Raw genomic sequence first — 57106 nt, 5'->3', positions numbered from 1 at the left:
GAGGTCGTCGGCGACACCCTGCCCGAGCAGTTCGCGACCGCGCTGGGCAACCTCCTCACCGCCCTGCGCGCGGCGGGCGGCTCCCCGGCGGACCTGGCCCGGGTCACGGTGTACGCGACCGACGTCGCCGACTACCGGGCGCACGCCCCGGAACTGGGCCGGATCTGGCGCCGGCTGGCCGGCCGCGACTACCCGGCCATGGCGGTCATCGGCGCGGCCCGGCTCTGGGACGAGCAGGCACGGGTCGAGATCGACGGCATCGCGGTCCTGCCCTGAACGGCGTACGCCCCCGCCGGTCCCGGAAACCGGGCCCGGCAGGGGCGTATCGAAACGGAACGGGCGGATCAGTACGGCTGCACCAGCACGTGCGCCGCGCCGGGGATGCCGATCTTCAGCAGCTCGTCCTCCTGCGGCGTCGTCTCCCCGCCCGTCTCCTGCTTCAGCACCGCACGCGAGATCGCCTGCACCCACATGGCGCGCGGACGGCGCCGCGCCTCCCACGCGGCCAGGGCCGCGTCGACGTCCGCCTCGGCGTCCAGCGACTCGGCGAGCACCAGCGCGTCCTCCACGGCCATCGCCGCCCCCTGCGCGATGTGCGGGGTGCTCGCGTGCGCCGCGTCACCGGCCAGGACCACCCGGCCGACGTGCCACGGCTCCTCGACCGTCACCTGGGAGATCCGCGAGTAGACGACCGCCTCCGGCCCGGTGACCTCCGCCAGCGCCTCGGCGACCGGTCCCGAGAACATCGCCAGCCGCTCCTTCAGCTGTTCGTGCGCGGTCGAAGGGTCCGGCCGGAAGTCCTCGGCCTCCGCGAAGACCGAGCCCAGGTACATCAGCTCGTCGGTGATCGGGGTGAGCAGCGCCTTGGCGGCCTGGCCCGCGGTGCCCATCACGACCCCCCGCACCTGCTCCTGGCGGGGCACGGTGACGCGCCAGTTGGCGAAGCCGGTGTACTGGGGGGTGTAGCGGTCCCCGTACAGCCGGGTGCGCAGCGGTGAGCCGATGCCGTCGAAGCCGACGACGAGGTCCCAGCGGCCGGCCGAGCCGTCGGACAGGGTGACGTCGACGCCGTCGCCGTGGTCGGTGAGCTCCGTGATGGTCGCGCCGAACCGGACCTTCGCTCCGGCCGAGGTGGCCGCCGCGTTCAGCACCCGGGCCAGCGCGGGGCGGGGGATGCCGTTGTTGGACGGGGCGTCGCCCATGCGCGGCTGCGGTATCTCGGCCAGGGTGTTCCCGGCCGGGTCCGCGATGGTCAGCACCTCCCACTCGAAACCCGCGGCCAGGCAGTCCTCCAGCACCCCGATCTCCCGCATCACGTGCAGGGCGTTCGACGGCTGGATGATGCCGACGCCGAGGGCTTCGAGCTCGTCGCGGAGCTCGGCCACCTCGACGGTGTGGCCCCGCCGGGCCAGGGCGGTGGCGAGCGTCAGCCCGCCGATGCCGCCGCCGTGGATCAGGACGCGCAGAGGTGTTGCCATGTCGGATCTCTCCAGAGCGAGAAAGTGATCAAGGGAAGGTGAGGGGACGGGCCGGGGTCAGCCCGCCGCCACGGGCAGGCTCATCAGATGGTCCACGAGGGCCAGCAGCACATCCCGGCCGAACGGCCGCTCGCGTACGTCGCCGACGAGCAGCGGCACGTGCGGGTCCAGGTCCAGAGCGGCCCTGATCTCGTCCGTGGTGCGGGTGTTGTGCCCGTAGAAGCAGTTGATCGCGACGACGAACGGGATGTCCCGGCTCTCGAAGAAGTCGATCGAGGCGAAGCTGGACTCGAGGCGCCGGGTGTCGGCGATCACGACCCCGCCGAGCGCCCCGTTGACCAGGTCGTTCCACATGAACCAGAAGCGCTCCTGGCCCGGTGTGCCGAACAGGTAGACGACGAGGTCCTGGCTGACCGTGATCCGGCCGAAGTCCAGGGCCACGGTGGTCGTGTCCTTCTGGCCGACGCCGGCCAGGTCGTCCACGCCGATGCTGGCCGTGGTCAGAAGCTCCTCGGTGCGCAGCGGGGCGACCTCGCTGACGGCCCCCACGAGGGTGGTCTTGCCGACGCCGAAACCGCCGGCTATCAGGATCTTGACGGCGGCGGGCGCCGCCTGACTGATGGTCATCTTGGGTCAGAGTCTCCGGAGTCCGTCGCGAACAGCGGCCAGTACGCCCATGTCGGCGCCGCCGGACGCCCGGGCCACCGAGAGCGGTGCCCGGGCGATCAGCAGGCCGGTGGCGACCAGATCCGCCAGAAGGATCTTGGTCACCGAGATCGGCAGGTCGAGGTCCGAGGCGACCTCGGCGACCGCCGCGGGCCGCCGGCAGCGGTCCAGGATCAACCGGTGCTCCGGCTGGAGCCTGCCCGGGCGGGCCGCCGCTCCGTGCTCGTCCCGCGGATCGTGCGCGGTCGTGAGCACGGTGATGAGGGTGAGGTCGTCCCGGTCGGGAGCCGTCCGGCCGCGGGTGATGGTGTACGGGCGCACCATCGTCCCCGCGGCGTCCTCGCCGTCGTCCTCGAAATCCCCCTGCCCGTAAGGCCAGTGGCCGGTCACGCCCGCGGCCTGTCCCCGGCGCCGAAGGCGTCGAAGTCGTCCCGCGCCGGGGTGCTGAGCTTCTGGCCGACCTGGAGTACGAGGTTGTGCATGGCGAGCGACATGATCTCGGCGTCCACCTCCTGGGAGGCGATGACGGCCAGGTGGGTGCCCTGGCCCGCCGAGATGATGAAGAGCCACAGGTCCGCCAGTTCCACGATCACCTGGTGTACGCCACCGCCGTGGAAGAGCTGGCCCACACCGCGGGCCAGGCTCTGCTGCCCGGTGCAGATCGCGGCCAGCCGCTCGGCGTCGGACCGCTCGATGGTGCGCGAGTGGCTCACCACCAGCCCGTCGTCCGAGAGCAGGACGGCGTTGATGGTCTCGGCCACCGAGTCGACCAGACCGTCGAGGAGCCAGTCGAGGTCCTGGCGGGTGGCGGTTGTGCGTGTCATGTCCGTTCTTCTCTCGTGAGGTCGGGCTGCGTCGGCGGCTCGTCGGTGGCGCGGGCGGCGCGGGAGCGGCGCTGGAATGCCCCGATGGCCGCACCCGCGCGGTGCGGGGCGGTCCGGGGCGGCGGGTCCTCGGCCCTGATCCGCGGCCGGGCCGCGGCGGCCGGTGCGGCCGGGTCGACCCGCAGCTCGTCGGCGAGGCTCGCCTGACGCACCCGGCGCGGCAACGGCGGCTCCCCGCCGGACCCGGCCGGAAGACCTGATCCCGGCGCGGGCTCCGGAATCCGCACGGGCTGTGCCGGCTGTGCGGGCTGTGCGGGCAGGGGGGAGGCCTGAGCGGCGTGCCCGACGTGCCCCGGGTGCCCCGCGGCCGGTTCCGGCTGCGGGGGCAGGGACACCGGGAAGCCGTCCGCGTCCAGTTCGCCCGTCAGATACGTGTCCGGGTAGGGCCGCGGCGGCACGCCGTACGGCTCCGAGGGCTCCGGGTACGCCTGGTGCGCGACCGGGTACTGCCCCTGGGCCGTCATATAGGGCTGTTCGCCGTCCGTGTACGCCCCCTGGTACGCGGCCTCGTCCTGCCGGGCGCCCCCGTACGCGTCCCCCGGGTGCCCGTACGCGTGCCCGTCCGTACCGGCGTACGGCGCCTCGGGAGCGGGAGCGGGAGCGGGGGCGGGTTCGGGAACGGGTTCCGGCGCGGGCGCGGCCGGCGTGTGCAGGGCGGTGACCCCGGCGAGGGCCCTGCCCCGGCCCCGGCTGGGCAGCGCGTCGGTGTCCCGGAGCGGGGCCGGGGCCTGGACGGGCTCCTCCGCCTCGGGGGCGGGGACGGCGACCGGGCCGGCGTGCGGGCCGGGGACGGTGAGCGCGTCCGGGACCAGCACGACGACGCGGGTGCCGCCGAACGCCGAGTGACGGAACTCCACCCGCAGCCCGTGCTGGCCGGCGAGGCGCGCGATCACGTACAGGCCGAGGCGGATGTCGTCGGCGTGGGCCAGCACGTCCATCCGGGGCGGCCGGCTCATCAGCTCGTTGGCCGCGGCGAGCTGGTCCTCCTCCATGCCGAGCCCGCGGTCCTCGACCTCGATGGCCAGGCCCCGGCTCACCTGGGCGGCCCTGACCTCGACGGGGCTGGGCGGCCGGGAGAAGGTGAGGGCGTTCTCGATCAGCTCCGCCAGTACGTGGGAGACCGGGCCCACGGCCCGCGCGGCGAGCCACGGGGAGCCGTCCATGTCCAGCACCACGCGCTGGTAGTCCTGCACCTCGCCCTGGGCGGAGCGCATGACGTCCAGCAGCGGTACGGGCTTGCGCCAGCGCCGGTGCGGGGAGCCGCCCGCGAGGATCACCAGGTTCTCCTCGTACCGCCTCAGGCGGGCGGTGAGGTGGTCGAGGTCGAAGAGGCCGTCCAGCACCTCGGGGTCCTCGTGCGCGCGCTCCAGCTCGTCCAGCTTCTTCAGCTGCTGGCCGATGAGCTGCTGGGTGCGGCGGGCGATGCGCTGGAGCAGCCGCTCGAAGCCGCGGTGCTGGTCGGCCTGGTCGACGGCGGCGCGCAGGGCGCTGGTGCGGGCCAGGTCGAGCGCGTGGCCGAGCTGGGCCAGCTCGTCCTTCGCACCGGGCTCGCCGCCGTCCCCGATCGCCCGGGCCTCGGCCTCGACGTCGATGCGCTCGCCCTTGCCGAGCCGTTCGACCACGTCGGGCAGCGCCTTCTCCAGCTCCTCGGCCCGCTCCTGGAGCCGGCTGATCCGGCGGCGCAGGTTGCGGGAGAGCCGCCAGGTGAACCAGATGACCGCGACGACGGCGGCGAGGCCGACGACCGTGGTCAGGACGACCTTGATCAGGAGGGAGATGACGCTGTCCTTGCCCTCCGAGACCACCGCGTCGGTACGGGCCTCCATCAGCTCGACCAGCTGGGGAGTGAGGTCGTCCATCGCGCCGCGCCAGTCCGCCTCCTTCGCGCCGAGGACGACGGAGCCGGACGCGTCCGGGGCGGCCGGGCGCAGTACCCGGGCCTCCACGCGGGTCTTGGCCTTCCAGGCGGCAGAGCCGAAGACCTCCTGCCACTCGGCCTTCTCGTCGGCCGGGAGATAGGGGACGACCTTGGTCGTGTACTGGAACGACTGGCCGGAGACGGCCTGCCGGACCTCCTGGAGGTCCGCGGTGCTCAGCCTGCCCTTCGTCCAGCCCCGGGCGAGCAGGGCGTCCGAGCGGGAGATCATCTCCTTGGCCCAGAACAGGTCCACCAACGGCTGCGAGATCGTGGTGATCCGGCCGTTGTCGACATGGCTGAGGGCCGTGAAGAGCCTCAGATCGACGGCGATCAGGTCCGTGTAGTAGCGGTACACGGCCTTCTGCTGGTCGTTGTCGCCCTCGTCCACGAGAGCCCGCTGGGCCGGGAGTTGGGTGATCGCCGTCCGGGCCTCGCCGACCGCGTCCCGTACCTCGCCGGGGGCGTCGCCGGTGTCGGTGTCGGACAGCGACTGGAAGCTGGCGATCGCCTTGTCGGTCAGCTTGCGCTGCTTGCGCAGGGCGTCGGTGACCCCACCCCCGCCGGCCAGCGCCTCGGCACTGAGCCGCCGCTCCTCCTGGAGGTTGTAGTACACGATGTTGGACGGCTGGCCGGCCTTCTGGGCCAACTGCCCTTGAGCCGCTTGCTTCTGGAAGTCGAGCAGAGTCTGACCACTGGTGACGGCCCAGAGGGCGGCCAGGGCAACACCGGGGACTACGGCCAGAACGAGCAGGGCCGTCCGCAGCGCCATTGTGGTCGAGCTGCTCCGCCGTGACGCGCGCGTGCGCAGGGCATGCTCCTTGACGTGGTACCGACCTCACGGCCGGTCAAATCCGTTGAGAACCAGGACGGGTAGATAGTAGTCACAGTGCAAAAATGAAGAGGAAGTGGGCTCACATGTTCAACATCTGTCGAGCACATGATCGCCACGAAGCGATGACGCCCTCTCCGATGTGACGGGCCGCCCGGGGTGCGGCGGGTCGGACAGGTGAAGCGGCGCCGGGGATATATCTGTATTTAGTGCCCTCTGTCCGCTCGGTAGCCCCGCAGGCCCCGCCACCCGCCGCCGCACCCCGCAGCCCTGCCGTATGACCGCGCTCATCGTCGCCCACTTCGTCCTCGCGGCCTTCGCGCGCCCGCTGGTGCGACGGCTGGGCGCGCGCGCCTTCCTCGTCCTGGCGCTGCCGCCCGCCGCCACCACCTGCTGGGCGTTCACCCAGTGGGAGACGGCCGCGTCCGGCTCCTCGGTCGACTGGTCCTGGGCCTGGATGCCCGACTACGGCGTCTCCGTGGACCTGCGCCTCGATGCGCTCGCCGAACTCATGGTGCTGCTCGCGTCCGGCGTCGGCACCCTCGTCCTGCTCTACTGCGCCTCCTACTTCAGCGACACGACACCCCGGCTGTCCGGCTTCGCCGGGAACCTGCTCGCGTTCGCGGGCGCGATGCTCGCCCTCGTCCTCAGCGACGACCTGATCTCCCTCTACGTCTTCTGGGAGCTCACCACCGTCTTCTCGTACCTCCTCATCGGGTACGACAGCGAGCAGCGCCACAGCAGACGCTCCGCGCTCCAGGCGCTGACCGTGACCACGCTCGGCGGCCTCGGCATGCTCATCGGCTTCCTGATCATCGGTCAGGAAGCCGGGACCTACCGCATCTCCGCGATCCTCGCCGACCCGCCCCCGGCCACCACCGCCGTCCACGTCGCCGTCCTGCTCGTCCTGTGCGGGGCCCTGTCCAAGTCGGCGGTCTGGCCGTTCAGCCTCTGGCTGCCCAACGCCATGGCCGCGCCCACCCCCGTCAGCGCCTATCTGCACGCCGCCGCGATGGTCAAGGCCGGGGTCTACCTGGTCGCCAGGCTCGCCCCCGCCTTCGCCGACGTGCCCGGCTGGCGGCCCGTCGTGATGATCTTCGGCGCCGCGACCATGCTCCTCGGGGGGTGGCGTGCCCTCAGGCTCCACGACCTGAAGATCGTCCTGGCGTACGGCACCGTCAGCCAGCTCGGCTTCCTCACGCTCCTCGCGGGCGTCGGCAACCGTGACGCCGCGCTCGCCGCCGCCGTCATGATCCTCGGCCACGCCCTCTTCAAGGCCCCGCTCTTCCTGGTCACCGGCATCGTGGACCACGCCGCCGGCACCCGTGACCTGCGCAGGCTCTCCGGCGTGGGACGCGCCCTGCCCCAGGTGTGCGCCGTCGCCGTGCTCGCCGCCGCCTCCATGGCCGCCCTGCCCCCGCTGCTCGGTTTCGCCGCGAAGGAGTCGGCGTTCGAGGCGCTGCTGCACGGCGACACGGCGGACCGCTGGGCGCTCGGCGTCACGGTCGCGGGCTCGGCGCTCACCGTCGCCTACACCGCCCGGTTCATCTGGGGCGGCTTCCTGCGCAAACCGGGGGTCGCCGACACCCCCGTGCACCGGGTCGGCCCGGCCTTCCTCGCCGCGCCCGCCGCGCTCGCCCTCTGCGGGCTCGTCCTCGGCCCCGGCGTCGGCTGGACCGACCGGCTGCTCAGCGCCTACGCCGACGCCTTCCCGGCCCCCGCCCACCCGTACCACCTCGCGCTCTGGCACGGCTGGGGCACCGCCCTCCTCCTCTCCGCCGCCGCCACCGCGGGCGGCGCGGTCCTCTTCGCCGCGCGCGACCGGGTCGCCCGGCTCTCCCGGCGCATCGCCTGGCCCACCGCCGACGGCGTCTTCGGCCAGCTGCTCCTGGGCCTGGAACGCCTCTCGCTCCAGGCCACCGGCTTCGTGCAGCGCGGCTCCCTCTCCGTGTACCTCGCGACGACCCTGCTGGTGATGCTCGCCGGACAGCTCGCCGTACTCATCGCCGACCGCCCCTGGCAGGGCGCGTCCGCGCCCCGGCTCTGGGACGTTCCGCTCCAGGGCGCCGTCGCCGCCCTCACCTGTGCGGCGGCCCTCCTCTGCCTCACCGTCCGACGCCGCATGAAGGCCGTGGTGCTGGCCGGACTCACCGGCTACGGGACCGCCCTGCTGTTCGTCGTCCAGGGCGGCCCGGACCTGGCGCTCACCCAGTTCTGCGTCGAAACCGTGTCGATGATCGTGTTCGTGCTGGTCCTGCGGCGGATGCCGGTGCACTTCCAGGAGTCCGTGAGCACCTGGCGGCGGGCCGTGCGCATCCCGGTCGCCCTGGCCGCCGCCGCGACCCTCGGCGTGGTGGTCTGGGTCGCCGCCGCCGCGCGCACCGCGTCCCCGGCGGGCGCCGCCATGGTCGAGGAGACCGCCCACCACGGCCTCAAGGACGTCGTCGCCACCATCCTCGTCGACCTCCGCGCCTGGGACACCATGGGGGAGTCCGCCGTACTCGCCGCCGCCGCGATCGGCGTCACCAGCCTCATCTACCTGCACCGGCGCGCCGAGGGGACGGCGGCGTCCACCGGGGTACGGGGCCGCACCGCCTGGTCCGTGACCGCCGAGCCGCTGACCGGCGTCCCCCAGGGAGACGAGGGGGCGCCCGAGCGCGGCTGGCTGGCGGCCGGCGCCACGCTGGCGCCCGAGCACCGGTCCGTCGTCTTCGAGGTGGTGGCGCGGCTGCTGTTCCACCCGATCCTGGTGCTCTCGGTGTACCTGCTGTTCTGCGCCGAGAACATGCCGGGCGGCGGCTTCGTCGGCGGGCTGGTCGCGGGCCTCGCCCTGATCACCCGTTACCTCGCGGGCGGGCGTTTCGAGCTCGCCGAGGCCGCGCCGCTGCAACCCGGCCTGTTCACCGGGCTCGGCCTCTTCGTCTCCACCGGGGTCGCCCTGATCGGCCTCTCCGACGGAACGGTCCTGCACGCCTGGACGTACCACGGCCACCTGCCGCTCGTCGGCGACTTCGAGTTCGGCACCCCGGTCATCTTCGACTGCGGGGTCTACCTGCTGGTCCTCGGCGTCGTCCTCGACATCGTGCGGGCCCTCGGCGCCAAGATCGACCGGCAGATCGAGCGCGCCGCCGCCGAGCAGGCCGCCGCCCGCGGGGCCGGTCCCGAGCCCGGGGAGGCCGCCCCGTGACCGTCAGCGCCTCGCTCCTGGCCACCGCGGCGGTCCTCTGCGCGGTCGGCGGCATCCTCATGCTGACCCGGCCCCTCACCCGCATCCTGCTCGGCGCGGTCATCGCCGGCAACGGCATCAACCTGTTCATCCTGTCCGCCACCGGCACGGCCGGCCGCGAACCGCTGCTGTACGGCGTCGACCTGGGCCGGGTCACCGACCCGCTGCCCCAGGCCATCGCGCTCACCGCGATCGTCATCACCCTGGCCACCACCGCTTTCCTGCTCGCCATGGCCTACCGCGGCCATCAGCTGACCGGCACCGACGAGGTCCACGACGACCTGGAGGACCGCCGCATCGTCCTGCGCGCCGAGGTGCTGGACGAGCGCGACGAACTGCGCGCGCGGTTCCGGGCCGACGGCGACCGCAGCGCCGGGGCACGCCGCGCCTACCGCGACGAACGGCGCCGCCTGAGGGCCCGGCTGCGCGCCGACCGGGCCCTCCAGGCCAGGGGCCGCGACGCCACCGGCAACCTGTGGCACGACGTCCTGGGCGCGGACCCGGAGGACTACGCGAAGAGCACCGAGGACCCGCAGGGGCCCGCAACCCACGACCCGGGAGGCACCGGATGAACGCCCTCGTCCCGCTGCCGGTGCTGCTGCCGCTCTGCGCGACCGGCCTGAGCCTCGCCTTCGGCACCCGGCTCAAGCAGATCCAGCGCTTCATCAGCGTGGCCGTGCTCACCGCCGTACTCGGCCTCTCGGTCGCCCTGATGATCGCCGCCGACACCGACGGACCGCTCTCCGTGCACCTCGGGGACTTCGCGCCGCCGCTCGGCATCACCCTGGTCGCCGACCGGCTCTCCGGGCTGATGCTGACGGTCTCCTCCGCCATCACCCTGTGCGTCCTCGTCCACTCCCTGGGCCAGGGCATGGCGGACCGGGACGAGGAGACACCCGTCGCCGTGTTCCACCCCGCGTACCTGATCCTGGTCGCCGGGGTCTCGTGCACCTTCCTCGCCGGCGACCTGGTCAACCTGTACGTCGGCTTCGAGATCATGCTCGTCGCCAGCTTCGTCCTGCTGACCCTCGGCGGCACCGGTCCGCGCATCCGGGCGGGCTCCACCTACGTGATCATCTCGCTGTTCTCCTCGATGCTCTTCCTGACCGCCATCGCCATGACGTACGCGGCGACCGGCACCGCCAACTTCGCCCAGCTCGCCGAGCGCCTGGGCGCGCTCCCGCTGGGCGTCCAGACCCTGATCCAGGCCATGCTGCTGACGGTCTTCGCCATCAAGGCGGCCGTCTTCCCGCTCGCCGCCTGGCTCCCCGACTCCTACCCGACCGCGCCCGCCCCCGTCACCGCCGTCTTCGCCGGACTGCTCACCAAGGTCGGCGTCTACTGCATGCTGCGCACCGAGACCCTGCTCTTCCCCGGCAACCGGCTCGGCGACCTGCTGATGGCGGCGGCCCTCGCCTCGATGATCGTCGGCATCCTGGGGGCCGTCGCCCAGACCGACCTCAAGCGACTGCTCTCCTTCACCCTCATCAGCCACATCGGCTACATGGTCTTCGGCATCGGCCTCGCCACCCGGCAGGCGTACGGCGGTGCGATCGTCTACGTCGTCCACCACATCACCGTCCAGACCACGCTGTTCCTGGTCGCCGGGCTGATCGAACGCCGGACCGGCACCACGGAGCTCACCCGGATCGGCGGCATCGCCCGGGCCGCCCCCGCCCTCGCCGTCCTCTTCTTCGTGCCCGCGATGAACCTCGCCGGCATCCCGCCGCTGTCCGGCTTCATCGGCAAGCTGGGCCTCATGCGCGCCGGTGTCGCCGACGGCGGGGTGTGGGCCTGGATCCTCGTCGCCGGCGCGACCGTGACCAGCCTCCTCACGCTGTACGTGATGGCCAAGGTCTGGAACCTCGCCTTCTGGCGGGCCGCGCCCCCGGGGCAGGCCGCCGCCGGCACGGTCCTGGAGTCGGACGACGACAGCGACGACGACGACGCCGACGAGGGCCCGGACCGGATGGCCGGCACCGGCGACGAGGGCGTCCGCATCCGCCACCAGCCCGCAGGGCTCGCCGTCGCCGCCACGCTCCACGGCCACGCCGTCACCACCACCAGCGTGCTGCCCCGACCGATGACCTGGGCGACGGCCGCCGCGGTCGGACTCGGCCTCGCCTTCACCGTGTTCGCCGGTCCGCTCACCTCGTACACCGACCGCGCCGCCGCCGAACTCCTCGCCCGCACGCCGTACACCCAGGAGGTGCTGGGCCCGTGAAACGCCTCGTCACCCTCTCCTTCCGGAACAAGGACCTGCCGCCGTTCAGCGCCGCGTTCGGCGCCCGGCGCCGGAGGGTGCTCGACCTGCCGCTGATCGCCTGGCTCACCGTCATCTGGGTGCTGCTCTGGTCCAGTCTGAACTGGGCGAACCTGCTGACCGGGGCCATGGTCGCGGTGGTCGTCTGCCTGGCCTTCCCGCTGCCCGCGGTCGACCTGGGGCTGCGGCTGCACCCCTGGGGCATCCTGCGGCTCGCCGGCTATCTGCTGTACGACATGTACACCTCCGGCGTGAAGGTCACCCGGCAGATCCACGGACGGCAGCCCCGCCGGGCGGCCGTCATCGCCGTACCGCTGCGCTGCCGCTCCGACCTCATGCTCACCGCGACCGCCGTCGGGGTGTCCAACGTGCCCGACAGCTCGGTCGTCGAGGTGCGCCGCGCCACCGCCACCGTCTTCGTACACGTTCTGGACGGCCGGCCGGCCGCGCTGGCGGCGGCCAAGCGGTCCGTATGGCGCATGGAGGAGCTGATGGTACGGGCCTTCGGCACCCGCGACGAGATCGAGCGGGTCGCCGCACCGCCCCCGGACCCGCCGGACGCCGGCGAGCGGCCGGGCGGCCGGAAGGAGGGCACATGAGCGCGCCGGAGACCGTGGACCGGGTCCTGCTCATCGCAGCGGTCGTCGTGACCGTCGTCGCCGGCGCGCTGCTGCTCGCCCGCATCTGGCGCGGTCCGTCGATGCTGGACCGGGCCATCGCCCTGGACGTCTGCGCCGCGCTGATCATCGCCGGTCTCGGCGCCAAGTCGGCCTTCGCCCGCGACCCTTTCTACTTCCCGATCATGCTGGTCCTGGCGTTCCTCGGCTTCACCGGCTCGGTCGGCATCGCGCGCTTCATCGCCGTGCGCGACCGGCCCCCGGGCCATTCGCACAGTGAGCGGGCCCGGAACGGCGGGGAGGAGAGGCCATGAGCGTCTGGCTCCAGATCCTGGACACGGCGGGCGCGGCGCTGGTGCTGCTCGGCGCCGTGATCTGCCTGCTCGGGGTGGTCGGCATGCTGCGCCTGCCGGACGTGCTCTCGCGCAGCCACGCCGCGACCAAACCGCAGGCGCTCGGCATGCTCATCGTGCTCGCCGGGGTCGCGCTGCGGCTGCGCAGCGGCATGGACCTGGCGACGCTGGCGCTGATCGGCTTCTTCCAGCTGATGACCGGCCCGGTCGCCGCGCACCTGGTCGCCCGCTCCGCGTACCGGACGGGGCAGGTCGACCACACGGAGCTGCTCTTCGACGACCTGGACGAACAGCTCACCGAGGAGACCTGACCGGCCGGTCTTCTCACACCGGCGGCCCGCCCGGTGTGCGACGAGCGTTACCGCCCATGATCGGCCGGTGCCACACCGGCGTAACGGTGCCTTCCTACCGTCGGAGCACGATCCGATTCACGGAAGGTCTTCCCCGTGCCCCCACAGAGCTCGTCGGCCGACGCCACTCAGGTCCGTACGGTCTGCTCGTACTGCGGGGTGGGCTGCGGCATGGTCCTCGACATCGCGGCCGGGCCCGACGGACGCCGAACGGTCCTCAAGGCGTCGGGCGACAAAGCCCACCCCGCCAACGCCGGGCGGCTCTGCACCAAGGGCGCGACCACCGCGGACATGCTCGCCGCCCCCGGCCGGCTGACCACCGCCCTGATGCGGCCGGAGCGCGGCGCGGAGCCCGTGCCGGTGGGTGTGGACGAGGCGGTCGCGTCCACCGCGCGGCGGCTGCGGGAGGTCATCGACACGCACGGACCGGACGCCGTCGCGTTCTACGTGTCCGGGCAGCTGGGCCTGGAGGCGCAGTACCTCGCGAACAAGCTGGCCAAGGGGTTCGTCCGCACCAACCGCGTCGAGTCCAACTCGCGGCTGTGCATGGCGAGCGCGGGCAGCGGCTACAAGCTGTCGCTCGGCGCCGACGGGCCGCCCGGCTCCTACGACGACCTGGACCGCGCGGACGTCTTCCTCGTCATCGGCTCCAACATGGCCGACTGCCACCCGATCCTCTTCCTGCGCCTCCTGGACCGCGTCAAGGCGGGCGCCAAGCTGATCGTCGTGGACCCCCGGCGCACCGCCACCGCCGACAAGGCCGACCTCTTCCTGCGCGTCAACCCCGGCACCGACCTGGCCCTCCTCAACGGCCTCCTGCACCTGCTCCACGCCGACGGGCACACCGACCCCGCGTTCATCGCCGCGCACACCGAGGGCTGGGAGGCGATGCCCGAGTTCCTCGCCGACTACCCGCCCGCCGCCGTCGCGGAGATCACCGGCATCCCGGAGGACGACCTGCGCCTGGCCGCCCGGTGGATCGGCGAGGCGGGGGAGTGGACCAGCTGCTGGACCATGGGGCTCAACCAGTCCACCCACGGCACCTGGAACACCAACGCGCTGATCAACCTCCACCTCGCGACCGGCGCGATCTGCCGCCCGGGCAGCGGCCCCCTCTCGCTCACCGGCCAGCCCAACGCGATGGGCGGGCGCGAGATGGGCTACATGGGCCCCGGACTGCCCGGTCAGCGGTCCCTCTTGGACGACGAGGACCGCGCCTTCACCGAGGAGCTGTGGGGGCTCGCCCCCGGCACCCTCCGCAAGGACGAGTGCGGCCGGGGCACGGTCGAGATGTTCGAGCGGATGGCGGCCGGTGACATCAAGGCGTGCTGGATCATCTGCACCAACCCCGTCGCCTCCGTCGCCAACCGCCGCACCGTCATCGAGGCCCTGGAGGCCGCCGAACTCGTCATCACCCAGGACGTGTTCGCCGACACCGAGACCAACGCCTACGCCGACGTCGTGCTGCCCGGCGCCCTGTGGAGCGAGACGGAGGGCGTCCTCGTCAACAGCGAACGCAACCTCACCCTCGCCCGCCCGGCCGTCGAGCCGCCCGGCGAAGCCCTCGCGGACTGGCGGATCATCGCCCGTGTCGCCTGCGCGCTGGGGTACGAGGACGCCTTCACGTACGACAGCGCAGAGGAGGTCTTCGAGGAGATCAAGCGCGCCGCCAACCCCCGCACCGGCTACGACCTGCGGGGCGTGACGTACGAACGGCTGCGCACCGCCCCCGTCCAGTGGCCCGCTCCCACCGCCGACGGCCCGGACCGCAACCCCATCCGCTATCTCGCCCCGGACGGCGGCGGCCCGGTCTTCCCGACGCCGGGCGGACGCGCCCGCTTCTTCGCCCGCCCCCACGTCCCGGCGGCCGAGATGCCGGACGACGACTACCCCTTCCTGCTCAACACCGGCCGGGTCCAGCACCAGTGGCACACCCTCACCAAGACCGGCAAGGTCGCCAAGCTCAACCGGCTGAACCCCGGCCCGTTCGTGGAGGTGCACCCCGAGGACGCGGCACGCCTCGGGCTCACGGAGGGCGACCCGGTGGAGGTCGAGTCACGGCGCGGGCGGGCCGTGCTGCCGGCCGTGGTCACCGACCGGGTGGCCCCGGGCTGCTGCTTCGCGCCCTTCCACTGGAACGACCTGTTCGGCGAATACCTCAGTGTCAACGCGGTGACCGGCGACGCCGTGGACCCGGTCTCCTACCAGCCGGAGTTCAAGGTGTGCGCGGTCACGCTGACGAAGGTGGCCGCGCCGCCCCTTCCCGTCGCTGACGTGCCCGGAACCGCAGCCGTCTTCGGCCTGGAGACCACCCCGCCCCCCGTCCTGGCCGAGCACGAGCGCCAGTACCTCGTCGGCTTCCTCGCCGGGCTGCCCCTGGGCGCCCCCGGCGTCCCCGTCCTCCCGCCCGGCGCACCCTTCGGCGCCGAGCACGCGCGCTGGGTCAACGGCGTCCTGGCCGGCATGTACTCGCGCACCGGGACGCCCGCCGACGACCCCGCGCCCGTCCCCGCCGACGCTCCCGGCCGCGAGGTCGTCGTGCTGTGGGCCTCGCAGACCGGCAACGCCGAGGAGTTCGCCGCCGCCACCGCCGACCGGCTCACCGCCACGGGCCACCGCACCCGGCTCCTCGGCATGGACCAGGCGGACCCGCGCGCCCTGCCGCCCGCCGCCGACCTCCTCCTGATCACCAGCACCTTCGGGGACGGCGACGCGCCCGACAACGGCTCCGGGTTCTGGGAGGCCCTGACGGCCGCCGACCTCCCGCCCCTGGACGGCAGGCGGTACGCCGTACTGGCCTTCGGCGACTCCTCGTACGACGACTTCTGCGGGCACGGGCGGCGGCTCGACCGGCGCCTGGACGAGCTGGGGGCCGTCCGCCTCGCCCCGCGTACCGACTGCGAACCCGACTACGAACCGTCCGCGCTGAGCTGGCTCGACCAGGTCCTCGCCGGCCTGACCGCCCCGCCTGCCGAACCGGCCCCGGCGCCTGCGCCCGCCCCGGTCCGCACCCCGAAGCCCGCCCCCGTCACCGCCCGGCTGGCCGGCAACCGGCTGCTCGGGCTGCCCGGCTCCGGCAAGGAGGTCCGCCGGTTCACCTTCGACACCAGCGGCACCGGGACCGCGCTCGACTACGCGGCCGGTGACGCGCTCGGGGTCCACGCCGTCAACCACCCGGACCTGGTGGCCGAATGGCTCTCCGTCACCGGCCTCGACGCCGACGCCGAGATCGAGGTCGGCGGCCTCGGCGCACTCCGGCTCGGCGAAGCGCTCCACACCCACCTGGACATCACCCGCCTCACCCCCGCCCTGCTCGGCTTCGTCACCGAACACACCGGCGACCGCGACCTGAAGAAGATGCTGCGGCCGGACAACAAGGGCGAGCTGGCCCGCTGGTCCTGGGGCCGCCAGGCCGTCGACGTCCTCGCCGCGTACCCGGTCAAGGCCACCCCCGAGGAGTGGGCCGGCATCCTCAAGCCGCTCCAGCCCCGCCTGTACTCGATATCGTCCAGCCCGCTCACCGACCCCGACCGCCTCTCCCTGACGGTCTCCGTCGTCCGCTACGAGAACACCCACGGCCGCCCGCGCGCCGGGGTCTGCTCGCCCTTCCTCGCGGACGCCGGTCCCGACACCCGCGTCCCGGTCTTCGTCCGCCGCGCCCCGCACTTCCGGCCACCGGCCCGCCCCGACGCACCCATGGTCATGGTCGGCCCCGGGACCGGCGTCGCCCCCTTCATCGGCTTCCTGGAGGAGCGCCGGGCCCGCCGCGACCCCGGCCCCAACTGGCTGTTCTTCGGGGAGCAGCACCGGGCCACCGACTTCTTCTACGAGGAGGAGCTGACGTCCTTCCTCGCCGACGGCACCCTCACCCGCCTGGACACCGCCTTCTCGCGCGACCAGCGCGCCAAGGTCTACGTGCAGGACCGGATGCGCGAGCACGGCGCCAAGCTGTGGTCCTGGCTGCGCGACGGCGCCCACTTCTACGTGTGCGGCGACGCGGCCCGGATGGCGAAGGACGTCGACCGGGCGCTGCGCGACATCGCCGTCGCCCACGGCGGGCTCGACCCGGAGGCCGCCGCCCTGTACGTGAAGCAGCTCGCCGCCGACAAGCGGTACGTCCGGGACGTCTACTGAGCCCCGTTCAGAGCGCCACGAGCGTCACCTCGGTCGCCTTCACGCTGGTCCACACCGCCACCCCGTCCGCGAGGGACAGCTCGGCGGCGGCCTGCGGCGTGATCTCCGCGACCAGGTCCGGCGCGTGCTCCGAGCCCACCAGCACCCGGAGACGGCTCCCGCCCGCCGTGATCTCGCGCACCGTCCCCGGCCACACGTTGCGCGGGCTCCCGCCGGGCTTCTCCCGGTGCACGGAGACGGCCTCGGGCGCGATGACCGCCAGCGCGGGCGCCCCGGCGGGCAGCGGGTCGGCGGCGACGAGGTGACCGCCGCCCGAAGGCTCCAGGCCGTCGGCGGTGGCGGTGCCGGGCCAGGCGTTGCGGCCCAACATCCGGGCGACCCAGGGCGAGCGCGGGTGCCGGGTCACCTCGGCGGGCGGGGCGTCCTGGAGCGCACGGCCGTCCTCCAGGACGAGGACCCGGTCGGCGAGCGCGACGGCCTCCACGGGGTCGTGCGTCACGATGAGGCAGACGCCGCCGAACCCTTCGAGATGGCGGCGCAGGGTGTGCCGGACCCGGGACCGGGTCGTCTGGTCGAGCGCGGCGAGCGGTTCGTCGAGGAGCAGCAGGCGCGGACGGGCGGCCAGCGCGCGGGCCAGCGCGACGCGCTGTGCCTGGCCGCCGGAGACCTGGGCGGGGCGGCGCGCGGCCAGGTGCCCGACCCCGAGCCGGTCCAGCCACTCCTGCGCGGTGCGGCGGGCCTCGGCGCGCGGCACGCCCTGGGCACGCAGCCCGTAAGCGGTGTTGGCGAGGGTGCTCAGGTGCGGGAACAGCGCGCCGTCCTGCGGGACCCAGGCGACGCCCCGGCGGTGGGCGGGCAGGGCGGAGACGTCGGTGTTCCCCAGGAGGAGCCGGGCACGGGCGCGCGGGGTGAGGCCGAGCAGGGCGCGCAGCAGGGTCGTCTTGCCGGCGCCGTTCGGGCCGACGACGGCGATGGTGGTCCCGGCCTCCGCGTCGAGCGTCAGCTCGTCGAAGCCGGTGACCTCGGCGTGGAGGGGCCAGAGTGCGCCACCGGACGGCTCCGGAAGAGGCTGCTCGCGTACGGGCGCGGGGTCGTCGTCGCCGGTCTCATGCCGCGTACGCTCCGGTGGCCTCCCCGTCCACCGCCCCCGCAGCGCGAGCAGCACCGCCATGGCGATGACGAGCAGCAGCAGGGACACCGAGGTCGCGGCCTCCGGGTCGTCCTGGAGCAGCAGATAGACCTGGAGGGGCAGGGTCTGCGTGGTGCCGGGGAGGTTGCCCGCGAAGGTGATGGTCGCCCCGAACTCGCCGAGCGCCCGTGCCCAGGTCAGCGCCGCTCCGGCGGCCAGCCCGGGAGCGACCATCGGCAGGGTGACCGTGAAGAACACCCGTACCGGCGAAGCTCCCAGGGAGGCCGCGGTCTCCTCGTAGCGGGGGCGCAGCCCGCCCAGCGCGCCCTCCAGGCTGATCACCAGGAACGGCATGGCGACGAAGGTCGCCGCGAGCACCGCGCCGGAGGTGTGGAACGGCAGTGTGATCCCGAACCAGTCCTCCAGCCACGGCCCCAGCAGACCCCGGCGGCCGAAGCCGAGGAGCAGGGCGACCCCGCCGACCGTGGGCGGCAGCACCATCGGCAGCAGCACCAGCGAGCGGACGAAGACCTTGCCGGGGAAGTCGACCCGGGCCAGCAGCCACGCCAGCGGCACCCCCAGGACGAGGGAGAGGGCCAGCGCCCAGCCGGAGACGATCAGCGACAGCGTCAGCGCCCGGGTGGTGCCCTCGCCGGTGAGGTGGGTGCCCAGCTCGCCCCACGAGGTCCGGGCCAGGATGCCGGCCAGCGGCAGCAGCAGGAACGCGACGGCCAGGAGCGCGGGGAGGGCCAGCACGAGCGGCGCGCGGCCGCGGGGTCGGTTCATCGGCGTTCCTTGTCCACGCTACGGCTGCTGGAAGCCCGCACCGGTCAGGATCTTCTGCGCCTCGGGCGAGGACAGCCACTTTACGAACGCCTCGGCCGCCGCCCCGTGCTTGCCGGCCTTCAGGGTCGCCGCCGGGTACGAGGCGACGGCGTTCTGCTCGTCCGGGATGTCGACCGAGTCGACCTTGCCCGCGGCCGAGGCGACGTCGGTCCGGTAGACCAGCCCGGCGTCCGCCTCGCCCAGCTGGACCTTGCTGAGCACCGCGCGCACGTTGGGCTCCTGCGAGACCGGCTTCACGGTGATCTTCTGCGCGTCCAGGATCTGCTTGCTGTACCGCCCCACCGGCACCTCGGGTGCGGCGAGGACCACCTTCAGCCCGGTGTCGGCCAGATCCTTGAGGTTCTCCACCTTCTCCGGGTTGCCCTTGCCCGTGGCGATGACGAGACGGTTCTTCGCGATGACCGTCGGCGTGCCGGTGTCCGACTTCAGCCCGTCCATCGTCTTCGTGTCGGCGGTGACCAGCGCGTCGGCGGGGGCGCCCTGTCCGACCTGCGCGGCCAGCTCCTGCGACCCGGCGAAGGAGAACGTCACCTTCGTGCCCGGGTGCTCCCTCTCGTACGCCGCACCCGCCTCCCTGAACACATCGGTGAGCGAGGACGCGGCGAGCACGGTGAGGTCGGCGGCCGTGTCCTCGCCCTTGGCGGTGTCGTCGCCCCCGCCGCATGCGGTGAGGGGCGCGAGCAGGCCGACGACAAGGGCCACGGCGGCGCGCCGCCGGGTGGAAGCAGAAGTCATGGAGCACAGCATGTGCCAAAGAGTAGGGGTGATCACATCGCATTTACAGCTTTCCATGGGAAAACACATGGCAGATGCGGTGCCCTCTGGAGGAAGCTCCCAGCCGCCTCCGGGCCGCCCGCGACCGGCCAGTAGAGTGCGGGTGCGTCAGCCCCCGAGACCCGAGGTACCGTCCGTGACCCCCGAGCATCCCCGCCCGCCCGCAGTCGCCGTGGTCGGGATCGGAGCCGACGGATGGGCCGGGCTCGCCGGACCGGCGCGCGCGGCGCTGACGGACGCCCAGGTCCTCATCGGCGCCGGCCGGCAACTCGGCCTCCTGCCACCGGAGTGCGCGGGCGTCCGCGTGCCCTGGCCCTCGCCCCTGCGCCCCGCCGTCCCCGGCCTGCTCGCCGCCCACGAAGGCCGCCGCATCGCCGTTCTGGCCAGCGGCGACCCCATGTTCTACGGAATCGGCCGGGCCCTCACCGAAGTCCTGGGCGCCGAACGGCTGCACGTCCTGCCGCACCCCTCGTCCGTCTCCTACGCCTGCGCCCGCGTCGGCTGGCCGCTGGAGGACACCGAGGTCGTCACCCTCGTCGGACGCCCCGCCGCCCGGCTCGCCGCCGCCCTGCACGAAGGGCGCCGGCTCCTCGTCCTCAGCGCCGACGCCGACACCCCGGCCACCGTCGCCGCACTGCTGCGCGACCGCGGCTTCGGGCCCAGCCGGATGCGGGTCCTGGAACAGCTCGGCAGCGAGGACGAGGCGTGCGCCGAGGGCACGGCCGACACCTGGGACCGCCCCGCAGGGGACCCGCTCAACGTCGTCGCCGTCGAGTGCCGGACCGCCCCGGGGGCGCTGCGCCTCGGCGCCGTACCGGGCCTGCCGGACGAGGCGTACGCGCACGACGGGCAACTGACGAAGCGTCATGTCCGGGCCGCCACCCTCGGCGTGCTCGCCCCCGCCCCCGGCGAACTCCTCTGGGACATCGGCGGCGGCTCCGGCTCCATCGCCGTCGAGTGGATGCGCGTCCACCCCTCCTGCCGGGCGGTCACCGTCGAACGCGACCCCGTCCGCGCGGCGCGCATCGCGGCCAACGCCGACCGGCTCGGCGTGCCCGGCCTCCGCGTCGTCACCGGCCGCGCGCCCGACTGCCTGGACCGACTCCCCACCCCGGACGCCGTGTTCATCGGCGGCGGCCTCACCGCGCCCGGCCTCCTCGACGCCTGCCTCGGCGCGCTCCCGCCCGGCGGCCGGCTGGTCGCCAACACGGTCACCCTGGAGTCCGAGGCGCTGCTCGCAGCCCGGCACAAGGCGCACGGCGGCGAGTTGACACGCCTCGCCGTCTCGCACGCCGTGCCCGTCGGCACGTTCACCGGCTGGCGCCAGGCCATGCCCGTCACCCAGTGGTCCGTACGCAAGGCCACGCAACTCCCTGGAGACGACAGATGACCGTGTACTTCATCGGCGCGGGCCCCGGCGCCGCCGACCTGATCACGGTGCGCGGCGCGCGCACGCTCGCCGCCTGCCAGGTGTGCCTGTACGCGGGCAGCCTGGTGCCTCGCGAGCTCCTGGCCGAGTGCCCGGACGACGCCCGTCTGGTGGACACCGCGCAGCTCGACATCGACGCGATCACCGCCGAACTGGTCGCCGCGCACCGGGCCGGGCACGACGTGGCGCGGCTGCACTCCGGCGACCCCTCGGTGTTCAGCGCGGTCAACGAGCAGATGCGCCGCCTGGACGAGGCGGGCGTGCCGTACGAGGTGGTCCCGGGCGTACCCGCGTTCGCCGCCGCGGCGGCGGCCCTCAAGCGTGAGCTGACCGTGCCGACCGTGGGCCAGACCGTCATCCTGACCCGGATCGCCCAGCGGGCCACCGCGATGCCCGAGGGCGAGGACCTGGCGACGCTCGGCCGCAGCGGCGCGCTGATCGTCCTGCACCTCGCGGCCCGCTACGTGGACCGCGTCGTCGAGGAGCTGCTGCCGCACTACGGCGCCGACTGCCCGGCCGCCGTCGTCGCCATGGCCTCACGCCCCGACGAACTCGTCCTGCGCGGAACCCTGGACGACATCGCCGCCCAGGTGAAGGCCGCGGGCGTCATCCGTACCGCCGTGATCATGGTCGGACGCACCCTGGGCGCCGAGCAGTTCCACGACAGCCACCTCTACTCGCCCGCCCGCGACCGCCACACCTGCTGACCGGGGCCTGTCCGGGCGGGTCACCGAACGGGGCTGCGCCCCACCACGTTCCCCGCCCGGTCGACGCAGATCACGTCCACCGCCACCGGCGCCCCCCGCAGCACCGACAGCGCCTCGTCCCGCGCCGCCACCGCCACCAGATCGCCCAGCGGCACCCCGCGCGCCTGGCACAGCTGGAGTGCGGCGAGACCGGTGTTGGCGACGGCGATCCCGGCGGCCAGGGACTCGTCGGCACCGCCGCGCCGGGCCAGCTCCGCCAGGTACGCCTTGTCGACCTGGGAGCGCCCGGAATGGAGGTCCAGATGCCCGGCGGCGAGCTTCGACAGCTTGGCGAACCCGCCGCAGATCGTGAGCCGGTCCACCGGGTGGCGGCGTACGTACTTGAGCACCGCGCCCGCGAAGTCGCCCATGTCCAGCAGCGCGATCTCCGGCAGCCCGTACTCGGCGACCACCGTCTTCTCCGACGTCGAGCCCGTGCACCCGGCGACGTGGGTGTGCCCGGCCGCGCGCGCCACGTCCACGCCCCGGCGGATCGAGTCGATCCACGCCGAGCAGGAGTACGGCACCACGACCCCGGTCGTACCGAGGATCGAAAGGCCGCCCAGGATGCCCAGGCGCGGGTTCCAGGTGGAGCGGGCGATCTCCTCGCCGTGGTCCACGCCGATCGTCACCTCGACGTCCCCGGTCCCGCCGTGCGCCGCCGCGACCTCCGCGATGTGCTCCCGGATCATCTGACGCGGCACCGGGTTCACCGCCGGTTCGCCGACGTCCAGCGGCAGCCCCGGCAGCGTCACCGTGCCCACACCGGGCCCGGCCCGGAACACCACGCCCGAGCCCGGCGGCAGCGCCCGCACGGTCACCCGCACCAGGGCACCGTGCGTCACGTCGGGGTCGTCGCCCGCGTCCTTCACCACGCCCGCCGTCGCCCGCCCGTCGCCCAGCTCCTCCACGGCCAGCGCGAACGCCGGGGTCTCGCCCTTGGGTAGCGCGATCGTCACCGGGTCCGGGAAGTCCCCGCTCAGCAGCGCCGTGTACGCGGCCGTCGCTGCGGCGGTCGCGCAGGCACCGGTCGTCCAGCCCGGCCGCAGACCGGTGTGCTTGAGTTGGGCGCCGCGCCCGCCTTTCGCCTCACTCAAGGATGCTCCCCGTGCACGTACTGATTCTGGGCGGGACGACGGAGGCCCGCCGGCTCGCCGAACTCCTGGTGGCCGGGCTGCCCGCCGGAAGCAGGGTCACCAGCTCGCTCGCGGGCCGGGTCGCCCGGCCGAAGCTGCCGCCCGGGGAGGTCCGGGTCGGGGGCTTCGGCGGAGCCGAGGGGCTCGCGGAGTGGCTCCGCTCGCACCGGGTGCACGCGCTCATCGACGCCACCCATCCTTTCGCCGGGACGATCACCTTCAACGCGGCCGTCGCGGCCGCCGCCGCCCATGTTCCCCTGCTCATGCTGCGCCGGCCCGGCTGGGTGCCCGGTGCCGGCGACGACTGGCACCCGGTCGGCTCCCTGGCCGAGGCGGCCGGGGCACTGCCCGTGCTGGGGCGGCGCGTGTTCCTCACCACGGGCCGCATGGGGCTCGCCGCCTTCGCGGGCCTGGACGACCTGTGGTTCCTGACGCGGTCCGTGGACGCCCCGGAACCGCCGTACCCGGCCCGGATGGAGACCCTGCTCGACCGGGGCCCCTTCACCCTGGAAGGCGAGCGGGAGCTGATCCGCCGCCACCGCGTCGACGTCCTCGTCACCAAGGACAGCGGCGGCGCCGCGACCGCCCCCAAACTGACCGCGGCCCGAGAGGCCGGCATCCCCGTGGTCGTCGTCCGCCGGCCACCGGTCCCCGAGGGGGGCGCGGTGGCCGGCAGCCCGGAAGAGGCCCTGGCCTGGCTGACGGATCAGCCCTCCGGGTAGCGGCGCGGCGTCCACACGATCTGCGTGCCGTCGCCCCGCCGCCCCCACCGGGTCTGCGACGACCCGACGATGAGGAGCGTGCGCATGTCCACCTCGTCCGGATCGAGGTCGGCCAGACGCACCGTCCGTACGCTCTCGGCCGGCCCGCCGACGTCCCGGCCGAGGACCACCGGCGTGTCCGGCGAGCGGTGTTCGAGGAGCAGGTCCCGCGCCTTGCCGACCTGCCACGTCCGGCTCCGCGAACCGGGGTTGTACAGCGCGAGCACCAGGTCCGCCGAGGCGGCGGCGGACAGCCGGCGCGCGATGACCTCCCACGGCTTGAGCCGGTCCGACAGCGAGATCGCCGCGTAGTCGTGGCCCAGCGGCGCACCCGCCCGGGCCGCCGCCGCGTTCGCCGCCGTCACCCCGGGCAGCACCCGCACCGGCACGTCCGCGTACTCCTCCTGCGACGCCACCTCCAGCACCGCCGTCGCCATGGCGAAGACCCCCGGGTCCCCGCCGGACACCACGGCGACCCGCCGCCCCCGCCGGGCCAGGTCGAGCGCGAACTCCGCCCGCTCCGACTCCACCTTGTTGTCCGAGCCGTGCCGTATCTGCCCCGGCCGGACCGGCACCCGGTCCAGGTACGTGGTGTAGCCGACCAGGTCGTCGGCGGCGGCCAGCGCCCCGCGCGTCTCGGGCGTCAGCCACAGCGGACCGGCCGGACCGGTGCCGACGACCGCCACCTCACCGTCGCCCGGGGAGCGCTCAGGGCGGGCGTCGATGCGGCTCGGCAGGACGGCGACCGCGAAGTACGGCACCGAACCGGCGTCCGTGTCCGCGAGGTCGCCCAGCCGCTCCCCGGCCATCGTGGCGCGCTCCACATAGCGGGCCTCGGGCAGGCGGCCGGACGCCTCGAACGCGCGGCGGACGGCGGGGAAGGTGCGGCCCAGCTTCATCACCACCGCCGCGTCGGTCGCGGCCAGCCTGGCGGTCAGCTCCTCCTCCGGCAGGGTGCCGGGCAGGATCGTCAGGACCTCCTCGCCCTCCGCGAGCGGGGTGCCGAGCCGGGCGGCGGCCGCGCTGACCGAGGTCACCCCGGGGATCACCTCGGTCGGGTAGCGGTCGGCCAGCCGCTTGTGCATGTGCATGTACGAGCCGTAGAACATCGGGTCGCCCTCGGCGAGCACGGCGACCGTGCGCCCCGCTTCCAGGTGCACGGCGAGCCGGGCCGCCGACTCGGTGTAGAAGTCCTCCATGGCGCCCCGGTAGCCGCCGGGGTGGTCCGTGGTCTCCGTCGTGACGGGGTAGACCAGGGCCTCCTCGATGTGGTCGGCGCGCAGGTGCTCCGCCGCGATGGACCGGGCGATCGACCGGCCGTGCCGGGCGCTGTGGTAGGCCACGACGTCCGCCTCGGCGATGACCTCCACCGCGCGCAGGGTCATCAGGGCGGGGTCGCCGGGGCCGAGCCCGACGCCGTAGAGCCGTCCCGTCGGCCGCTCGCCCGGCTGTCCGGCCCGCTCCCCGCCCGGCTGTCCCGTCTGCTGCTCGCTCACGGTCACTCTTCCTCGCTGGCGATGGCGTTGAGCGCGGCGGCCGCGATGGCGCTGCCGCCGCGCCGGCCGCGCACGATGAGGTGGTCGAGCCCCGACGGGTGGGCGGCCAGGGCGTCCTTGGACTCGGCGGCGCCGACGAACCCGACCGGGACACCGATGACGGCGGCGGGGCGCGGGGCCCCCTCCTCGATCATCTCGAGCAGCCGGAACAGGGCGGTCGGCGCGTTCCCGACGGCCACGACCGCCCCGTCGAGCCGGTCCCGCCACAGTTCGAGGGCGGCCGCCGAGCGGGTCGTGCCCAGCTCCTTCGCCAGCCCGGGCACCGCCGGGTCGGACAGGGTGCACACCACCTCGTTGTCCGCGGGCAGCCGCTTGCGGGTGACCCCGCTGGCGACCATGGCCACATCGCACAGGATGGGCGCCCCTGCCCGCAGCGCCGCGCGTGCGCGGGCTACCGCGTCGGGTGTGTAGCCGAGGTCGCGTACGAGGTCGACCATCCCGCAGGCGTGGATCATCCGGACCGCGACCTGGCTCACGTCCGCGGGCAGACCGGCGAGGTCCGCCTCCGCCCGGATGGTGGCGAAGGACTGGCGATAGATGGCCGGTCCGTCCTTCTCGTACTCGTACACAGTGGTGTCGCTCTCTTCTCAGGGCGGGGGGTCGGACAGGAAAAGTGTGGGGAAGGGTGGATCAGGTGTGAGGGTTACGGGCCGCTGCCACCGCGTCTGCCAGCGCGCCGGGGTCGCCGGCGACGCGGACCGGCTCCTCGCGCCGCCCACCGTCCCGTACGACGGACACCCGGTAACCGCCGTCCGGGCCGGCGACGACGTCGACCCACGTACCGCGTGGGTGTCCGCACCGCCGTTCGCACCCGGACCAGTGGACGGGCAGGGCGCGGTCGGCCGATCCGGCACGCAGGGCTGACGTGGCGTCACCCCGTACATCGGCCAGGGACTTCGCGCACCCCGGCCGTCCGATGCACGCGTTCACGCCGGACCACGGCGAGCCGGGCCCGGTGACGAGGCCCACGGCCTCCAACGCGCCGAGCGCCCCGGACACCCGCTCCCGCCGGACCCCGGGCACGACGGCTCCGCGCCACGGAGTGAGCCGCAGTTCGCCGGCGCCGTGGTCCCGGGCGACGTCCGTCAGCGCCCGCCACCGCACCGCGTCCGCCCGCCCGAGGGGCAGCCCGACCGACAGCGCGTCGGTGGCGCCGGGCCCCGCCACCACACCGGGCAGCGGGGGAGCCCCACCCGGCACCGGTACGGTCCCGAGGGAGACGGGCAGCCCCGCCGCACCCAGCCTCCGTACCACCTCGGCGAGCAACGGCCCGGCACCCCCGGAGAGGTCGGCGACCCGCCACGCACCGGAACCGGAAGCGTCCGCCATGGACAGGAACACCGTCGCCGCCAGCAACGCGGCGCGCGGCGCCTCGTCACCCGGAATCCGGGCCACCGACTCCAGGGCCCCGATGCGCAGCTCCACGTCCCCGTCCGCCCGCGCCCGCAGCGTCACATCCGCGCCCAGCGCGTCCACATCGCCGCGCCCGTCGTCCAGCGCGAACAGGAAGCGGCCCGACAGGCCGACCGCTTCCTCGCTCGCGCACACCAGCGCGTCCAGCGCGGACAGCCACGGGCGGACATCCCGCTCGCCGCGACCGTCGAGCCCGGACAGCGGAGAGGCCACCACATTGCGGACCCGCTCATGCCGCGCGGAGGGCAAAAGGCCCATTTCGTACATCCGGGAGGCCAGTTCACCCCCGCACTCCGCGTCCAGACCGCGCAGCTGCACATTGCCGCGCGAAGTGAGATACAGCTCACCATCGCCCAGCTCCACCGCCAACTCCCGCAGCCCGTCCGCCTGGTCCGCGCTCAGCACGCCACCGGGCACCCGGACCCGCGCCAACGCCCCGTCGTCCGCCCGGTGCAGGCGCAGCGCACCGGGGCAGGCGTCGCCGCGGGACCGGAAACGGGCGTCGTCGGGCTGGGCGAAATGGGGGGCTGGGGGAGGCATGGCGGCGAGCATACCGACCATCTCATCCGATCCGTATGACCCGCCGGGCGCCCCGGCCCGTACTATGCCTGCGGGGCCCGTCTTCGCGGACGGACCCCGGCGGGCCTCCGGGCCCGTCGTCGCCACAGACGGCGACAGGGGAGGAAGCCCGGTGCGATTCCGGCGCGGTCCCGCCACTGTGAGCCCGGCCCCACCAGGCCGGGCGAGTCAGGAACTCCCTTCCCCGCACGTTCGGCAGGTCCGAGCAGGGGATCTCGACACCGCCCGGGGCGTGGACACCCCGAGGAAGGCCAGACGCCGCATGATCCTGCTCCTGTCGACGTCCGACACCGACCTGCTCAGCGCCCGCGCCTCCGACGGACCGGTCCGCTACCGGTACGCGAACCCCTCACGCCTCCCGCTCCAGGACCTGCCCGCCCTCCTGGACGGCGCCGACCTCGTCGTCGTACGCCTCCTCGGCGGCATCCGTGCCTGGCAGGACGGCCTCGACCAGCTCCTCGCCACCGGCCGCCCCGTCGTCGTCCTCACCGGTGAACAGGCCCCCGACGCCCAGCTGATGGCCGCGTCCACCGTCCCCATCGGCATCGCCGCCGAGGCCCACGCCTACCTCGCGCACGGCGGCCCCGCCAACCTGGACCAGCTCGCCCGCTTCCTCTCCGACACCGTCCTGCTCACCGGCCACGGCTTCGAACCGCCCGCCGCCGCACCCTCCTGGGGCCCGCTGGAGCGCACACCCCGGGCGGCCGGGGAGGGCGCCCCCACGGTGGCGGTGCTCTACTACCGCGCCCACCACATGAGCGGCAACACCGCGTTCATCGAGACCCTGTGCCGGGCCGTCGAAGCCGCGGGCGCCAAGGCCCTGCCGCTGTACGTCGCATCCCTGCGCGCCCCGGAACCCGCACTCATCGAGACCCTGCGCGGCGCCGACGCGATCGTCACCACGGTCCTCGCGGCCGGCGGCACCCGGCCCGCCGAGGCATCGGCCGGCGGCGACGACGAATCCTGGGACGCGGGCGCGCTCACCGCGCTCGACGTGCCGATCCTCCAAGCCCTCTGCCTGACCGGCTCCCGGGCCGACTGGGAGGGCAACGACGAGGGCGTGTCCCCGCTCGACGCCGCCAGCCAGATCGCCGTGCCCGAGTTCGACGGCCGCCTGATCACGGTCCCGTTCTCCTTCAAGGAGATCGACGAGGACGGCCTGCCCGCCTACGTCGCCGACGACGAACGCGCCGCCCGCGTGGCCGGCATCGCCGTACGGCACGCCCGGCTGCGCCACATCCCGAACGCCGAGAAGCGCGTCGCGCTCGTCCTCTCCGCGTACCCGACCAAGCACTCCCGTATCGGCAACGCCGTCGGGCTCGACACCCCGGCCAGCGCGGTCGCCCTGCTGCGCCGACTGCGCGAGGAGGGCTACGACTTCGGTACGGAGGAGGTCCCCGGCCTCGCCTCCGGCGACGGTGACGAGCTGATCTACGCCCTCATCGAGGCGGGCGGCCACGACCAGGCATGGCTCACCGAGGAACAGCTCGCCCGCAACCCGGTCCGCATCCCCGCCGCCGACTACCGCCGCTGGTACGCCACCCTGCCCGCCGAACTCCGCGAGGCCGTCGAGGAGCACTGGGGCCCGCCGCCCGGCGAGATGTTCGTGGACCGCTCCCGCAACCCGGAGGGCGACATCGTGCTCGCGGCCCTGCGCCGGGGCAACCTGCTCATCCTCATCCAGCCCCCGCGAGGCTTCGGCGAGAACCCGATCGCGATCTACCACGACCCGGATCTGCCGCCCTCGCACCACTACCTGGCCGCCTACCGCTGGATCGCCGCCCGCGCCGACGACAACGGCTTCGGCGCCGACGCCATGATCCACCTCGGCAAGCACGGCAACCTGGAATGGCTGCCCGGCAAGAACGCGGGCCTGTCCGCCTCCTGCGGCCCCGACGCGGCGCTCGGCGACCTCCCGCTGATCTACCCGTTCCTCGTCAACGACCCGGGCGAGGGCACCCAGGCCAAGCGCCGGGCACACGCCACGCTCGTGGACCACCTGGTGCCGCCGATGGCCCGGGCCGACAGCTACGGGGACATCGCCCGCCTCGAACAACTCCTGGACGAGCACGCCCAGATCGCCGCCATGGACCCGGCCAAGCTGCCGGCCGTCCGCGCCCAGATCTGGACCCTGATCCAGGCCGCGAAGCTCGACCACGACCTGGGCGTCGAGGACCGCCCGGAGGACGAGGGCTTCGACGACTTCATCATGCATCTGGACGGCTGGCTCTGCGAGATCAAGGACGTCCAGATCCGCGACGGCCTCCACGTCCTGGGCGCCGCGCCGACCGGGGCCGCCCGCGTCAACCTGATCCTGGCCATCCTCCGCGCCCGCCAGATCTGGGGCGGCACGACGTCCCTGCCGGGCTTGCGCGAGGCGTTGGGCCTGGACGAGTCGGCGGCGACGCGCACGGACGCGGACGCGGTGGAGGAGCAGGCCCGCGCCCTGGTCCAGGCGATGGAGGACGCGGACTGGGACCCGTCAGCACTTCAAGCCCCTGCGGCGGGCGATCAGCCAGATCAAGCCCCTGCGGCGATTGAGCAGCGGGGTCCGGGGCAGAGCCCCGAGTCCACGACCCGCACACCGCTCCACGACCTGACCCCGGACGTGGCGGCCATCCTCGACTTCGCGGCCGGAGAGGTCGCCCCCCGCCTGGCCAGGACCACCGACGAACTGGACCACTGCGTACACGCCCTCAACGGGCGCTTCGTCCCCGCGGGCCCCTCGGGTTCACCTCTCCGGGGCCTCGTCAACGTGCTCCCCACCGGCCGGAACTTCTACTCCGTCGACCCGAAGGCCGTCCCCTCCCGCCTCGCCTGGGAGACCGGCCAGGCCCTCGCCGACTCGCTCCTCACCCGCTACCGCGCGGACAACGGCGACTGGCCGGTGTCCGTCGGCCTCTCCCTCTGGGGCACGAGCGCCATGCGCACCGCGGGCGACGACGTCGCGGAGGCGTTCGCCCTGCTCGGCGTGCGCCCGGTCTGGGACGACGCCTCGCGCCGCGTCACCGGCCTCGAACCGATCCCCGCGGCCGAGCTCGGCCGTCCCCGCATCGACGTGACCCTCCGCATCAGCGGCTTCTTCCGCGACGCGTTCCCGCACACCATCGGCCTCCTGGACGACGCCGTGCGGCTGGCCGCCTCGCTGGACGAACCCGCCGAGCTCAACCACGTACGGGCGCACGCCCAGGCCGACCTGGCCGAGCACGGGGACGAGCGCCGGGCCACCACCCGTATCTTCGGCTCGCGCCCCGGCACGTACGGCGCCGGGCTGCTCCAGCTCATCGACTCGCGCGACTGGCGCACCGACGCCGACCTCGCCGAGGTCTACACGACGTGGGGCGGCTACGCCTACGGCCGCGACCTGGACGGCTGCCCGGCCCGGGAGGAGATGGAGACCGCGTACAAGCGCATCGCGGTCGCCGCGAAGAACACCGACACCCGCGAGCACGACATCGCGGACTCCGACGACTACTTCCAGTACCACGGGGGAATGGTCGCCACGGTCCGCGCACTGCGGGGCACCGCCCCGGAGGCGTACATCGGGGACTCGACCCGCCCCGAGACGGTCCGCACGCGCACGCTGACCGAGGAGACCTCCCGCGTCTTCCGCGCCAGGGTCGTCAACCCCAAGTGGATCGAGGCGATGCGCCGCCACGGCTACAAGGGAGCCTTCGAGCTGGCCGCGACCGTCGACTACCTCTTCGGGTACGACGCCACGACGGGCGTGGTCGCGGACTGGATGTACGACAAGCTGACCGAGACCTACGTCCTGGACCCGGCCAACCGCGCCTTCCTCGAACAGGCCAACCCGTGGGCCCTGCACGGCATCGCGGAACGCCTCCTGGAAGCGGAGTCGCGCGGTATGTGGGCCAAGCCCGACCCGGCCGTGCTCGAAGCGCTGCGCCAGGTGTTCCTGGAGACGGAAGGAAACCTGGAGGGCGAGGAGTAGACCGTCAGCCGGCGGTGCCGGGCTTCACACCCCATACGTGGACGACGTCGTCGAGCGCGAGCAGGTCCCACAGCTTCGCCGCGTCGTCCACCGTCAGGTTGACGCAGCCCGCCGACCCGCCGCCGTCGTACAGGTCGCCCGGGTGCCCGTGCAGCGCCTGACCGCCGTCGAAGAACTGCGAGTACGGCATGGGGGCGTCGTCGTAGATGTCGGAGACGTGGTCGCGGTCGCGCCAGTAGATGGTGTGCCGGCCGGGCCGCGTCTCCTCCGTGTCGCGACCGGTGCGGATGGGCACGGGCCCGAAGACGACCTTCTTCCCCTTCTGCACCCACAGCAGTTGGCGGTCCATGTCGACGCAGGTCACCCGGCCGTTCTCGACGGGGCAGTTCCCGGCGGCGTTCGGATTCGGCGTCGCTTCGACCACGAGCATCGCGCGGTACGTGCCGAGGTCGGCGAACCCGTCGGGGTGCGGGCGGCCCCGCTCGGTCTGGAAGGACCGGATGGCCCGGCAGTCGGCGTCGGACTGGCGGCCGTCGACGGGCAGTCCGAGGTGGGTCTCCAGCCGGCGCTGGTACGGCCCGGCCGGCGCGGTGCACGCGGCGTCGCGGCCGGGGGACGCGGCCGACGGGGCCGCGGTGCAGAGCAGCGCCATGGTCGCCGTGGCGACGGCGGCACCGATGAGGCGGTGGGGACGGGACACGAGCGGGCCTCCTGCGGGATCAACGGAACGGTGTGAAGCCGAGCCAATCAACACGAACGCCCGGCCGCCCACGAGTGGGCGGCCGGGTGGGTGAGCGCGTCAGCCGCGAGCGGCCTTGTGCGTGTCGTCCTTGCAGTCCTTGCCCTTGCACGGCTCACCGCGGTCGTTGGCCAGCTCCACGGTGACGCCCTCCTCGCTGTTCTCCTCCGTCACCTCGAACGGACCCGAGACCGGGTTCGCCGGCAGGACGTAGCCCTCCGGAACGGCGATCTCGCGGAGGTAGTACTCACCGAGCGGAAGGTCGTCGAAGGTGCACTGCCCGTCCTGGCCGGTCGAGCAGCCCGCGTCCGCGAGGGTGTCGGGGTTCGCCCCGCCCGTCTGGAGCCCGGGCACGTCGTTGCTCTCGCGCCACAGCTCGAAGACGGCCCCGGGCAGCGGCTCCCCGTTCTTCGCGTCCGTCTTGTCCAGCGTCAGCGAACCGGTCACCGGCGGCACGGGCGTGCGGCTGTTGACGGCTTCGGTCTGGACGCCGTCCTCGGCGTTGTCCTCGGTGAGGGTGAGGGGTCCGAAGACGTTGGGGTCGGGGAGGTCGTAGCCGTCGGGGGCCCCGGTCTCGCGCCAGTAGTAGGTGCCGGGGACCGTGGTCGCGGTGCAGACGCCGCCGGCGGGGGTGGTGCAGTCCGAGACGTGGGTGTCGGGGTTGATGCCGATCGTCTGGAGACCCGGCGTGTTGTTGGTCTCGCGCCACAGTTCGAAGTCGGCCCCGGCGAGCGGTGCCCCGGTGTCGGCGTCGGTCTTGCGGACGCGGACCTCACCGGTCACCGGCGGCACGGGCGTGCGGCTGTTGACGGCTTCGGCCCGGACGCCCTGGCCCGCGTTGTCCTCGGTCAGGACCAGCGGTCCGAATACGTCGGGGTCCGGCAGCTCGTAGCCGTCCGGGGCCGCGGTCTCGCGCCAGTAGTACGTACCCACGGTCGTCGTGTCGGAGCAGACACCGTTCGCCGGGGTGGTGCAGTCGGAGACATGGGTGTCGGGGTCGGCGCCGCCGGTCTGGAGGCCGGGCACGTCGTTGGTCTCGCGCCACAGCTCGAAGTCGGCCCCGGCCAGCGGGTCACCCGTCTCGGCGTCGGTCTTCAGCACGCTCACCGCGCCCGTCACCGGCTGCGGACCACCGCAGTCCGGGAGGTCGCCGTTGAACGGGTAGGCGTGGAACTCCACCCCGGCGTTCTCGCTCGTGTGGGTGAGCGAACCGGTGGTGAAGAACCTGCCGTTCATGCCGGGCAGGCTCACGGTGCTCATCGACGCCTGCTCGCCCACCAGCACGCTGCCCTGGAACTGCCCGGACCCCTCGAAGGACGCTGTGGTGGCGTCGGGCAGGTTCCACAGCAGCCGCTCGCGGTACTGGCCCAGCGTGTCGCTGCCGCTGGTGGTGTTGATGACACGGTTCTCCCCGATCACGTTGACCAGGATCGTCGCGTCGTCGGGGATGCCCTCGAACTCGATGGACTGGCTTCCGTTGGGGGAGTTCGGATTGACCAGGTCGAAGTCGACGTTGAACACCTGGAGGCCGGACGTCCCGTCGCCGGTGAACAGCGTCCGGTAGCCCTCGTTGACCGCGGTCCCGGTCGGCGTCCGGGTCTCGCCGTCCGGCCGCGCGTAGCACTGGCTGGCCGCCGTGAGCTCGTCGCGCAGGCCCGCGTACGGGGCCGTCGCGTCGTCGTCCTGGATGGTCCTCCCGGTGACGGTCCCGGTCAGCGCGCCCGCGTAGCGCACGGTGCCCAGCTCGTCGACGAGGCCGCCCGTCGTGTCCAGGGTCTGCCCGGGGGCGATGGTCACGTCCCCGCCGGCGGCCAGGAAGTCCGAGTCGACGGGCGGCGCGACGCGCGACCCCACCCCGACGATCCCGAGGTTGTACAGCCCGCCCGCTTCCGTGTTCTTGTTCTGGTCGAAGTCGTCGAGCACGACGACCCGGCCCTCGGCCTCCGCCGCACGCCCCCGGACGAGGAAGTCGTCGCCCACGAAGATGTTGATCGCGTCGTCCCGGCCCGCGATGTCCCCGTTGTTGACCGGCGGGAACGGGTCCGGGCAGTCGCCCGGCACGCACGGCCCGAGACCTCCGGGCAGCGTGGCGGCAGCTGCCGGCGTCGCGCCCAGGCCGAAGGTGAAGGCGGGGACGACGGCCGCCAGGACAGCACAGGCCGCACCCGTGGTGCGAGCGCGCGAACGCAGCGCGGCTAGGCGTTGGGGCATGGGTTTCATGGCGGCATCCTGGGCGGCCGGGGCCCCCGCTCCGCGCGCGACACGAGCCGTTGCGCCATGCGGTGGGGCGGGGCCACCCGGACGGAGGGGCGGATGCGGCGGGGCGGGGCACCCGGCCCCAGACCCCGCCGCAACCGCCCCTCCCGCCCCCGGTCAGGCCGGGCCGGTCCAGAGCTGGTTGTCACTGCCGTAGCAGGTCCAGAGTTGGAGCCGGGTGCCGTTGGCCGAGCTGGGCCCGGTCGCGTCCAGGCATTTCCCGGACGCGGGGTTCAGCAGTTCGCCGGTGCTCCGGTGCTGCCAGACCTGTGCCCCTGAGCCGTTGCAGTCGTAGAGCTGCACCTTCGTGCCGTTCGCGGTTCCGGCCGCGGCGACGTCCAGGCACTTGCCGAGCGCCCTCAGCGTGCCGTCGGAGCCGGCCGTCCACCGCTGGGCCCCGGAGCCGTTGCAGTCGTAGAGCTGGACCGCCGTGCCGTTGGCGGAACCGGCGCCCGCCACGTCGACGCACTTGCCGCCGTAGCCGGTGATCCGGCCGGTGGCGCCGTCGGGCGGGGTGACCGGGCCGCCGTCCTGCCCGGCGGCCCAGGCGATCTCCTGGAGCAGGAGCTGGTTCTGCCGGTCGCTGGCGAAGGTGGAGGAGAGGGTGGTGTTCGTCCCGTAGTCCATCGCGTTGTGGCCGAAGTTGTTGTAGACCATCCGGTAGTCGCGGTTCGACCACACGATCGGGTAATCCCCGCTGTACCAGGTTTGGTCGGGGTCGGTGCCGATGGGGAACGTCGAGGGCGCCATGGAGGCGAGGACGTCGATGGCGGGGTTCTTCCGCAGGTCGTTCTGCCAGCTGTACCACTCGCTGACCGACGAGGTGATGGTGGCCGGAAGCCCCGCCGTCGCCGGGTGCCCCGGGTCGTCCACGCGCAGCGTCTCCTGCGTGGGGCCCCAGGTGTTGGACCGGAAGGTGCCGGTGCCGAGGAAGGTGTCGTGGTACCAGGGCCAGTCGCTGGTGTCCGTGTTGAACGCGGACACGTGGAAGCCGACGAACCCGCCGCCGTTCCGCACGTACGTCTCGAAGGCGGAGCGCTGCGCGGCGGTGTGCGGGTAGTTGTCGAGGAACATCACCACCTGGTAGCCGGCCAGCTCGGAGCTGTTGAGCCGGTTCCAGTCGGTCGTGGCGGTGTACGTGAAGCCGTGGGCGGCGCCCTGCTGGGCGAACCAGGCGTTCGCCTCGTGGTCGAAGCTGATGTGCGCCGCGTCGTACGTGCCGTCGTAGAGGGCCAGCACCCGGAACGTACCGGCGGCGGGGGCGGAGTGGGCCGGGGCGGCCTGCAGGCCCAGCACGAGGGCGGCCAGGGCGAGGAGCCGGAGCAGGAGTGCGGTGCCGTGTCTGACGCGCATGGGGGACTCCCGAGGTGGGCGGTGGAGCGCAGCGGCTGAGCAAACCGGAGTCTGCGCGTGTACACGACAGCCCGTCAAGGAATCTGTCAGGAAACTTTCCTGGCAGAAAATCGCGCACAACTCGAACGCTGCATGTCAGCGGGGGTGACCTGCGACTTCAAAAGACGTACGGGGGTCCTGCGGTTTCCCGTGATCACGGGCGAAGTGTCTACAGAGGGTGAAATACCGGCTCACGCAAGGGGGTTGACGGGCGGTCGGCGACGCCTCTAGCTTCACGGCTTGAAATAAGGCCGGACGTGTTTCCTGTCATGCACCTGATTGCCTACCCCCCCGCCCGCCACAGGAAGGCTCCCCATGCCTCATCCGCCCCACCGCCGCCGCAGACGGCGAACCGCCCCCCTGGCCATGGCGCTGTCCGCCACGCTGGCCGCCGCCGGGGCCCTGGTCGCCCTCGGCTCGGGGACCGCCGGCGCCGCGACCCCCGGCGCCCTGACCAACACCGGCAACGGCAAGTGCCTCGACGTCACCGACGGTTCGACCGCCGACGGCACGCCCGCCCAGATGTGGACGTGCTACCCCGGCAGCCAGAACCAGAGCTGGACCCTGAACAGCGACGGCTCGCTGACCGCGAAGGGCAAGTGCCTGGACCTGGCCGCGAACAGCACGGCCAACGGCACCGCCGTCCACCTGTGGACCTGCTACGGGAGCGTCGCCACCCAGAAGTGGCGGCTGACCTCCGCCGGAGACCTGGTCAACACCGCCGCGAACAAGTGCCTGGACATCAAGGACAACAGCAACGCGGACGGCGCCCGCCTCCAGGTCTGGGACTGCGCGGGCACCGGCAACCAGAAGTGGAGTTACTCCGGCGCGGTGGACCCCACCGACCCCACGGACCCGCCCACGGGTGACAACCCGGACCTCGGCCCGAACACGGTGGTCTTCGACCCGTCGATGTCCGCCTCGGCCATCCAGTCCAAGCTGAACAGCATCTTCAGCCGGCAGCAGTCCAACCAGTTCGGCTCCGAGCGCTACGCGGTGCTGTTCAAGCCCGGCACGTACAGCGCGGACGTCAACGTCGGCTTCTACACCCAGGTCGCCGGCCTCGGACTGTCCCCGGACGCGGTGAACATCAACGGCGCCGTCCACGCCGAGGCCGACTGGTTCCAGGGCAATGCCACCCAGAACTTCTGGCGCGACGCCGAGAACCTTTCCGTCACGCCCAACGGCGGCAGCGACCGCTGGGCCGTCTCGCAGGCGGCCCCGTACCGGCGCATGCACGTACGCGGGAACCTCAAGCTGGACGACGGCGGCTGGTCCAGCGGCGGCTTCATCTCCGACTCGAAGATCGACGGGCAGATCCAGTCGGGCAGCCAGCAGCAGTTCCTGACCAAGAACACCAGGATGGGCTCCTGGTCCGGCTCCAACTGGAACATGGTCTTCGTCGGCGACCAGGGTGCCCCCGCCCAGTCCTTCCCGACCTACACCACCGTCGCCTCCGCCCCGGTCAACCGCGAGAAGCCCTTCCTGTACGTGGACGACGCGGGCGCCTGGAAGGTCTTCGTCCCCGCCGCCCAGACCAACGCATCGGCCACCACCTGGAGCGGCAAGACCCAGGCGGGCTCCTCGCTCCCGCTGGACGACTTCTACATCGCCAGGCCCGGCGCGAGCGCGGCCGACATGAACGCCGCCCTGGCCGCCGGCAAGAACCTCCTGGTCACCCCGGGCGTCTACCACCTCAACCAGACGCTCAACGTCACCCGCCCCGACACCGTCGTCCTCGGCATGGGCCTCGCCACGCTCATTCCGGACAACGGCATCACCGCGCTGACCACCGCTGACGTGGACGGCATCAAGATCGCGGGCGTCCTCGTAGACGCCGGTACGACGAACTCCCAGACCCTGATGCGGATCGGGCCCGACGGCTCGTCGGCGAACCACGCCGCCAACCCCGTCACGCTCAACGACGTGTTCTTCCGCATCGGCGGCGCGACCGTCGGCAAGGCCACCCAGTCGCTGGTCGTCAACACCAGCAACACGATCATCGACCACACCTGGATCTGGCGCGCCGACCACGGCAACGGCGGCACGGTCGGCTGGAACACCAACACCGCGGACACCGGGCTCGTCGTCAACGGCCAGAACGTCACCGCGTACGGCCTGTTCGTGGAGCACTACCAGAAGACCCAGGTCATCTGGAACGGCAACGGGGGCCGCACGTACTTCTTCCAGAACGAGCTGCCGTACGACCCGCCCGACCAGAGCGCCTGGAGGAACGGGAACACCAACGGCTACCCGGCGTACAAGGTCGGCGCGTCCGTGACCAGCCACGAAGCGTGGGGCCTCGGCAGCTACGCGTACTTCAACGCCAATCCGGCGGTGGTCGAGGACCACTCCTTCGAGGTGCCCCAGACCTCCGGCGTGAAGTTCCACGACATGGTGACCGTCGTCCTCGGCGGCGCCGGAACGATCAGCCACATCATCAACAGCACCGGGGCGGCGGTCACGCCCAGCAGCAACGTCGCGTACCTCACCACCTACCCGTAGACCGGAGGGACCCCCCATGCCCAGATCCCGCAGCAGATGGCTCACCGCCCTGCTCGGCGTCGTGCCCCTGGCCGCCGCCGGCCTGGTCGCCACGGCCGCAGCCCCCGCATCCGCCGCCGCCAACCCCGGCCCCGGCTTCCCCGCGCACTACGCGGCTCCGTACGCGGAGATGTGGAACAGCCCGTCCAGCCTGATGAACGCGTACAACGCGACCGGAAACAAGTACTACACGCTCGCCTTCATCGTCAGCCAGGGCACCTGCAACGCCACCATCAACGGCGACACCCCGGTCACCGACTCCGGCTGGAACAACGCCATCAACAGCCTCCGCGCGGTCGGCGGCGACGTGATCGCGTCCTTCGGCGGCGCGAGCGGCAGCGAACTCGCCTCCTGCGGCACGGTCTCCGCGATGCAGGCCCAGTACAAGAAGGTCATCGACCAGTTCAACCTGACCCGCATCGACCTCGACATCGAGGGCAGCACCCTCGACAACACCGCCGCCAACGACCGCCGCAACCAGGCGCTGGCCAACCTCCAGAAGGACTACGCGGCCCAAGGCCGCAAGCTGGACGTCGACTTCACCCTCCCGGTCAGCCCCAGCGGCCTGGAGTCCAACGGCATCGCGCTCCTGAAGAACGCCAAGAGCCACAACCTCAACGTCAACCTGGTCAACATCATGACCATGGACTACGGCCCCGCCATGGACATGGGCCAGGCCGCGATCAGCGCCGCGAACGGACTGCACACCCAGCTCGGCCAGATCTGGACCGACAAGTCCTCCGCCCAGCTGTGGGCGATGGAGGGCAACTGCCCGATGATCGGAATCAACGACACCGCCGCGGAGGTCTTCACCGTCCAGGACGCCCAGGAACTCGAAGCCTTCGCCGCGAGCAAGGGCATCCAGGAACTCACCTTCTGGTCCCTGGGCCGCGACAACCAGGGCCAGAGCGGCACCCCGCAGAGCACCTGGCAGTTCACCAACAGCTTCAAGGCCATCACGGGCGGCGGCGGCCCCGTCGACCCACCGGCGGGCACGACCACCATCAAGGGCTACGGCGGCAAATGCGTCGACGTCGCCGGTGCCGGCAGCGCCAACGGCACCAAGGTCGACCTCTACACCTGCAACGGCACGTCGGCCCAGCAGTGGACCCGTGACGGCAACACCTTCCGTGCCTTGGGCAAGTGCCTCGACGTCACGGCGGCCGGCACCGCCAACGGCACCAAGGTCCAGCTCTACGACTGCAACGGCTCCGGCGCCCAGTCCTGGACCACCGGCGCCAACGGCAGCCTGGTGAACTCCGGTTCGGGCAAATGCCTCGACGTCACGGACTGGAGCACCACGGACGGCAACCAGCTCCAGATCTGGACGTGCGGCGGCACGGCGAACCAGTCCTGGACCCTGGCGTAGCACCTGACGCCCCGGCCCGGCGCGATCGGACTCACCCGCAGCGGTGATGCCGGTCGCGCCAGGCCCGTGGCGACATCCCGCGGGACAGCACGGTGTACAGATGCCGTACGGAGATGCTGCGCGCGGCCGCGATGCGCGCCGCCGCGTCCCAGGCCTGGTCCTCGCAGGCGAGAGCCCCCGCCGGTCCATTGCGGTCCGGCGGGGCTCTGGTGCGTACAGACGCGGCCTGTACTACTTCGCCGTGGCGAGTCCGACGAACCCGGCCCAGGCGTTCTGCGATACGTGGAGGACGGGTCCGGCCGCGTCCTTGGAGTCACGCACGTGCACGGCTCCGGCAGCGGTCGCGACCTCGATGCAATCGCCGCCCTCGGCGCCGCTGTAGCTGCTCTTGAACCAGGCGAGGGGCTCAGCGTTGTTCATAGCTCTCCCAGCAACTTCTCGATGAACGCCAGTGACTCTCGCGGGGTGAGAGCCTGCGAACGGATGATCCCATAGCGCGCTGCGGCGAACGCCGCCTGCTTCGGGTCCGTCTCCAGCGAACTCGTTCCCTGTGCCTCGACGTACAGGAACTTCTTGCCGTCCTCGCGAGTGACGACGGTGAACGGCCCGTCCACACCCGAGTTTTCCACCGAGTCGAGCGGCATGACCTGAAGCTCGACGTTCCGCCGCTGGCCGATCAGAAGAAGGTGCTCCAGCTGGCCTCGCAGTACCTCAGTGCCGCCAAACTTCCGGCGCAGCACCGACTCGCACATGACGAAGCTGAGGAGCGGCGCGGGGCGGCGGTCGAAGATCTCCTGGCGGGCCAGCCGGGCCGTCACTCGCTGCTCGATGATCTCTGAGTCGAGAACAGGACGCCGGAGAGCAAGAACCGCCCGCATGTACTCCTCTGTCTGGAGGAGCCCCTTCACGACCAGCGTGTCGTACGACAGCAGCTCGATCGCCTGCTTCTCCAACTGGGCCATGCCCTGGAAGAACACCGGGTACTGCGCGTTCTCCACCGGCTCCTTCCACACCGTCAGCAGGTTGTCCGCGCCCAGCTCCTTGTCCGCCTTGTCGATCGCCCTCGGCGGCGGGATCCTCCGGCCCTGCTCGAAGGAGGCGATGGTGGACGCCGAGTACCCCAGGCGTCGGCCCAGCTCGTCCCGCTGCATGCCCGCCCGTACGCGTAAGGTCTTCAGGCTCTGCCCGAAAGCAATGACCACATCCTGGCCCGCCTTGTCCGCCGCTTGGACGCCGTCCATCTCCCCGGGCCCCACCCGTTCAGCCGTCATCGCACCCTGCCTCGCTCGATCGCGCCGTGTTCCGCGTACCGGTGCCGTCAGCGCGCGTACAAGGAGATCGCGTCGGTGCGTCACCACTGGTCACGCTACGCCACGGCGAGGACTCTCGTAGCCATGACGAGCAACATCGACAGCCCCCACCGCACCTCGCAACCCACCCACCTATTCCCCCACTTGGGTACCCCGAGCTTCGACATGCGGTTCACCTCCACGCCCCGGGGCGCCAGGCTGGCCCGCCGCCTGTCGGCGGTCCGGCTGGACGCGTGGGGTCTGCCGTACGGGACGGAGACGCACGAGGCGGTCGTCCTGATCACGGCGGAGCTGACGGCGAACGCGGTGCGCCACGGCCACGTGCAGGGCAGGGACTTCCACCTGCTGCTGCGCGTCGTGGAGCGCCCCGGTCCTACGGCCCGGATCGAGGTGACCGACACCCGGGGCGAACGCGTCCCGCCCCGCCCCGGCAAGCTCGCGGCGGCGGGCCTCGCGGACGACGGCCGCGGCCTGCTGCTGGTCGAGGGCCTGGCCACGCGCTGGGGCTGGTACCCGAGGAAGCAGGCACCGGGGAAGACGGTGTGGGCGGAGTACGAGCTGACGGCCGGCGGCGCGGATTAGCATGCGGGCATGGGACCGAGGACGGCACAGGCGGCGTACGTGAACGGCGAGGTCGCTCCGGACCTGTCGGCCACGCGATGACCAGCTTCCTGACCCACCGGGCGCACGTGCACGATGCCGGTCATCCCGTACACCGCCGCCACAACGCACTGCGGACCTGCCTCACCGTCTTCGCTCCGTACGGCCTCCGGGCGACGTACCACCACCTCACCCTCAGCGCCGCGATCCCCCGGCGGCTGGAGGCGGACCCGGACTCCCTCGTACGGGCGGTGGAGGAACTGCACGAGGCGCGGGTGCTGTGGCTCGCGCGGACGGAGGAGTACGCCGCGTGGCGCCGGGCGGAGAAGCGGGCGGGGCGGCGGGCTGTGGCGAGCCCGCGCCCGTGGTGGCTGCGGAGCTGGTCGGAGAGCCCGAACCGCGGCTGGTACGAGGACCCGTTCCGCCATCCGCCGCTGCGGCTGCCCGCGTACGTCCGGCGCCAGAACGCGCTCCTGGACGGCGCGGACCTCCCCGGCTGCCCCGCCTGCGGCGACGAGCGACCACCGGTGTCCCACTCGTCCGGGCACGGCTGGGTGACGCTGTGCCCCGGGTGCGCCTGGGTGCTGGCGCCCTGCCCGTGCGGGCAGCGACACCCGGTCGTCCCGCAGACCCCGTACACCTGGACGGGGCTGTGGCGACGCACCCACATGGGCAACGACGGCCTGCCGAGCCCGTATTGGCCGGGGCGCTAGGGCCCGGGCCACGGCGGGTTCGGCAGGCCCAAGCTCGCGACGAAGCCCGAGAAGCTGGGCGCCACGACCCGCCACCGGCACAGAGCGGCGTCCGTCCAGAAGTCGCTGCCGCCGACGCGGGGATCCGAGGGGTCGGTCCGGTAGTCCAGAGCCAGGGCGCCGTCATCGCCGGGGTTGCGCGTGGTGGCGATCAGTAGGGCCTGTTCCACGTCGAGCCAGGGAAGTGCGAGCGGGGCGACGCCCCCGGATGGTGCCAGAAGCCGCGATCGATGAGCGAGGTCAGCAGCGCGGGCAGAGCGAGGCCACGGACTGTCGAGGGCGCCATGGCGCACAGCTTCGCATGGCGGGCAACGCCAAGGAGACAGAGCCCGCGGCTGCTCACCACACGTCGACAGACCAGACGTCACCCCTTCGATGCCCGTCGGGATCCGGGGCGCCGGTCCCGTAAGGATCGGGGTCGGCGACGACGTGGATGCGGGCGGTGGACGCGGATACGCGGTAGCAGTCCATGTCACGCGACGTGTTCTGCTTGTCGAGTGTGATCGTGTGGCCCAGGGCCAGGATGGCGGCCTGCAGTTCCTTGAAGGGAACTCTGGGTGCGAATTCCCCGTACTCCCGCGAGAGCGGGGCCGGCACGGTGCTCGGGGACTGGTCGTACAGCAGGCGTTGGGCCTTCACGCCGAAGCCGAAGCACGACAGCTGCCCGGACGGCCCCGGCTGGTCCGGCGAGAAGTTGATCTCCACGAGCCCGTAGTCCCGCCGCAGCAGACCGCCACCGGGAACATCGAGGAATGTCGCCCCCAGGGCGGCTTCCCAGGCCCCCGGGTCCGCACCGACGCCCGCTCCCAGGACCTCGCCGCAGCCGGCGACGTGAGCGCAGAAATCCACAGCGGACACCCGCCAACCCCTCCGAACTATCCGTACAGGGCACCACGTGGAGCAGCGCCAGTGTTCGGTGATCGTACAGAGAGGCCTTCAGGAGCGGCCGTCATGAGGCGAGGGAAGGCGCGGGGCTGTCAGGGGGCGGGGCTAGCGTGCGGTGCATGGGAGCGAAGACGGCGATACTTGCGTACGCGGACGGGGACGTGGCCCCGGTACTGAAGGCGGCCGGTGAGCCGCGGGCAGCGGGAACGGCGGAGCTGGTCGCCCGGGTGTTCCCGTGCCGGGGGACGGTGCCGACGGAGGGGGACGTCCTGGCCGAATCGACGTATCCGCCGGAGGGCATCACGTACGCGGGGAGCTTTCCCGGCGTGGACCTGGTCTGTGACCGGCGGCTGATGTTCGACCGCCCGTCGGAACTCCCGGCCTTCCTCTTGGAGGCCGCCGCGGGCCGACGCGTGATCCTGCACGCGATGTACAGCGTCTCGGACTGGCTGGCGTTCGCGGTCTGGGAGGAGGGCCGCCTCCGTCGCTCCCTGAGCCTGTCGCCGGACGGAGGCATCGTGGAGAACGTCGGCGACCCGTTCCCCTTCGAGGCGCCGTACTGGGCGGGGGACCGGGCGATGGAGGATTACGCGCTGCCGTTCCACCCCCTGGAGCTGGGCAACGAAGCCCTCCGTGCTTTCTTCGGCTTCCTCCTGGAGGGCCGCCCCTCGCCCGAGGACGTCGACCCGGACGAGATCCCCCTGCTGGGCTTCGCCCTCACGCGCGATGGTGCGGTTCGCCGCCCGAGGTCATGCCGCTGAGGTGCCCCTCCAGAGGTGGGCCCCGGCCGCGAACACGATCGGGTCCATGGCGGACAGCGCCGCCCGCACCCGCGCCTCGCACTCCGTACGGGCATCGGCCGGGAGGGCGTCGAAGTAGGCGCGGGAGCCGTGGGAGAGCCCCCAGTCCCAGAACGTGTCGGCGTCCGGGACGGGCAGGCGCTGCTCGATGGCGGTCTCGCCGATGCCGGTGAACCCGGCGGACGAGAGCAGCCGTTCCGCGTCCAGGGGGCGACTCAGCCGCCCCTGTCCCTCGGGAATCAGGGGCTGGAACTCCCGGAAGAGGGCCCCGTAGAACTCCCACTCCGGCGCGTCCTCGACGTCACCCGGGACGGAGAAGAAGAACACCCCGCCGGGGGCGAGGACGCGGCGGATCTCCCGGGCCGCCGCAGCCGGATCATCGAGCAGGTGGACGACGAACCCCGCACAGACCAGGTCGAAGGAGTCGTCGGGGAGGTCCAGTTGGTGAACGTCCATCACCCGCGCCTCGTGCACCTGCGGATACTGCGCCGCCAGCCGCTCGACCATCCCCGGAGCGCAGTCCACCGCCGTCACCCAGCAGCCACGGGCCAGCGCGGCACCGGTCAGGGCGCCGCGCCCGGCCCCCAGGTCGAGGACCCGGGTCCCGGGCCCGGGAGCGAGCCACGCCATGTGCTGTCGGGCGAACCCGGCGAAGAACGGCAGCACCTCGTCGTACACCGAGGCCAGTTGATCGAAGAGGGCGGTGGCTCGCGTCGCGGTCATGGCGGGCCATGCCGACAGAGGGCACAGGCGGTCCGCACGCCCCTTTCCACCGCGTTCAGCCGATCGGGAAGGTGGTCCCGGGGGCGGCGTAATCGACGGGACCGCCGAACCGGGCCGAGGCGCGCGCCACCGCTTGCTGCGGTGTGAGGAAGCGGCCGACGTGCGTGACGATCAGTCGGCCCGCCCCGGCCGCGCTCGCCGTGTCGCCGGTGTCCTCGGGCGTGTGGTGCACCTGCTCGCCCTCGGCCGGTGCCTGCGCACTCTCGGCTTCGCACAGCAGTACGTCGCATCCCTCGGCCAGCTCCGTGAGGCTCGGGCACGGTGCCGTGTCCCCGGAGTACACCAGCGATCTGCCCGCCGCCTCGATGCGCACGGCGAAGGCCGGCATGCCGTGCGACACCGCCCGGCTGGTCAGCCGGAGCGAGCCGGTGGCCGCCTGGTGCCCGTCGTGCAACTCGGTGACGGAGAAGGCGGATTCGATCGGGCTGCGGGCCGGAGTGTTGGTGAGGAAGCCGGCCAGCCGGTCGGCGATCCCGGGCGGACCGTAGAGAGGGATGGGCGCCGCGAGGCGGATGTCCGCGTACAGGGCTCCGTAGTACGCGGTGAGCAGGTCCGCGCTGTGATCGGCGTGCAGATGCGAGATCCAGATCGCGTCGAGCTCATCCAGCCGCACATGCCGCTGGAGCGGGCCGAGCGTCCCGCTGCCCGCGTCCACCCAGATATGGGTGTCCCCGCTCGACACCAGATAGCCGGAGCAAGGATTGTCCACGCTCGGGTAGGGCGTTGCGCAGCCCAGGACCGTGAGGCGAAAAGGCTCGTCACTCATCCCGAGATCCTAGAACACAGTTACGGGAGGCGACGTCTGGAAGACAGCTGCCCCGTAGCGCGATTCTGTGCGCGTGCGGCGCCGAACAGCGAGTGCGCCCGCCGCCCGAAGCGACGCCTTGCGGCTGACGTAACGGCAGTTTCTACGGTCGTGGGACAGGGCCGGACACACCGGCCCGGTACGGCGAAAGCGCGAGGTGAAGGCGATGGAGTGGCCGACCGCCGAGGTGGTGCGGATGTCCGGGGTGACCGCCCGGACGCTGCGGCATTACGACGCGATCGGGTTGTTGCCGCCCGCCCGGACGGGGGCGGGCGGGCTCCGGTACTACGGGGAGGCCCAGCTCCTGCGGCTCCAGCAGATCCTGGTCCTGCGGGAGCTGGGGCTCGGGCTGGAGGACATCGGCCGCGTCCTGGCCGAGCAGGTCGACGCGGTGGAGGCCCTGCGCGGCCACCACCTGCGGCTGCTGGCCGAACGGGACCGGCTCGACACGCTGGCCGCCACCGTCTCGCGCACGATCGCCGAACTGGAACAGTCCAGGAAGGACGACGCACCCATGACCATCAACCGACCGGAAAACCTTTTCGAGGGCGTACAGCCGGACCAGTACCAGGAGAGCCTGCGCGACTTCCCCGCCCACGCCGAGCGGGTCGCCCAGCACGTCGACGGAAGGAGCCCCGAGGACATCGAGGCCGGCCAGCGCGACCGTACGGCCCGGATGATCCGCCTCGCCGAGCTCCGGGCCGCCGGTCACGCCGCCGACTCTGCGCCCGTCCAGGCCGAGATCGACGCCCACTACCGGCTGCTCTCCGCCCTGCGACCGGTCACCGCCGACGAGCACCTGGCCATGGGGCGCTCCGTCGTGGACAACGCCGACTGGCGCGCTGCCTACGAGGCGATCGCCCCCGGCCTCGCCGCGTTCCAGCGCGATGCCATCGAGGTGTACACGGCCGAACGCCTCACCTGAAGACGGGCGGGGGCCGCTCCGGCGGACGGGGCGGCCCCTCGGAGCCGTACGGCCAGACGCGGGCCGATGTGCGACGATCGCTCGAATGACGGGCGTGCGCGGGGATTTCGAGCTGTCCATGGCCGAGCTGCGCGTCGTGGCGCAGTACGCCGCCGAGGCGGCGCAGGGTGTTCTCGCGGTGTTCGAGGACGCCCACCCCGACGACGGCAGGCCGCGTGCCGCCATCGCGGCGGCCCGGGAGTTCATCGACGGCGCGCCCCGGACCAGGCTCCAGCGCGTCGCATCGATGGACGCGCACCGCGCGGCGAAGGACGCGGTCACCGAAGCCGCACGGCTGGCCGCGCAGGCGGCGGGCGACGCCGCGTCCGCCGCCTACCTGCACCCCCTCGCGAAGGCCCACCAAGTCGGTCACATCCTGCGGGCCGCCGCGAACGCGGCCCGCATCGCGGAGATCGAGGCGGGGGAGGACCCCGAGGCCGGTAACCGGGTGCTCGAAGGGGCCTGCGAACGGGCCACCCCCGCCCTGATCGACGTCCTCCGTCGCTACCCGCCCGCGCCCGGCGGCAGGAGCCGCGCCGCGCACCTCATGGCCGCGCTGGACGCCTCCCTCCGCCGGGCACCGTGACGGAGTGCCCGCGCCTCCGCTCAGCAGCTGACGCTGCCCCGCCGCAGGGCGTGCCCGCCGTCGTTCGCGTCGTCGGACCAGTACACCGGCTTCGAGCCCGACACGCACTCGTCGGCGCCGGACAGCGCGAAGCCCTCGTTGTTGTAGTTCGGCATGCCGCTCGGCCGGTTGTACGCGCCGGTCACGGCGAACGTGCCCGCCGCGTTCACCGCCAGCGTCTGGTGGCGGCCGTCGCAGGTGTCGTCGCAGACCGCCCAGAGGCGCGACGCCTGGGGCTCCCACTGGAGCTCCATCACGCCGGACAGGCCACTGCTGAACGAGGCGATCCGGGTGTACGTACCGGAGTCGGCCAGGACATAGCCGTACACCATGCCCGTGCCCTCGACGCCGACGAAGAAGACGCCGTTGCCGTGGGCGCCGTAGTGGGCCGGGTCGTACGCCGCGCCCGTCGATGTGTCCTTGAAGCCGGTCCCGGTCAGCGCGCTGTCCGGGACCCAGGTCACTGCTTCCAGGCCGAGATTGGAGCCGGTCGACGGGAGGTCGGAGGTCAGATTCCACTCCCTGGCGGCCGTCAGCGACGAGCCGGAACCGCTCACGTCGTACCGCAGCACCGACAGGCGGCTCGTGCCCGAGGCGTCCCCGTTCCGCTCGCTCGCGACGAAGATCCCGCCCGGGGTCGCGGTCACCCCCTCACTGTCCGGGCTGCCGGAGCCGCCCGGGAAGCGCAGGGTCTTTCCTGAGGACCAGCCGTTCGCGGTGTCCGGCTTCCAGCCGCCGGAGCCGTCCCGCACCAGGCGCCACAGCTTGCCGCTGTTCTGTGCCGCCCACAGCACCCCGCCGTCCTGGTAGAGACCGCTCAGGTCCTCGCCGAAGACGTTCGAGCCGTCCGCGGTGGCGACCGCGCTGCCGCCCGGCCAGGTCGCGGGGGCCGTCGAGCCGCCACCCGTACCGCAGTCGTTCGCGGCGCCCAGCGTCACCGAGTCCGCCTGCCCGAAAGCCCCCGTGCCGTCGGCGCAGCGCGACCAGGACGGGGCCGAGTGCTTGCTCCACGAGAAGCCGTCCACCTGGGTCCCGCCATCGGCCAGGTACAGCCGGGCCTGGTCGGCCGACCCGAGCCCGAACGCGCCGCTGACGTCGAACGTCCGGAAGCCGCCCGGCGCCAGCGTCGTGCCGGAGGGGATCTCGTACGCGTGGTCTTCGTCGTCGTCCTTCAGGATCCAGCCCGAGACGTCGACCGACGCGGTGCCCTTGTTGTACAGCTCGACCGAGTCGTTCACGTCGCCGGTGGTCACCACCTCGTTGATACGCACGTCGTCCGCCGGGGCCGCGTGTGCCGCCGGCACACCGGTCAGCGCTCCGGCGGCCAGCAGCGGTGCGGCGACGAGGAAACGGGCGAGGGCGCGGGGCCGCCGTGGGCGGGAGGGCGATGTGGTCACGGAATCCATCCTGGGGTAGTCGTCGGGCGGGCGGCCCGACGTTCTCGGCCCAGCCCGAACGTGACGCCCACGTCCGGGAGGACGGCGTGCGAACGCCTGGCGAATTCTGCGAGGCCCTGGCCGGCGGCGCCGGAGGGAGGGAGTGCATACGCGCCCCGCACGCGGGCCATGAGACTGACTGACGGCGGGTCCGGAGACGTGGCTAGTCTCATGCGCATGCCATCCCAAGGACGCAACGCCGGAGCCGTCTTCTGCATCGTCATGGCGATGCTCAGCATGGCCGCGGCGGTGATCCTCGCCGCGGTCGCGATGTCCGATTCCTCGAAGGTCTCGGACAAGCCCCTGGACGAGTACGCCGGCGAGCTCACCCTCTTCAAGGACGCCGACTGCAAGCCCGAGCAGGAGGGCACCCCGCCCGACCAGCTCTTCCAGAAGTGCTACTTCGAGCACGAGGCCCAGACCCAGAAGGACGCCGCCCTCTGGTCCCGCGAAGTCGCCGCCCGCCAGTCGGCCGCCCAGACGAAGGGCTACCTGGCGATAGTCCTCGGCCTCTTCGGCGTCACGTTCGCGGTCTGCGCTGCGGTACCGGCCGCAGCCCCACAGGAAGTCCCGGCCCCGGCGCCGGGACTCGGATGAGGAGAGACTGAATTGATCTCGATCGAAGAAGCAGTGGACGTGGCCACGAGGTTCGTGGAACGGAACTGGGACGGCTGGGACCCCATGACGATGCGGATCGTACGGGAGGACGTTCGCGTCGAGGGAAGTGATGTGGTCGTTCCCTACGACCTGCGGGATGCCACGCATGTAGAAGGAGACGGCAACTTCCTCCTGGGGAATCTGCCCGTTCTGGTGGACGTCTCTCGCGGCACCTGTCGCTTCATGACCATCGACGAGCTGCTGGCCAGTCCGGGGTTCCAGGACAGCGAGTAGAGGCCGTCGAGCCGGTGCGGGCGGACTGGCATGGTGGGGTGGCGTGCCCCTCGGCCCCAAGGGGCACGCCACCCCACCGGTCAGATGTCCCGGAACTCATGCACAAAGCTTCTGACCTGGGCAAATGACCTCTCTCGAAGATCATCTTGCACGGTTGTTGCACAAGCCGCACGGAGCAGGAGTCACGCGGCCCTGGTGTAGGCGCTCCGGACCGCGATGCGGACCTTGGAACCGGCTCCCACGACCCGGTGCACGTACTTACGCAGGGTGAACGCGGGATCGGCGTGTCCGAGGCGGTCCGCGAGCGTGTACACGTCTACCCCGCCGTTGATCATCATCGACGCGTACAGGTGCCGGAGCGCGTGCATCATCACGTCGCGGGACTTCTCCCAGCGTCGTCCCTTCGCGTCGGGCTCAAGAGGCTTGATGAGGCCGGCCGACGCCAGGGCGGGCTTCCAGCGGTAGGAGTTGAACCAATTCGATTGAACGGCAGTCTTCTCCCGGGTGTAGAAGATCAGCCGCACCGTGACCGGGGCGCCGCCTTTGCTGCCCCACGGTCGGGTCACCTCGACCGGCGGGTACTTCTCCATGTGCTCGCGCAGGGGGATGGCCACGTCGTCGGTCAGCTCGACCCACCGGTCCTTCGGGCCCTCGTCGTCTCCGCCCTTGGGGAGGGCGTATACGAGGAACGAGCCGTCGTGGACTACTTGCCGTTGCACGTGCACCATGGCGCCGTCCGGATGTGCCCAGTCGATATCTTCTGGTGACAGGCCGAATATCTCTCCTTGCCGAAGACCCAGGCCGCGACCACAGTCGACGAGCGCTTTGTAGCGGTCGGGAAGTTCGGCACGGATCTTCTCGGTGTCCTCCCATGTCAGGGTCAGCTCCGCCCGGCCGCCACCTCCTCGCTTCGGCTTGGCGTCCTGCACCGATTTAGCGAGGCACGGGTTTTTGTGTATCAGGCTGTCGTCCACGGCCAGGTCGAAGACAGCCCGAAGGTTGTCGAAGACCAGGCGCAGCGTGGAACTTTCGAGCAGCCTGCGACGGTCGTGCAGCCAGTCCAGCAAAGATGAGGCGTTCACGTCCTTTACGCGCATCTTCCCAACTGCGGTAGGAACGACGTGCAGGAGAATCCGCTCCTTGTGGCGTCGGTAAGTCCGTGGATTCTTGTGTTCGTGCCCCTTGAGCCACGTAAGGGCGAGTTCACTGACCCTGACCTCACCGGCACGAGGGTTGATGTACGAGCCGTCGTCCACTCCGGACCGCATCTTGGTCTCGTGCCTGCGGGCTTCGACCTCGGTGCGGAACAGCTCCGTCTGCTGGACATCCTCCCGGTTGCGCCATCGGGCCTGCCACCGCTTCCCCGTCCCGTGATCCCGCGTAGGAACTTTGCCGTGTTCCTTGCAGGTCGACTCTCCGTCTTTCGGGCGCGACTTGTGCCAGCGGTCGTACGGCATCGACTCAACTCCTAGCTTCCGACGGCCCTATGAGCCTATTTGTGGACTCTTTTCAATCAGGGCCATCGTCGACGGCGAGATTGTCTGCCCGTTCATCGCGCCCTGAGTGAATTGGATGTTGATCCAGGCGGGCTGAAGATGTCAAATGCATTCTTGGGGTCTTCGCGACAAAGGGTGCAGAGTGGTAGAGAATATTTCACCTAGGAAAATGCTCGCTGAGGGTTCGACGAGGGCTCGCCGAACCCTCAGCGAAGATTCGCCTGTGTCCTTCGAGAGTTCGCAAGAGTCGTAGGCGTTTCGTCGAAAGACCCTCTGTTTGGTCCGGCCGGAATTTAATGCAAACGTCCTGTACACCACCACGGCGGAATACCGCTCACGTGGTTCTTTCCTGCCCGCTTCGAACCGTTCTGGAGTGCCCATGCGTCGAACCACTGCCCGCGCGGAAGAAGCCGCTAGTGGCGCGGGGGACCGTTGTCCCTTGATGAGCGCGGAGGAGCTGGCCGACTTCCTGGGCGTACCTCTGAATACGGTCTACATATGGAATCACCGACACCAGGGTCCGCGAGCCCACAAGGTCGGCCGCTATTTGCGCTACCGCTGGTCGGAGGTAGAGGCATGGCTGGAAGCTCAAGCGGTGAATCGTGCGACCTGATCGGCCAAGATTGGCTGGTGCCCTTGTCCTTGGTCGGGCGACAGAACCCGGCGTACAGCCCGACTCGTCTGCCGCCACCAGCGGCTTTGCCTTGAGAAGGGCCTCTGGCCTGCGTCGGAGGCTCTTTCTAGTGACGCGCCATCCTGAAACGGCACGGCCCTACGCCCGGTCGCGCCTGGGAGTCGTCTCGCTGAGCCCGAGGGCCATGCTGCCCATGAGCTGACGAGCGAAGTCCTCCAGAATCGAGGGGTTGGTAGCGAGGAACTCCATGACCCGCTCGGTTCGCTGCTCAGGCGAAAGCTCTTTCAGATCCTGCTGCCATGCCAGGGTGGCAGCACCCCCATCCTCGACCTCGGCATTCACGATGAGGCTCCAGAGCGTCTGCTGGGCTTCCTCACGAGCGAGCCAAGTCATGAACATCTGCTGGAACTGCTGGCTCGTCACAGTGACCTTCGGGTCGCTGGGCGCGGTGGCCAGATCTTGGGAAGGCGCGTCCGCCTCGACCCCCGGGACGGCAGCAGGAGGTGTCGTTGTGGCCCCGGCCCGCAAGGACTTCTTCTGAGCTCTGCGGGTCTGTTGCTTCAGCACCAAGGCTTCGCCCTTGGCAACGAGGACCGGCACGGCCCGGGTGTGCCACCAGTGGGCAACGTGAGGTTTTGCGATTTCTACGAGACCGTCGATGACCTGGACCGCGATGTCAACCACGGCCTGTTGGCCGGGGGTGAGCTGAGGACGCTGATCGTCCACGAACTCGGTGACGTAGACGATCTCGGGCTTGTCTGTGAAACCTGACTCCTTTTCGGCCTTCAGGCGGATCTCGACGTGCTCCGGCCCCTTGTCACTCGTCTTGGGAGTGAACCCACGCTTCCAGCCTTCGCTCTTCCGCGAGTCGGCGAGGTGCTCGCCCTTGGGGATACGAACAACTGCGTCGACCTCGTCGTACTCTTGGTCCTCGGCCATGCGTCCTCGTCAGTGCTCGGGTCTTCCTCGGCGCTCGGTCGACGAGGAAGACGCGGTAGTAGAACCTCACCCATGACCGTAGCTGCAGCGTCCGACGATTGGGCAGGTTCGGCGAGCATCGCATCAGCCGCCACAGAGCCGCAGGTCCAAGGTTGTCACCAGTCCCCTTGCCGGATCCGCTCGTCGGACACGATCCCGTAGACGTACCGCCCAGAACGTTCGGGGCATCGTGGAATCTCCGACGGCCCCGCGATCGGCCATGCCTCCAGCGCTGACCTGATCTCGTGCCACTGCACGTTGCGCCGGCTCTCGACGATGACCAGGGTGTAGTGGTTGGTCCGGTAGGTGAAGGGCTTGCCGGTCTTCGTGTAGAAGACCTCGCCCTGGTGCTCCTCGATCCGAGGCCTCGCCGTCTCCATGTTGGGACCGACCGGCACCGGCTCGGGCGCAGGTGGAGGCGGCACTGGGTGCCCTGCCCACCGGAGCCGTTCCTCCGGCGTTGGCTCCCGGCTACTCCGATGCCAGGATGCGCTCCCCGGCACGGTGGTCGAGGTGACTGCCAGCTCTGTTCCGTCCGGCAGCACCCCACGGCCAGGCTCTCGGTAGGGCTCCGTAATCCTGATGTCACGCCGCTCATAGCCGAGCCTGCTGGCAACTGACTCCAGGGTCCCCATCTGAGTGTTCCCGACGTACGACCACTGGTCCTCGCTCGCATCGTCCGAGAACTCCACGACGCCGACCAGGTAGACCCCGTTCTCGTTCGGGTCGCCGAAGAGCTGCCGCAAGCGGTCGGGTCCAAAGTCGCCCATCATCTATCCGTCCACCCCTGCATCGCCGCTGTCAGATTCTCGGTCGATTAATGCGATCACAGTCTCCCTTGCGGCTGAGTCGCGTGCTGTGCCATCCGGGACCCGATCACAGCCACCCTGCTGAGCACTTCGGTGGCTTCCTTGAGTGTGGTTGAGGGCGGCAGCACGAAGCGCGCGCCGAACTCGACTTCACCGCTGAGCTTGGCCTGCTTCTCGCCGTAGCCAGCGCCGAGGAACGCTGGAGCGCCGAGCGCCTTGAGTCTAGCCACGCCATCCTTCTCCCACTGCAAGGTCTTGCGCGGCGGATGGGGTCTCCACGGAATCCAGTCTTCTTGGGCGAGGTACTCCTGCCAGAGCAGCGCCAGGTGATCCCAGTCGAAGGCCTTGGAGGAGGTGACTCGCTGCTGCGCGAGGAAGAAGCGGAAGTCGACCCCGCGAAGCCCGCTGCTGTCGACGAGCTTGCCAACCTCCTGAGTCGGCAAGCTCTCGGTGGCGTCCCAACGGACGGTGTAGCTGCTGCCCGGAATCGGGGCGTCCACGATCGCGACGTACAGGCCACCGGAGCCGATCTCCCGGATGGACTTCGATGAGCCGCCGGGCAAGGCGACGTTGTCGTACATATAGGCGGCACGAAGCCGGAGGGCGAGGTACAGGTCGATACCGTCGATCTGATTCCATACGGTGTGGCCATCCACCTCCGGCACCTGGGACTCGATGTGGCTCGTCCAGGCTGTAGCGGTCGTCGCGGCCCACGGTACCGGGGACGAGGCGAAGGGAGCGATGAGCTCCTCCCAGGTGAGGTTCTGCCAGTCCTGGGCATGGGTGGTGTCGAGACGGATGCGCTGAAGCGAGACCGCCACGAACCGGCAGTCGTCTCGGTCCTCCTCGGCGACGTATCTGTAGTACCGCTCCAACTGTTCACTTCCGAGGCCGGCAAGCAGCTTCACTTCGACGACAGCGACAACCTGACCGTTCGCCTCCACCACCAGGTCGGGGCGATCCGATGCCTTCCGGCCCCGCGACTTCGAGACCTCCCGACGGATCTGGAGCGGGCCAACAGCGTTGATGCCGAGGACGGAGCGGGTGATCGCCTGGTCGGCATGCATGAGGGTGGCGAGCAGATCGCTCCACGCGTTCTCGCTGTTGATCGAGAGCAGGAAGCGAAGGTCCGGAAGGCTGCTCACTCGCTGCCCTCTCCCAGCTCCGCGTCGATGTTGAGCACGCGGATCCTGGACTGCGACTGCGCGAGGAGCACCGCAGCGTTCTCGGCAAGGCGACGGGCGGACTTGAGCCGCAGGTCCAGCTCGACATCGTCACCCCAGCGGACTGACGTTGCGATGGCGAATGCGATAGAACCACCGGACTCCAAGTGGCCGACGATCTCCTTGTGGATGCGGCGGCTGGTGCGCTGACTAGAGCGATCCGTCTTGGCGTTGCGGTAGTTGCTGGCTCGCCTGGCCAGCTCCACGGACTCCCCGATGTAGAGCACGCGGATGCCGTCGTCGTCCACACCGAAATCGTAGCGGTAGAGCCCTGGCGCTCGCGGGAGTCCGGGAAACCTCGGCAGGCCGGCTTCGTCCAGCGTGATCGGGCCGGCGCTCAGCCACGAGAACGCAACGCGGACGTCGAGTGCCTCCAGTTCCTTGAGCTGGGACTCGTCGAAAGGCCCACGACGAGACGCGCCGGTCAGCCGCGGGATTGAGCCGCTCTCGGTGGCCGAGGATCCGGCACCGATCAAGAACCCGAGATTCTGCAGCCACCGCCGAGAGGCCTGCGACTGAAACCTGCTGCGCTTGGCACCTGTCGTAAGGAAGATGACCTGCTTGACCGGCCAACGCACACCATCTACTTCGACCCAGTACTCGCGGATCTCCTCGGGTACGTGACCAGCAAGACGCCCACGAACAAGCGTGGGCGTCAGCTCGAAGGATTCGCCATCGAGGGTGAACTGCATGTAACGAAGGTTAGCCTCAATTGTTCATGAGTTCTCATCAGTTCGCTGACGGGGGCGCTGTGCGTGTGGGGTGCCGCTTTTACCCATCAGGCGTGAATGCTGCCGCCGGAGTCGGTGCGGATGGGTGTCGGCCGCAGAGCCTTGGGGAGTTGGGTCAGGGCGAGTTGGGCGGTTTCGATGTGGTCCGCGGCGGTGTTGGAGCCTGCGTTGCCGGGCCGCAGCAGCGCGGGACCCGGTTCGCCGGATTCGGCCTGGCCGTGGTCGACGAACGCGACGAGGGGGTGGTGGCCGAAGGTCTTCCTCCGGGGCGCGGTGACGTCCTGTTTGTCGGAGTGTGCGAGAGTTAGCACTCCGCCGATGTCCACGATCACCTGGCCGTCTACGGCCGGACTGTTCGCACCGGCCAGCTCCCAGACCCGCCCCGCGCTCGGGAACGTGCGTCCCGGATCGCCGCGTGGGCTTTCGGGCCGGATGCGGCGAGTCTGTCGATGACACGGGAGACTGCGGGATCGGAGGCCACCGGGCGGAACACATCCTGCTCGGCCCGCAGCATGCCGATGTCGACCAGACAGCCCCTGCCGAGTGCGACGGCCGAGGCCACATCCAGCAGGATCTTTCCCGGATCGTGCATGGTCGGTCCCTTGCGCCACGGCGTGAGTGCCACCGATATTGCGGTGTTCAGACGGGACTTGCGGGCCATCTCGGCCAGCAGCACCGACCCGGCCTGCGAGGCCACCCCACGGCCACCGCCCTTGATACGGACACGGACACGCGGCTACGACCCGCTACGCTTCTTCACTTTTTAAAGAGTGCGACGGAAAGCGCCTCCGGCAGGACTGAAGTTTCTGAGAAGTCCCTGAGAGACCGAGGTTCAGAGCAGGTGCAGGTTGGGTGCCTGCGCGGCGTTCGCGTACTCAGGCAGTGCGACGACAGTCACGCCGGCGTCCTCGAGGGTCTCTGTGCCTTCGGCGCCAACGACGAAGGTGTCGGGTTCGCTCCACGCGGTGACGACGCGGCGGAGGCCCACGTCGCGGATGAGCTGGGCGCAGGGGCGAGGCCGGGATGCCCGCCTGGCGCAGGGCTCCAGGGAGCTGTAGATCGTGGCGGTGGCGAGCCGGGTGTCTTCGGCGGGGAGCTTGGCGAGGGCTCCTTCCTCTGCGTGGTCGTGGGGGTCGCTCTCGCGGGAGTAGCCGCGGGCGAGTTCGGTGCCGTCGGCTGCGACGATGACCGCCCCCACGCTGAAAGCGGTCTCCGAAGGCGGGCAGAGGGCGGCCAGCTCACAGGCGAGGGCGAGCCAGTTGCGGTCTGCGGTGTTGGGCTCGCGGCCGGTGCCGGGGGCGCCGGCTGAAGGGGTGGTGCTCATCGGGGCTCCGTTGAGGTGTCCTTGGGGGCGTACCTCAGGAGTACCACGTCGCCGATCTGGCGGGTTTCGAGAAGTCGGAGGCGGGCGGCGGGCCCGCCGGGATAGCTCGCTGGGCCGAGCATGCGCACTGCATCCGGCTGACCGACCAGGAGCGGGGCGATGACGAGTTGGAGCTCGTCGGCCAGAGCTGCTTCGAGGAGCTGTGTGTGAACCGTTCCGCCACCCTCGACCATGAGCCGCCTGACGGCGTACTCGTCGCCGAGGATGTCAAGCGCGGCCGGCCATACGGCCTCGGCGGGGACGCTGTGAACGGTGGCCAGGTCACCGAGGTTGGCGCGAGCTTTCGCGGTGGCCTCGTGGCCCACGGCCAGGACGAGCTTGTCTCCGCCGTGGTGCCAGAACTTCCAGCTGGGGTCGAGGTCGCCCGTTCCGGTGATGGTGACCTTCAGCGGGTATTCCGGCTCACCGGAGGCGACCCGGGACGCCCTGCGTTCCGCCGAGTTGACGAGGAGGCGGGGGTTGTCGGCGCGGAGTGTGCCGGCGCCGACAAGGATCGCGTCGACACTGGCTCGTACGGAGTCGACGCGTTCGAAGTCCTCCTTGTTGGAGAGCAGGAGCCGGTCCTCGCCCGGGCGGGTGTCGAGGTGACCGTCGATCGAAACGGCTGCGGACAACAGGACGTACGGGCGGGGCACGGTATCTCCAAGCGGTGTGCGGGGGG

The 57106-nt window shown here is 71.7% G+C and carries 48 protein-coding genes, 2 pseudogenes and 1 riboswitch (1 of these 51 cut by a window edge); of the genes and pseudogenes, 22 read left to right on the top strand and 28 right to left on the bottom strand.

The annotated features are described in order from the left end of the window. On the top strand, positions 1-276 hold the 3' portion of the coding sequence (locus ACN6LM_RS09565; protein WP_445064873.1) for a RidA family protein. Its footprint begins 126 nt before the window's first position; only the last 276 of its 402 coding nucleotides appear in the window; its start codon lies off the left edge, out of view; its stop codon occupies positions 274-276. Positions 277-344: 68 nt separating this feature from the next. Here ACN6LM_RS09565 and ACN6LM_RS09560 read toward each other — a convergent pair whose 3' ends face one another. The 5 genes from ACN6LM_RS09560 to ACN6LM_RS09540 are packed head-to-tail and all read right to left on the bottom strand — an operon-like array spanning position 345 to position 5715. After that, positions 345-1478 carry an FAD-dependent monooxygenase gene (locus ACN6LM_RS09560; protein ID WP_445064872.1) on the bottom strand — a complete coding sequence of 378 codons (1134 nt, stop codon included), beginning with the start codon at positions 1476-1478 and terminating at the stop codon, positions 345-347. A gap of 57 nt (positions 1479-1535) precedes the next feature. Continuing rightward, positions 1536-2105 carry a GTP-binding protein gene (locus ACN6LM_RS09555; RefSeq protein ID WP_445064871.1) on the bottom strand — a complete coding sequence of 190 codons (570 nt, stop codon included), beginning with the start codon at positions 2103-2105 and terminating at the stop codon, positions 1536-1538. Between the two features lie 6 nt (positions 2106-2111). Continuing rightward, on the bottom strand, positions 2112-2534 hold the full coding sequence (locus ACN6LM_RS09550) for a DUF742 domain-containing protein (protein WP_383294820.1): 423 nt from the start codon (positions 2532-2534) through the stop codon (positions 2112-2114). Beyond that, positions 2531-2968, bottom strand: a complete 438-nt coding sequence (locus tag ACN6LM_RS09545) for a roadblock/LC7 domain-containing protein (RefSeq protein WP_445064870.1) — start codon at positions 2966-2968, stop codon at positions 2531-2533. The genes ACN6LM_RS09550 and ACN6LM_RS09545 overlap by 4 nt, the downstream gene beginning before the upstream one ends. Continuing rightward, a complete protein-coding gene (locus tag ACN6LM_RS09540; protein WP_445064869.1) occupies positions 2965-5715 on the bottom strand; it encodes a sensor histidine kinase in 2751 nt (916 codons plus the stop codon). The genes ACN6LM_RS09545 and ACN6LM_RS09540 overlap by 4 nt, the downstream gene beginning before the upstream one ends. Positions 5716-6052: 337 nt before the next feature. On the opposite strand from ACN6LM_RS09540, the gene ACN6LM_RS09535 reads away from it, so the two are divergent. From ACN6LM_RS09535 to ACN6LM_RS09505, 7 genes are all read left to right on the top strand, one after another. Beyond that, on the top strand, positions 6053-8962 hold the full coding sequence (locus ACN6LM_RS09535) for a Na+/H+ antiporter subunit A (protein WP_445064868.1): 2910 nt from the start codon (positions 6053-6055) through the stop codon (positions 8960-8962). Further along, positions 8959-9573: a Na(+)/H(+) antiporter subunit C gene (locus tag ACN6LM_RS09530; RefSeq protein WP_445064867.1), complete on the top strand. Its 615-nt coding sequence runs from the start codon at positions 8959-8961 to the stop codon at positions 9571-9573. The genes ACN6LM_RS09535 and ACN6LM_RS09530 overlap by 4 nt, the downstream gene beginning before the upstream one ends. Beyond that, a complete protein-coding gene (locus tag ACN6LM_RS09525; RefSeq protein WP_445064866.1) occupies positions 9570-11225 on the top strand; it encodes a Na+/H+ antiporter subunit D in 1656 nt (551 codons plus the stop codon). Before ACN6LM_RS09530 ends, ACN6LM_RS09525 begins: the two co-directional genes overlap by 4 nt. After that, positions 11222-11863: a Na+/H+ antiporter subunit E gene (locus ACN6LM_RS09520; protein WP_445064865.1), complete on the top strand. Its 642-nt coding sequence runs from the start codon at positions 11222-11224 to the stop codon at positions 11861-11863. The genes ACN6LM_RS09525 and ACN6LM_RS09520 overlap by 4 nt, the downstream gene beginning before the upstream one ends. Then, positions 11860-12195 (top strand): monovalent cation/H+ antiporter complex subunit F, encoded by a 336-nt coding sequence (locus ACN6LM_RS09515; protein WP_445064864.1) that lies wholly within the window; start codon positions 11860-11862, stop codon positions 12193-12195. Before ACN6LM_RS09520 ends, ACN6LM_RS09515 begins: the two co-directional genes overlap by 4 nt. Beyond that, positions 12192-12545 carry a monovalent cation/H(+) antiporter subunit G gene (gene mnhG / locus ACN6LM_RS09510; protein ID WP_445064863.1) on the top strand — a complete coding sequence of 118 codons (354 nt, stop codon included), beginning with the start codon at positions 12192-12194 and terminating at the stop codon, positions 12543-12545. Before ACN6LM_RS09515 ends, mnhG begins: the two co-directional genes overlap by 4 nt. A 135-nt stretch (positions 12546-12680) precedes the next feature. Further along, the gene (locus ACN6LM_RS09505) at positions 12681-16718 is read left to right on the top strand and encodes a molybdopterin-dependent oxidoreductase (RefSeq protein WP_445064862.1); all 4038 of its coding nucleotides are present in this window, start codon (positions 12681-12683) and stop codon (positions 16716-16718) included. 7 nt (positions 16719-16725) lie between these two features. On the opposite strand, the gene ACN6LM_RS09500 is transcribed toward ACN6LM_RS09505, so the two are convergent. Both ACN6LM_RS09500 and modA read right to left on the bottom strand, forming a co-directional pair. Then, positions 16726-18633: an ABC transporter permease gene (locus ACN6LM_RS09500; RefSeq protein ID WP_445064860.1), complete on the bottom strand. Its 1908-nt coding sequence runs from the start codon at positions 18631-18633 to the stop codon at positions 16726-16728. An 18-nt stretch (positions 18634-18651) separates the two neighbouring features. Further along, positions 18652-19428, bottom strand: a complete 777-nt coding sequence (modA, locus tag ACN6LM_RS09495) for a molybdate ABC transporter substrate-binding protein (RefSeq protein ID WP_445064859.1) — start codon at positions 19426-19428, stop codon at positions 18652-18654. A 175-nt stretch (positions 19429-19603) separates the two neighbouring features. Between modA and cbiE the strand changes: the two genes are divergently transcribed. Beyond that, complete coding sequence (cbiE, locus tag ACN6LM_RS09490) at positions 19604-20857, top strand: precorrin-6y C5,15-methyltransferase (decarboxylating) subunit CbiE (RefSeq protein WP_445064858.1); 1254 nt, start codon at positions 19604-19606, stop codon at positions 20855-20857. After that, positions 20854-21603: a precorrin-4 C(11)-methyltransferase gene (gene cobM / locus ACN6LM_RS09485; RefSeq protein WP_445064857.1), complete on the top strand. Its 750-nt coding sequence runs from the start codon at positions 20854-20856 to the stop codon at positions 21601-21603. Before cbiE ends, cobM begins: the two co-directional genes overlap by 4 nt. A gap of 20 nt (positions 21604-21623) precedes the next feature. Here the strand turns inward: cobM and ACN6LM_RS09480 are convergent, their stop codons facing one another. Continuing rightward, positions 21624-22739, bottom strand: coding sequence for a cobalt-precorrin-5B (C(1))-methyltransferase (locus tag ACN6LM_RS09480; protein ID WP_445064856.1), 1116 nt, complete (start codon positions 22737-22739; stop codon positions 21624-21626). A gap of 11 nt (positions 22740-22750) precedes the next feature. On the opposite strand from ACN6LM_RS09480, the gene ACN6LM_RS09475 reads away from it, so the two are divergent. Then, the gene (locus ACN6LM_RS09475) at positions 22751-23500 is read left to right on the top strand and encodes a cobalt-precorrin-6A reductase (protein ID WP_445064854.1); all 750 of its coding nucleotides are present in this window, start codon (positions 22751-22753) and stop codon (positions 23498-23500) included. On the opposite strand, the gene ACN6LM_RS09470 is transcribed toward ACN6LM_RS09475, so the two are convergent. From ACN6LM_RS09470 to cobG, 3 genes are all read right to left on the bottom strand, one after another. Further along, on the bottom strand, positions 23485-25041 hold the full coding sequence (locus ACN6LM_RS09470) for a precorrin-2 C(20)-methyltransferase (RefSeq protein ID WP_445064853.1): 1557 nt from the start codon (positions 25039-25041) through the stop codon (positions 23485-23487). The two genes, ACN6LM_RS09475 and ACN6LM_RS09470, sit on opposite strands and share 16 nt — an antisense overlap. Continuing rightward, positions 25038-25664, bottom strand: coding sequence for a precorrin-8X methylmutase (locus tag ACN6LM_RS09465; RefSeq protein WP_445064851.1), 627 nt, complete (start codon positions 25662-25664; stop codon positions 25038-25040). The genes ACN6LM_RS09470 and ACN6LM_RS09465 overlap by 4 nt, the downstream gene beginning before the upstream one ends. A 61-nt stretch (positions 25665-25725) precedes the next feature. Further along, complete coding sequence (cobG, locus tag ACN6LM_RS09460) at positions 25726-27069, bottom strand: precorrin-3B synthase (protein ID WP_445064850.1); 1344 nt, start codon at positions 27067-27069, stop codon at positions 25726-25728. Positions 27070-27164: 95 nt separating this feature from the next. Beyond that, a riboswitch (cobalamin riboswitch) is annotated at positions 27165-27265 on the top strand. A gap of 84 nt (positions 27266-27349) precedes the next feature. Between cobG and cobN the strand changes: the two genes are divergently transcribed. Next, a complete protein-coding gene (cobN, locus tag ACN6LM_RS09455; RefSeq protein ID WP_445064849.1) occupies positions 27350-31039 on the top strand; it encodes a cobaltochelatase subunit CobN in 3690 nt (1229 codons plus the stop codon). 4 nt (positions 31040-31043) lie between these two features. On the opposite strand, the gene ACN6LM_RS09450 is transcribed toward cobN, so the two are convergent. The 3 genes from ACN6LM_RS09450 to ACN6LM_RS09440 form a co-directional block, all read right to left on the bottom strand. After that, positions 31044-31739 carry a L,D-transpeptidase gene (locus tag ACN6LM_RS09450; protein WP_445064848.1) on the bottom strand — a complete coding sequence of 232 codons (696 nt, stop codon included), beginning with the start codon at positions 31737-31739 and terminating at the stop codon, positions 31044-31046. Positions 31740-31838: 99 nt separating this feature from the next. Next, positions 31839-33998 (bottom strand): choice-of-anchor A family protein, encoded by a 2160-nt coding sequence (locus ACN6LM_RS09445; RefSeq protein WP_445064847.1) that lies wholly within the window; start codon positions 33996-33998, stop codon positions 31839-31841. A gap of 153 nt (positions 33999-34151) precedes the next feature. After that, positions 34152-35387 (bottom strand): ThuA domain-containing protein, encoded by a 1236-nt coding sequence (locus ACN6LM_RS09440; RefSeq protein WP_445064846.1) that lies wholly within the window; start codon positions 35385-35387, stop codon positions 34152-34154. Positions 35388-35741: 354 nt separating this feature from the next. On the opposite strand from ACN6LM_RS09440, the gene ACN6LM_RS09435 reads away from it, so the two are divergent. Together ACN6LM_RS09435 and ACN6LM_RS09430 are read left to right on the top strand one after the other, a co-directional pair. After that, positions 35742-37931, top strand: a complete 2190-nt coding sequence (locus tag ACN6LM_RS09435) for an RICIN domain-containing protein (RefSeq protein ID WP_445064845.1) — start codon at positions 35742-35744, stop codon at positions 37929-37931. A 16-nt stretch (positions 37932-37947) separates the two neighbouring features. After that, positions 37948-39339, top strand: coding sequence for a ricin-type beta-trefoil lectin domain protein (locus tag ACN6LM_RS09430; protein WP_445064844.1), 1392 nt, complete (start codon positions 37948-37950; stop codon positions 39337-39339). A 231-nt stretch (positions 39340-39570) separates the two neighbouring features. Here ACN6LM_RS09430 and ACN6LM_RS09425 read toward each other — a convergent pair whose 3' ends face one another. Both ACN6LM_RS09425 and ACN6LM_RS09420 read right to left on the bottom strand, forming a co-directional pair. Further along, on the bottom strand, positions 39571-39759 hold the full coding sequence (locus ACN6LM_RS09425) for a DUF397 domain-containing protein (protein WP_445064843.1): 189 nt from the start codon (positions 39757-39759) through the stop codon (positions 39571-39573). After that, positions 39756-40610 carry a helix-turn-helix domain-containing protein gene (locus ACN6LM_RS09420; protein ID WP_445064842.1) on the bottom strand — a complete coding sequence of 285 codons (855 nt, stop codon included), beginning with the start codon at positions 40608-40610 and terminating at the stop codon, positions 39756-39758. The genes ACN6LM_RS09425 and ACN6LM_RS09420 overlap by 4 nt, the downstream gene beginning before the upstream one ends. 123 nt (positions 40611-40733) lie before the next feature. Between ACN6LM_RS09420 and ACN6LM_RS09415 the strand changes: the two genes are divergently transcribed. Next, the gene (locus tag ACN6LM_RS09415) at positions 40734-41231 is read left to right on the top strand and encodes an ATP-binding protein (protein ID WP_445064841.1); all 498 of its coding nucleotides are present in this window, start codon (positions 40734-40736) and stop codon (positions 41229-41231) included. A gap of 77 nt (positions 41232-41308) precedes the next feature. Continuing rightward, entirely contained in the window at positions 41309-41962 is a 654-nt protein-coding gene (locus ACN6LM_RS09410; protein WP_445064840.1) for a hypothetical protein, read from the top strand. Here the strand turns inward: ACN6LM_RS09410 and ACN6LM_RS09405 are convergent. Together ACN6LM_RS09405 and ACN6LM_RS09400 are read right to left on the bottom strand one after the other, a co-directional pair. After that, positions 41959-42171, bottom strand: coding sequence for a hypothetical protein (locus ACN6LM_RS09405; protein WP_445064839.1), 213 nt, complete (start codon positions 42169-42171; stop codon positions 41959-41961). The genes ACN6LM_RS09410 and ACN6LM_RS09405 overlap by 4 nt on opposite strands. Before the next feature lie 169 nt (positions 42172-42340). Continuing rightward, a complete protein-coding gene (locus ACN6LM_RS09400; RefSeq protein ID WP_445064838.1) occupies positions 42341-42859 on the bottom strand; it encodes a hypothetical protein in 519 nt (172 codons plus the stop codon). Between the two features lie 146 nt (positions 42860-43005). Here ACN6LM_RS09400 and ACN6LM_RS09395 point away from each other — a divergent pair, with 146 nt between their 5' ends. Then, complete coding sequence (locus ACN6LM_RS09395; protein WP_445064837.1) at positions 43006-43647, top strand: DUF6928 family protein; 642 nt, start codon at positions 43006-43008, stop codon at positions 43645-43647. Here the strand turns inward: ACN6LM_RS09395 and ACN6LM_RS09390 are convergent. Beyond that, a complete protein-coding gene (locus ACN6LM_RS09390) occupies positions 43636-44409 on the bottom strand; it encodes a class I SAM-dependent methyltransferase (RefSeq protein WP_445064836.1) in 774 nt (257 codons plus the stop codon). The two genes, ACN6LM_RS09395 and ACN6LM_RS09390, sit on opposite strands and share 12 nt — an antisense overlap. Positions 44410-44464: 55 nt before the next feature. Beyond that, entirely contained in the window at positions 44465-45235 is a 771-nt protein-coding gene (locus ACN6LM_RS09385) for an MBL fold metallo-hydrolase (RefSeq protein ID WP_445064835.1), read from the bottom strand. 205 nt (positions 45236-45440) lie between these two features. Here ACN6LM_RS09385 and ACN6LM_RS09380 point away from each other — a divergent pair, with 205 nt between their 5' ends. Both ACN6LM_RS09380 and ACN6LM_RS09375 read left to right on the top strand, forming a co-directional pair. Then, positions 45441-46199 (top strand): MerR family transcriptional regulator, encoded by a 759-nt coding sequence (locus ACN6LM_RS09380; RefSeq protein WP_445064834.1) that lies wholly within the window; start codon positions 45441-45443, stop codon positions 46197-46199. Positions 46200-46284: 85 nt separating this feature from the next. Then, positions 46285-46824, top strand: a complete 540-nt coding sequence (locus ACN6LM_RS09375) for a putative immunity protein (RefSeq protein ID WP_445064833.1) — start codon at positions 46285-46287, stop codon at positions 46822-46824. Between the two features lie 20 nt (positions 46825-46844). Here the strand turns inward: ACN6LM_RS09375 and ACN6LM_RS09370 are convergent, their stop codons facing one another. Then, positions 46845-48260, bottom strand: a complete 1416-nt coding sequence (locus tag ACN6LM_RS09370) for a lamin tail domain-containing protein (RefSeq protein WP_445064832.1) — start codon at positions 48258-48260, stop codon at positions 46845-46847. 216 nt (positions 48261-48476) lie between these two features. On the opposite strand from ACN6LM_RS09370, the gene ACN6LM_RS09365 reads away from it, so the two are divergent. Together ACN6LM_RS09365 and ACN6LM_RS09360 are read left to right on the top strand one after the other, a co-directional pair. Further along, positions 48477-48896, top strand: a complete 420-nt coding sequence (locus tag ACN6LM_RS09365; RefSeq protein WP_445064831.1) for a hypothetical protein — start codon at positions 48477-48479, stop codon at positions 48894-48896. Positions 48897-48908: 12 nt separating this feature from the next. After that, a complete protein-coding gene (locus ACN6LM_RS09360) occupies positions 48909-49190 on the top strand; it encodes a hypothetical protein (RefSeq protein WP_445064830.1) in 282 nt (93 codons plus the stop codon). A gap of 182 nt (positions 49191-49372) precedes the next feature. Here the strand turns inward: ACN6LM_RS09360 and ACN6LM_RS09355 are convergent, their stop codons facing one another. Beyond that, complete coding sequence (locus ACN6LM_RS09355; RefSeq protein WP_445064829.1) at positions 49373-50647, bottom strand: tyrosine-type recombinase/integrase; 1275 nt, start codon at positions 50645-50647, stop codon at positions 49373-49375. Between the two features lie 418 nt (positions 50648-51065). Here ACN6LM_RS09355 and ACN6LM_RS09350 point away from each other — a divergent pair, with 418 nt between their 5' ends. Then, positions 51066-51299 (top strand): helix-turn-helix transcriptional regulator, encoded by a 234-nt coding sequence (locus tag ACN6LM_RS09350; RefSeq protein ID WP_030577858.1) that lies wholly within the window; start codon positions 51066-51068, stop codon positions 51297-51299. A 159-nt stretch (positions 51300-51458) separates the two neighbouring features. Here the strand turns inward: ACN6LM_RS09350 and ACN6LM_RS09345 are convergent, their stop codons facing one another. The 6 genes and pseudogenes from ACN6LM_RS09345 to ACN6LM_RS09320 form a co-directional block, all read right to left on the bottom strand. Next, positions 51459-52259, bottom strand: coding sequence for a hypothetical protein (locus ACN6LM_RS09345; protein ID WP_445064828.1), 801 nt, complete (start codon positions 52257-52259; stop codon positions 51459-51461). A gap of 155 nt (positions 52260-52414) precedes the next feature. Further along, complete coding sequence (locus ACN6LM_RS09340; protein ID WP_160310979.1) at positions 52415-52678, bottom strand: hypothetical protein; 264 nt, start codon at positions 52676-52678, stop codon at positions 52415-52417. A 446-nt stretch (positions 52679-53124) separates the two neighbouring features. Then, positions 53125-54252 carry a PD-(D/E)XK nuclease family protein gene (locus ACN6LM_RS09335; RefSeq protein ID WP_445064827.1) on the bottom strand — a complete coding sequence of 376 codons (1128 nt, stop codon included), beginning with the start codon at positions 54250-54252 and terminating at the stop codon, positions 53125-53127. Continuing rightward, a complete protein-coding gene (locus ACN6LM_RS09330) occupies positions 54249-55022 on the bottom strand; it encodes a hypothetical protein (protein WP_445064826.1) in 774 nt (257 codons plus the stop codon). The genes ACN6LM_RS09335 and ACN6LM_RS09330 overlap by 4 nt, the downstream gene beginning before the upstream one ends. 92 nt (positions 55023-55114) lie before the next feature. Continuing rightward, a pseudogene (locus ACN6LM_RS09325) lies at positions 55115-55779 on the bottom strand (transposase); the annotation flags it as partial. Between the two features lie 114 nt (positions 55780-55893). Then, positions 55894-57080: pseudogene (locus tag ACN6LM_RS09320) on the bottom strand (dihydrofolate reductase family protein). Between the last annotated feature and the right edge of the window lie 26 nt (positions 57081-57106).

It is taken from the genome of Streptomyces sp. SAS_281, assembly GCF_052542855.1.
The sequence above is the reverse complement of the archived record's forward strand: the minus strand, read 5'-3'. Positions and strand labels throughout refer to the sequence as shown.

Coding starts and splice junctions, on each gene's coding strand:
- ACN6LM_RS09395 (WP_445064837.1), top strand. CDS start 43,006: ATGGGAGCGAAGACGGCGATACTTGCGTACGCGGACGGGGACGTGGCC.
- ACN6LM_RS09410 (WP_445064840.1), top strand. CDS start 41,309: ATGACCAGCTTCCTGACCCACCGGGCGCACGTGCACGATGCCGGTCAT.
- ACN6LM_RS09440 (WP_445064846.1), bottom strand. CDS start 35,387: ATGCGCGTCAGACACGGCACCGCACTCCTGCTCCGGCTCCTCGCCCTG.
- ACN6LM_RS09350 (WP_030577858.1), top strand. CDS start 51,066: ATGCGTCGAACCACTGCCCGCGCGGAAGAAGCCGCTAGTGGCGCGGGG.
- ACN6LM_RS09515 (WP_445064864.1), top strand. CDS start 11,860: ATGAGCGCGCCGGAGACCGTGGACCGGGTCCTGCTCATCGCAGCGGTC.
- cobG (WP_445064850.1), bottom strand. CDS start 27,069: ATGGTCGGTATGCTCGCCGCCATGCCTCCCCCAGCCCCCCATTTCGCC.
- ACN6LM_RS09330 (WP_445064826.1), bottom strand. CDS start 55,022: ATGCAGTTCACCCTCGATGGCGAATCCTTCGAGCTGACGCCCACGCTT.
- ACN6LM_RS09345 (WP_445064828.1), bottom strand. CDS start 52,259: ATGGCCGAGGACCAAGAGTACGACGAGGTCGACGCAGTTGTTCGTATC.
- ACN6LM_RS09425 (WP_445064843.1), bottom strand. CDS start 39,759: ATGAACAACGCTGAGCCCCTCGCCTGGTTCAAGAGCAGCTACAGCGGC.
- ACN6LM_RS09445 (WP_445064847.1), bottom strand. CDS start 33,998: ATGAAACCCATGCCCCAACGCCTAGCCGCGCTGCGTTCGCGCGCTCGC.
- ACN6LM_RS09385 (WP_445064835.1), bottom strand. CDS start 45,235: ATGAGTGACGAGCCTTTTCGCCTCACGGTCCTGGGCTGCGCAACGCCC.
- mnhG (WP_445064863.1), top strand. CDS start 12,192: ATGAGCGTCTGGCTCCAGATCCTGGACACGGCGGGCGCGGCGCTGGTG.
- cobM (WP_445064857.1), top strand. CDS start 20,854: ATGACCGTGTACTTCATCGGCGCGGGCCCCGGCGCCGCCGACCTGATC.
- ACN6LM_RS09525 (WP_445064866.1), top strand. CDS start 9,570: ATGAACGCCCTCGTCCCGCTGCCGGTGCTGCTGCCGCTCTGCGCGACC.
- ACN6LM_RS09355 (WP_445064829.1), bottom strand. CDS start 50,647: ATGCCGTACGACCGCTGGCACAAGTCGCGCCCGAAAGACGGAGAGTCG.
- ACN6LM_RS09430 (WP_445064844.1), top strand. CDS start 37,948: ATGCCCAGATCCCGCAGCAGATGGCTCACCGCCCTGCTCGGCGTCGTG.
- ACN6LM_RS09545 (WP_445064870.1), bottom strand. CDS start 2,968: ATGACACGCACAACCGCCACCCGCCAGGACCTCGACTGGCTCCTCGAC.
- cobN (WP_445064849.1), top strand. CDS start 27,350: ATGATCCTGCTCCTGTCGACGTCCGACACCGACCTGCTCAGCGCCCGC.
- modA (WP_445064859.1), bottom strand. CDS start 19,428: ATGACTTCTGCTTCCACCCGGCGGCGCGCCGCCGTGGCCCTTGTCGTC.
- ACN6LM_RS09380 (WP_445064834.1), top strand. CDS start 45,441: ATGGAGTGGCCGACCGCCGAGGTGGTGCGGATGTCCGGGGTGACCGCC.
- ACN6LM_RS09435 (WP_445064845.1), top strand. CDS start 35,742: ATGCCTCATCCGCCCCACCGCCGCCGCAGACGGCGAACCGCCCCCCTG.
- ACN6LM_RS09420 (WP_445064842.1), bottom strand. CDS start 40,610: ATGACGGCTGAACGGGTGGGGCCCGGGGAGATGGACGGCGTCCAAGCG.
- ACN6LM_RS09535 (WP_445064868.1), top strand. CDS start 6,053: ATGACCGCGCTCATCGTCGCCCACTTCGTCCTCGCGGCCTTCGCGCGC.
- ACN6LM_RS09340 (WP_160310979.1), bottom strand. CDS start 52,678: ATGGAGACGGCGAGGCCTCGGATCGAGGAGCACCAGGGCGAGGTCTTC.
- ACN6LM_RS09500 (WP_445064860.1), bottom strand. CDS start 18,633: ATGAACCGACCCCGCGGCCGCGCGCCGCTCGTGCTGGCCCTCCCCGCG.
- ACN6LM_RS09560 (WP_445064872.1), bottom strand. CDS start 1,478: ATGGCAACACCTCTGCGCGTCCTGATCCACGGCGGCGGCATCGGCGGG.
- ACN6LM_RS09540 (WP_445064869.1), bottom strand. CDS start 5,715: ATGGCGCTGCGGACGGCCCTGCTCGTTCTGGCCGTAGTCCCCGGTGTT.
- ACN6LM_RS09365 (WP_445064831.1), top strand. CDS start 48,477: ATGCCATCCCAAGGACGCAACGCCGGAGCCGTCTTCTGCATCGTCATG.
- ACN6LM_RS09390 (WP_445064836.1), bottom strand. CDS start 44,409: ATGACCGCGACGCGAGCCACCGCCCTCTTCGATCAACTGGCCTCGGTG.
- ACN6LM_RS09375 (WP_445064833.1), top strand. CDS start 46,285: ATGACGGGCGTGCGCGGGGATTTCGAGCTGTCCATGGCCGAGCTGCGC.
- ACN6LM_RS09555 (WP_445064871.1), bottom strand. CDS start 2,105: ATGACCATCAGTCAGGCGGCGCCCGCCGCCGTCAAGATCCTGATAGCC.
- ACN6LM_RS09415 (WP_445064841.1), top strand. CDS start 40,734: ATGACGAGCAACATCGACAGCCCCCACCGCACCTCGCAACCCACCCAC.